This is a genomic window from Dietzia maris (genome assembly GCF_036287335.1).
Lineage (GTDB): Bacteria > Actinomycetota > Actinomycetes > Mycobacteriales > Mycobacteriaceae > Dietzia > Dietzia cinnamea.
Genome location: NZ_CP143053.1, coordinates 1,595,172 through 1,651,460, shown reverse-complemented (window position 1 = coordinate 1,651,460; position 56,289 = coordinate 1,595,172). Strand labels below are relative to the sequence as shown.

Genomic DNA, 56,289 nt, shown 5'->3' with positions numbered 1-56,289 from the left:
CATCACGGGCCACAACACGGATTCCTCGGCGAAGGCGTGGGGGAACACGAGCCGATAGGTCTTGATCAGGGCCAGCTTCTGCTCCGCGCCGTCCGTCCGCTCCACTTCCCTGAGGAGCCGGTCGAGCTCCATGTGGTCGAGCTTCTGCCGGGCGAGGACGCTCCACCGGCCGCCCAGGTCATCGAGGTTCTGCTCTGACAGAGATCGCATGTGGTGTCCTCCCTACCGCGTAGGGTGCGCGCGGGCGGATCGGCCCGCAACCGGTCCACCGCGGGGCCCGGCGACCCCGGCCACCCGCGCGGGTAGGTTGAGAGCGATGAGCGAGCTCGTGTCGACCGGCGTCGCCGTCGCCCCGGTCGTCGTGGTCCTGGCCCTGTTGGCTCTCCGGGTCCCCTCGCTGGTGGCGGGAACCGCGGGGCTGGTCGCCGCCCTGGTGGGGGCGGTCACCGTCTTCCGGCCCGACGACGACGAGGTCGCCACCGCGGCCGTCCAGCTGGGGCCGACGGTGCTCGAGGTCGCACTGATCCTCCTCGGCGGCGTCCTGTTGGCCACGGCCCTGTCGGCCACCGGGAGCAGGGACCACATCGCCAGGTGGCTGGAGCGGATCGGCTCGGGCGGTGACCGGGTGCCCGCGATCCTGCTGCTGGTGTTCGGCCTCACGCCGTTCATGGAGTCGGTCACCGGTTTCGGGCTGGGCGTGGTCATCACCGCGCCGCTGCTGGTGCGGATGGGCCTGTCGCCGGTGAAGGCGGTCGTCGTGGGGCTGCTCGGACTGGTTCTGGTCCCGTGGGGCTCACTCGGCCCCGGCACCCTCGTCGCCGCGGAGCTGGGCGGTCAGGACGTCGACGCGCTCGGATACTGGTCCGCGCTACTCAGCCTCCCGGTCTTCGTCGTGAGCATGATGACCGTCCTCGTCGTCGTCACCGGCCGGGTCCACGCGACCACCGGGGCGCCGGACACCCCACGGTGGCCCGCCCTCACCCGACCCCCCGCGCGCCACGCCGCACTGGGCGCGGCCGTCGTGGTCACCCAGTGGGCCGTCCTCGTCGCGTCCAACGCGTTGGTCGGCGTGGCGCCGTCGGGCATCATCGCCTCGGCGGCCGTCATCGCCCTCCTGCTGGCGGTGGCGCGGGTGCGGCACGGCGCGCTGCCCGCGGTGACCGACGGGCTCGTGCGGGCGCTCGTCCCCTTCGCCGTCCTGCTCGCGGGGATCCTCGGCACCACCGCCGCGCTCGCGCTCGCCGGCGCCCCGGCCGGAACGAGCTGGCTCACCTCCCCCGCCCTTTGGGTCCTCGTCGCCGCCCTCGTCGCGCTGCGTGTGTACACCACACCCGGCCCGGGCATCACGCGCCTGCTCCGGACAGCGCTGGCGACGTGGGTCCCCGTGGCCGGCAACGCGATCGTGTTCATGGCCATCGGCATCGTCATGGCCACCGCCGGCACGGCCGCCCATCTCGCCGAGCTCGCCACCGGACTCGGTGCGGCGGCCGTGGCGCTGACCCCCGCGGTGGGTGCGCTCGGCGGCTACCTCACCGGCACCAACACCGGCGCCGCCGCCATGTTCTCCGCGGCCACCACCGCGACCGCCACCGGCCTCGGCGCCGACGGGCTCGTCGCGCTCGCCGGCCAGAACGTCGGCGGCTCCTTCGCGATCATCGTTTCTCCCCCGCGCGTGGCCCTCGCCGTCGGCGTCGTCCTGGCCGGCCGCACCCGGCTCCCCGCCCGCGCCACCCGCACGCTGGCCACCGCTGTGGTCACGGCGACGATCGTGCTGTGCGCGGTCGTCGCCGTCCTGACGTAGGGTTCGGGGCACGTGACCCGCAAGGCCGCGACACGAGAGGCAGTGAGTTCCACCATGAACCATGTGACCGAGACCGCCGACCGCATCCTCGACAAGGCCAAGGAGTCCAAGCACGGTCGCCACGCCGAGCTCCTCGTCCACGAGGGCCCGCTGCGTCAGGCGCTCCTCGCCCTCACCGAGGGCACCGAGCTCGAGGAGCACAACTCTCCCCCGGCCGCGAGCCTGTACCTGCTGCAGGGCGCCGTCCGCGTGACCGGTGACGGCACCACCGACATCGCCGCCGGCGAGCTTCACACGCTCACCCACCACCGGCACTCCGTCACCGCGCTCGCCGACTCCGTGTTCCTGCTGACGACGGTCACCAGCATCCCCGGTCAGGGAAGTTACGACACCGAACCCGTCGACTGACGGGCGCGCGCGGCGGTCGTGACCCTGACCGCGGCGACACGCTCGTCGTGGATTCCCCGATGGGACGCGTGAGCGTGCGGTTCGTGCCCCGCAACGAGCTGGGCGTACTGGACCACGAGGTCACGTTGTCCGACGGGACCGTCACCTACAACCCGCTGCGGGTCCTGCCGCACCCCGAGGGTGCGGAGGTGGTGTTCACGCTGCGCGGGGTCGACGACGACGAGTTCGAGCGGGACGCCGCGATGGTGGCCGAGGATCTGGCGCGCCTCCGGGCCGTCTTCGAGGGCCCGCTCCCCACCGGGGCGCCGCCTCGGACCGCCTCGGCCATCGCCGAGCCGGGTGTACGCCTGGCCACGCCGGCGGACGCAGGGTCGCTCGGGCGGATGCTGCACGAGTTCAACACCGAGTTCGAGTCCGCGACCCCCACCGCCGACGAGGCCGCCCGGCGGTTCGGGGACCTCCTCGCGCGCGACGACGTCCTCGCCGTCGTCGCCTCTCCCGGCTCGTCGGACGCTCCCACCGACGTCGGCTTCGCGCTGCTCACGCTGCGCCCGACGCCCTACTCGGACCACCCACTCGCGCAGCTCGAGGAGCTCTACGTCCGGCCGAACCTCCGTGGGCGCGGCGTCGGGGCCGCGATCATCACCCGCTCGTTGTTCGAGGTGGTCGCGCGACGCTGCGAGGAGATGCTGATCAACGTCGACGCCGACGACCTGGGCGCACGGCGCTTCTACGAACGCCACGGGTTCACCGACCGCGATCCGGATAGCGGATCGGGGATGCGCTGCTACCTGCGACAGTTGTAGAGCGGCGCCCGGGTTGGACGGCCGCCGGCCCTCTACGGCCGTACTGTCAACGACTGGGACACGGTCCCGACAGGGCCGTTCTCGTCATGGATCACGCTCGCGGTGAGCCCCAGGCCGCCGGGACCGAAGGTCACGCGGGTGTCGAAGCCCAGCCACTCCCCCGCGGGCGAGCGCACGAGGTGCGCGGTGAGGTCGATGTTGGGGAAGGTGACGACGGCCGGGTCCGCGCGGATCGCCATCCCGTTGGCGATATCGACGAGCGCCGTCATCCGCGCGAGCGGGCTGACCTCCTCCGCCGCGAGCAGAGGGACGTCGGTGCGCACCCAGTACCGTGCCCGGCCCGGCCCGCTCGACTCCCGCTGCACGCGGGCGGAGGCGAGGTACCCACCGCCCCACACGGAGGTGGGATCCCACGGCTCCATCTCCTCGGGCGGCGGGAGGGGGTCGAAGGCGTCGCCGGCGATCGCCCCGGTGTCGCGCGGCTGCTGCAGCCACGCGCGCAGCCGGATGCCGGTGCGGTCGCCGTGTGAATAGGTCGCCTCCACCAGTTCGATCGTGCGCCCGGGTCGGATCACCTCCACCTCGACGTCCACCGCGTCCATGGGCACCACACCCAACAGCTCGTAGGTCAGGCGGGAGAGGACCATCGGATCGTCGCGTCGTCCGGCCAGGTCGAGCTCCACGGCGTGGACCAGCAGACCCAACGCGGGTCCGATGTGCTGCGTGGACGCGTCCCAGGCGCCGCTCACATGATCGGTGGGCCGGAAACTCCCCGGATCGAGCCTCTCGAAGTACGCCATCCCCGTCCTCCAGTCGGTGAGTGGTGATTAACTGGGGAGCGTACACAGAACAGCGGGAGGCAGCATGCAGGACGAGACGTTCGACGAGTTCACCACCCCTATCGACGACCGCTACCTCGAGGACTACACCGAAGGTCACCGGTACCGTTTCGGCGAGGAGTCGGTCGACGCCGGGGAGATCATGGAGTTCGCGCGGCGATACGACCCGCAGAGCATCCACACCGACCCGGACGCCGCGGCCGCCGGCCCGTTCGGCGGCCTCATCGCGAGCGGCTGGCAGACCGCCGCGCTCATGATGCGCCTGTTCGCGGACAACTACCTCACCAGCGTGGCGAGCCTCGCCTCCCCGGGGATCGACGAGCTGCGGTGGGTGCGGCCCCTGCGCCCCGGTGACCGGCTGACCCTGCTGTGCGAGACCACGGGTGTCCGCCCGTCGCGCACCAAGCCGGACCGCGGGGTGCTGACGACCGACGTGACCCTGGTCAACCAGGACGGCGACCCGGTCCTCACCGCGACCGCGATGAACATGGTGGCCCGCAGGCCCTGACCCGCCCGACCCGCCGAGGGAACCGCTAGAGCCTCGGGGTGAAGTGGAAGATCGGCAGCGTCCGCGTGGTGCGGCGGGCGTAGATCTCGTAGTTCGGCCACACCCGCACCGCCGCGGCCCACGCCGACGCCCGCTCGTCGTCGGGCAGCTCGCGCACGTCCACGACGAGCCGCGCGCCGTAGACCGAGATCTCGACCTCCCCCTCGCCGGCGGCGCGCAGATTGTGGACCCAGGCCGGAGTCGTCTGACCGCCCCAGTTGGAGCCCACGACCACGAGGCCGTTGTCCCAGGAGGCACACAGCAGGGGCGTGCTGCGCGGCTCCGCGCTCCTGCGCCCGGGCACGTGGAGCGTGAGCGTGGGCAGCGCGGCCAGCCGGAGCAGCGGGACACGACCACGCGAGACCCGGCTCAGCCACCGGTCCAGAGTGACGACGAGGTGGGAGTTCTCGCGCGTCGCGTCCTGCCGACCGAACCAGATCGCGAGCGGGGTGAGGAGGTTTCCCATGCCGATGACCTTAGGTCGTACCCCGTCCGTCGCGGTGCGACACCGCGCTCTCCGCGGTCGCCAGCACCTGCACCGACTCGGTCCATCCCGTGCGCAACCCCGCCTCCAACACCGCGAGGTGGAACGCCCACATCCGTCTGTAGACGGCGTCGAAGCCCAGGGCGGCGGCGTCGCGGCCGCGCTGGGCGAAGGTCTCGGACCAGAGCCGGACCGTCTCCGCGTGGTGGGCGGTCGTCTCTACCCGCCCCCGCAGTGTCAGCCTCGGCGCCCGCTCGATCGCGTCGACCAGCTCCGACCACGCGACCGGAGGCCCCGCCTCGGAGACGTACCTCGACTCCCACGCCGCGAGCTCCACCACGGCGGGGTTGGGACGGCCCGGCGCGACGGTCGTGTGGATCACGAGCCGCCCCCCCGCACCGAGGAGCCGGTCCGCCACGCCGATCACCTCGTCGTGCCCGGCGCGGCCGGCGGTCGTGCCGGGCTCCGCCGCGACGACGGCGTCGACCGTCCCGGCGGCATCGGACGGGGCGCCGAGGAACAGGGAGATCTCCTCGTCCAGCCCCGCCGCGGCGAACCTCGACCCCAGCGCCGACAACCTCTCGGTAGACGCCGTCATCGTGCGCACGTGAGCCCCGCGCTCCGCGGCGCGCATGGGCAGCTCGCCCCACCCGGGCGTCGCCACGATCACGTGGGAGCCGTCCTCCACCCCCGCCAACGTCAGCATCGTGTCGGCCGACCGACGCTGGGCGTCCCCCAGATCGGCCCGCCGGGGGGCCGGCGACGGCGCCTCCAGGTGGACCACGTCGGTCCCGCCCGCCAGGCGGGTCCGGGTCCGGGCACCGGACGCGAAGACGGCGCCCGACGTCGACATCGTCTCGTCCGTGTACAACGAGGTCAGTGCGCCGGGCACGGAATCCTCCAGCTCCACCGTGACGGGACCGCCCCGCCGCCGCCCACCGCCGACGGGGCCGCGACCGTCACGTCCGTAAGCCCGCTCTCCCGGGTGGGCGCAGTCGGCGTTCGCTGCGATCCACGGGGCCAGCGTCGCGATGGCGGCGCACAGGTCGGGCGTGGTCCAGTCCCCGGCCATGAACGACTCGCCGAGCCCGACCACCCCGCCCACCGCCAGCCGCGCCCAGAAGTGCTCCGGCTCGCGTAGGACCACCCGAACCGGGGCGTCGTACTCCCCCGCCGCCGACGCGTCGGGGTAGTCGATCCGCAGGCCGAGCTCGCGCGCCGAGCGCCGCAGGGCCTGGGCGATGAGGACCGGCGGCTGGCCCGGCACCCCGGACGGCGGGGCGAGCGCGGGCCAGCGCTCGATGTCGACGGCCTGGGGTTCGACTCTGACCACCGGTGTCCCTCCTTGTGGGGCTCGCGTCACAGGGACGCTACCGCCGACCGGCCGTCCCCCCGCTCAGGCGCGGCGGCGACCCTCCGGCTCGGCTCGACGGGGGCCCGCGCACCCGCGCGCCGCGCCTCTCCGTGTGCACGGTGTCGGACGGCGCACTATCCTGGGGACTCGTGCCCGGCGGTAGATTCGCGGGCCCCAGACCGACGAGGCCAACGAGCCCCTCACCACAGACCAGCCTCATCAGGAGCCGCCATGACCGAGCCCGCAATCGACCAGGTCACCGCCACCGCACCGGCCGGCCGCCGGCACCGCGTCGTCATCGTCGGCTCCGGCTTCGGCGGTCTCTTCGCCGCCCAACAGCTCGACAAGGCCGACGTCGACGTGACGTTGGTCGCCAGAACGGGCCACCACCTGTTCCAGCCGCTGCTCTACCAGGTGGCCACCGGCATCCTCTCCGTGGGCGAGATCGCCCCGCCGACCCGCCTCATCCTGCGGGACCAGAAGAACGCCACGGTTGTCCTCGGTGACGTCGACACGATCGACGTGGCGGCCAAGAAGCTCCACGCCTCGGCCGGCCACATCAACTTCGATCTCGAGTACGACAGCCTCATCGTCGCCGCGGGCGCCAATCAGTCCTACTTCGGTAACGACCACTTCGAGCGGTGGGCGCCCGGCATGAAGACGGTCGACGACGCGCTGGAGTTGCGCAGCCGCATCCTCGGCTGCTTCGAGCAGGCCGAGGTGATCGACGACGAGGAGGAGCGCCGTCGCCTACTGACCTTCGTCATCGTCGGCGCCGGACCCACCGGTGTCGAGATGGCCGGCCAGGTGGCCGAGCTCGCCCAGCACACCCTCCGGGGCAGCTTCCGCCGCATCGACCCGGCCTCCGCCCGCGTCATCCTCCTCGATGCCGCGCCCGCGGTGCTGCCACCGTTCGGCGACAACCTCGGCAACGCCGCGCGCGCCCGCCTGGAGAAGATGGGCGTCGAGATCCAGCTCAACGCGATGGTCACCGACGTCGACTACCAGGGCATCGAGGTCAAGGACCCCGACGGCTCCGTGCGTCGCATCGACGCCTCGTGCAAGATCTGGTCCGCCGGCGTCAAGGCCAGCCCCCTGGGCAAGCAGCTCGCCGACCAGACGGCCGCCGAGATCGACCGCGCCGGACGCGTGCTGGTCAACAAGGACCTCTCACTGCCGGGCCACCCGGAGATCTTCGTGGTGGGCGACATGATGAGCCTCGACAACCTGCCCGGTGTCGCGCAGGTCGCCATCCAGGGTGGCAAGTACGCGGCCAAGCAGATCATCGCAGAGGTCGAGAAGGGCCGGACCCCGGCGGAGCGGAAGCCGTTCAAGTACTTCGACAAGGGCTCCATGGCCACGGTGTCGCGCTACAGCGCGGTGGTGAAGATGGGCCCGATCGAGATCTCGGGTTTCATCGCCTGGGTCATGTGGCTCGTCGTGCACCTCGCCTACCTGATCGGTTTCAAGAACCGCATCACGACGATGTTCTCGTGGGGGATGCACATGGGCGGCGATCACCGCTCGCAGCTGACCTCGACGAAGCAGTGGGTCTACGCGCGCCAGGCCCTCGAGCAGGTGGCCGCCGACGACGCCGCCCAGCGGTCCGCTGATCGGTCGCGGGAGGAACAGTCCGCTTCCGCCTCGGTCGACTGAGGGCCGTTCAACCGGGGTCGACGACGAGGAACGCGCCCGGCGGGCAGGTCGCCGCCGGGCGCGTCGCCGTCTCAGAGCCGTCTCGGAGCCGGTCCGGACCTGCCCCGGTTACTGCAGGTTCGCCAGTCGCACCTGACCCACCGCGGCCGTGCGCCCCTGGTCGTCGGTGATCTCGACCCGCCAGAGCTGTTGGGAGCGGCCCCGGTGCACGGGGGTCCCGGTCGCCGTGAGGGTCCCCTCGGTGACGGCGCGGAGGAAGTCGGTCGAGTTGTTGACCCCGACGACCTTGCCCTCTCCGCCCAGCCACACCGCGCCGGCCACACTCGCGACCTCTTCCACGATCGCGCAATAGACGCCGCCGTGGACGATGCCGTACGGCTGGTGCAGGTGCGGCTCCACGGCCACCGTCACGACCACCTTGTCGGGAGTGACCTCGGCGTACTCGATCCCGATGTTGCCACCGAAGCCGATGCCGGAATGGGCGCGGATCCGCTCGATCACATCACTGTCAGCCGTGTCGGACATCTGACCTCTTCTCCCCGGCCCGGCCGGTCCGGACCACCGGGATCGAACGTTACCCGGGCCGTACTCGTGCGGGATCACTCACGCCTCCCGGATCAGCGGACGGAGCGCCACCCCCGGTCGCGCACGGGGATGGGCCCCGAGCCCGGGGTGCGCGGGAGCCGGCTACGCCGGCGGACGGCCAATCCGGAATCGTGAAGGGCCTGGAGCACCATCTGTCCGCGCCGGTATCCGGTCTCCGGGCTGGTGTCGGCGAACGTCGGCACGATCGTCGCGGCCCCCAGGACACATTCACCGGCCATCGACCAGAGCGTGTCGACACTGCAGTTGCTCACCTCGGCGAGGCCCTCGAACACCGCCGTCAGGGTCGAGCGGGACCGGCAGGCGAGCCATTGTGCGAGCGCCTGTTCACAGGGTAGGACGACGGTGCCGGGTGATCCCGCGGCGGGGTCGTCCGGCAGCACCCGGAGGGTGGTGTCGCGGACGCCGGCCCAGTCGAGGCCCCCCTCGATGTCTGTCCGCACGGCCATGTTCTCAGCGCCGGTGTCCCAGACGCGTCCGATGGTGACGAAGCTGGCGACCGCGCGACCGAGGACACCGTGGGTAAAGGCCTCCGCGACCAGGTACGTCGAGAAGCGGATGTCTCCGGATTCGGTGAAGTGGTCGCGGAACATCTGCTCCACACGGCCACTGTCAACGGCCCGCTCGAGCGGCACCCACCGGCGCCGCGACTGCGTCCCCAGGTCCGCGATCGAGTAGAACTTCGGATAGCCGGCCCGGAGGCCACCGAGCACCTCGACCGTGTCGTCGAACAGCGTGCGTGTCCCCGCCAACTGCGTGGGCAGCAATGAGCCGGTCATGTCTGGTCTTTCCCCTCGTAGAGTCCCCGAACCGGGTCCGGCGCGCCTCCGCGGAGACGTCCGGACCACGGCGATCCGTCCCCCGAATCGTTGTGGTCCAGGTCATCTGGCCCGACCATAAGTGTTACAACACATCGCCGGTTGTTACCAAGAGTTTTTCGGCCGATCGACGAATCCTTGCACTCAGTGCACGTCTGATCTATCAACCACTTCGCTGCCGCCACCCCGCCTCCGGCCCGGCCGATAGCTCGCATCGATGCAGGTCCGATCGCTCGGCGGGCGTCGACTACGCTGAGTCGCATGAGTACTGAACGCGAGGACGCGCAGCCCGCCGCCGGCACTGTCGGCACCGCCGACATCGGAGTGACCGGCCTCGCCGTCATGGGTTCGAACATCGCCCGCAATTTCGCCCGGCACGGTTACACGGTGGCGGTCCACAACCGCTCCGCGGGCAAGACCGACGCCCTGCTCTCGGAGCACGGTGCGGACGGTGACTTCATCCGCACCGAGACGATCGCCGAGTTCGCCGCCGCACTGCGCTCGCCGCGTCGCGCACTCGTGATGGTGCAGGCGGGCGCGCCCACCGACGCGGTGATCGACGCGCTCGCCGACGCGTTCGACGAGGGCGACATCATCATCGACGGCGGCAACTCCCTCTACACGGACACCATCCGTCGCGAGAAGGCCATGGCCGAGCGCGGCATCCGGTTCATCGGCGCGGGCATCTCCGGCGGCGAGGAAGGTGCCCTGGAGGGGCCGTCCATCATGCCGGGCGGGCCAGCGTCCAGCTACGAGGTCGTCGGACCCATGCTCGAGGACATCTCGGCCAAGGTCGACGGCACGCCGTGCTGCACCCACGTCGGCGAGGACGGCTCGGGCCACTTCGTCAAAATGGTGCACAACGGCATCGAGTACTCGGACATGCAGCTGATCGGCGAGGCCTACCACCTCCTCCGCGGCGTGGCGGGGATCGAACCGGCGGCCATGGCCGACGTCTTCCGCGAGTGGAACACCGGTGAGCTCGACTCGTACCTCATCGAGATCACGGCGGAGGTGCTCGCTCAGGTCGACGCCGAGACCGGCGGCCCGCTCGTCGACGTGATCGTCGACCGCGCGGGCCAGAAGGGCACCGGTCGGTGGACGGTGAAGTCCGCCCTCGATCTGGGCGTCCCGGTCACCGGCATCGCCGAGGCCGTCTTCGCCCGCGCGCTGTCGAGCTCCGTCCCCCAGCGGGAGGCCGGGCGCGCCCTGCCCGCCGGCTCGGTGTCGACCCCGACACAGACCGGTCCCGAGTTCGTCGAGGACGTCCGTCGGGCGCTCTACGCGTCCAAGGTCATCGCCTACGCGCAGGGATTCGACCAGATCACGGCGGCCAGCGCGGAGTACGGGTGGGACGTCGCCCGTGGCGACCTCGCCACCATCTGGCGCGGCGGTTGCATCATCCGCGCCACGTTCCTCGACCGGATCCGTGAGGCGTACGCCGCCGACCCGTCGCTGCCCTCCCTGCTCGCGGCGCCGTACTTCGCCGAGGCACTGGCGGACTGCGTGGACAGCTGGCGCCGCGTCGTCGCGACCGCGGTCACCGCGGGCATCCCCGCGCCGGGTTTCTCGGCCGCGCTCGCGTACTACGACGGCCTGCGCACCGAGCGTCTGCCCGCCGCGTTGATCCAGGGTCAGCGCGACTTCTTCGGCGCGCACACCTACCAGCGCACCGACCGTGAGGGCAGCTTCCACACTCTGTGGAGCGGCGATCGTTCGGAGGTCCGGGCCTGAGCGGTTCGCAGCCCGGTGGTCTGGGCCGGCTCCTCGAGGACCTCGGGGTGTCGGTCCCGATCAGACATGCCGTGTCCGCGCTCGTTCCGGGCGAGCCGACACCGGTGCAAGCGGCCGCGCTCGCCGACGCCGTCGGCGGCGAGAGCCTGCTCGCGGTGGCGCCGACCGGCTCCGGCAAGACGCTCGTGTTCGCGATCGGGGTGGTCCACCGCCTCGCGGGGTCACCGAGCCTGCCGGGCCGGCCCCGAGCGGTCGTCGTGGCACCCACCCGCGAACTCGCGGAGCAGAGCGCCGAGGTCCTCGCGGAGGTGGGCGCGGGCGCCGGGCTGCGGGTGGCCTCGTTCGTCGGCGGCCAACCGATCAAGCGGGATCGTCGCGCCCTCGTCGCCCCGGTCGACGTGGCCGTGGGCACGCCGGGTCGCCTGGCCGACCTGGTCCGGTCCCGGGCCGTGTCGCTCACCGACGCGCGGGTGATGGTCCTCGACGAGGCCGACCAGCTCCTGGGGCCCTCGTTCGTCGAACAGACCGAGTCGCTTCTCGCCGCCTGCGCCGGTGCGGGACTCGTGGCGACCACGGCCACCGCCGACTCCGGCGTCGAGGCACGCCTGCGCGAGGCGCGCCCCGGCCTCCGGGTCCACCGCGTCGAGCGCGCGCCCGCGTCGGTACAGCAGGAACCCGGTCCCGGGGTGTCACCGGAGGCCGAGACCGCGGCCGGGGAGACCGGGACGGGGACGACGACGACAACGGGCGCGCCACGTCAGCTGGTCATCCTCTCCACCCCGGATCCTGACGGCGTGGCGGTCGCACTGGCGGCCCGCTGCACGCGGGGACTCTTCTTCGTCCCACGCCGGGACGCAGTCGACGCGCTGCGTGCCGCAATCGCGGACACCGGCGTGCGCGTGGCCGGCGTGAAGGGGTCGGACTCCCCCACCCGGCGCTCGTCCGCGTTCTCCGAGCTGGCCTCGGGTGCCGTCCGTGTCCTGGTGACCACGGACCTCGCGGGCCGGGGGCTCGACATCGTCGACGTCGGCCACGTGGTCCACGTGGGACCGCCGCACTCGACGGACGACCTCGTCCACCGTTCGGGTCGGACCGGTCGCGGCGTCGCGCAGGCCGGCGTCGTCGCCGCCGTCCTCAGACCCTCCCAGGTCGACCGCGTCGCCGATCAGGCGCGGGAGTCGGGGATGTCGGTCGAGACCGTCGACGTCTCCCGGCCGGGCGCCGACGACGCGATCACGCGGGTGTTCGGCCCCGAGCTGATGACGCCGGCGGCCCGGAGAGCCCCCGCCCCACCGGCACGGTCGCGGCGGCCGTCCGAGCCCCCGCGACCCGCGACGTCGCGGGTCCACCGCCCCAAGCGGAAGAAGCGGTCGTGACGTCCGACGTACGCCCACCCGACCCGGTGGTGCTCCCGGAGGAGCTCTGGCGGCGCCGCGAGGAACGCCACCACGCTTGGGTCGACCATCTGACGGCCGAGCACCTGGAACGCCGTCGCCGCGGGGAGCCGCACCCCGTCGTCGATTTCCTCTTCACCTACTACCGCACGAGCGTCGCCACGGTGCGTCGCTGGCACCCGGGGCCCGGCGTGTTGTTGGAGAACGCGCACCGGTCGGAGCGCCGGGAGTGGCGGCACTACCTACGCGCGACGGTCGCCGGTCGTGACGGGCTCGTCGTGGACGCCGACTCGGTGTGGCGTCGCTGCGGAGACCGGGTCTCCCGCGCCCGTGCGGTGGTCGCGGCCACGGCGGGCCGCCGCGGGGCCACGGGGTGCTTCGGCCTGCACGAGTGGGCGATGCTCTATCGTTCCGGCCGCGACGGCGTGCGCCACGGGCAGGTCCCCCTGCGCCTGAGCCACGAGCGGATCGACGAGGTCGTCCGCGGCTCGCGTCTGCAGTGCACGCACTTCGACGCGTTCCGCTTCTTCACCGACGACGCCGTGCCTCTCAACCGGGAGCCGCTCACGCGCGACGGGCAGGTCCGCGACGAGCAGCCGGCGTGCCTCCACGCCGGGATGGACGTCTACGCCCACACGGCGGCCCTCGAGGCCGGCGCACCGGGCGAGCTCCTCCTCGACGCCCTGCGAGCCGCGTTCGACGCCCGCGAGGTGGACATGCGCTCCTCGCCCTACGACCTCTCGGCCTGGGGCCTGACGCCGATACCGGTGGAGACCGCCGAGGGGCGCGCCGAGTTCGTCGCCTTCCAGAAGCAGTGGATCGCGCGCACCCAGGTGCTCCGTTCACGATTTCTGGCCGCGGTCGACCGCGTCGAGCGGCTCGGGGGACGTGTCCCCGCCGGCGCCCGCTGACCGGTCGTCACACGGGGAACGCGCCGAACTCCTGCGCGGCCACGTCGGCGACGACGCGACCGAACTCGGCGTAGGCGTCCGCCCCGGCGGTCGCGGTCCGCAGCACGAGACCGATCGTACGACCGGGCACCGGGTCCGCGAACCGCGCCACGGCGATCCCGGGGTCGCGCGTCTCCGGACCCACCGCGGATTCGGGCACGATCGTCACGCCCAGCCCTCCGGCGACGCACCGCACCGCGGTGGTCAGGGACGCGGCGCGGGACTCGCCCCGCCCGAGCACGGGCGCGGAGACCCGGCGGCACAGCTCGACCGTCTGCTCGCGGAGGCAGTGGCCCTCGTCGAGCATCAGCAACGGCTGGTCGACGAGGATCTCCAGGGGCAGGCCCTCGCGCCCGGCGAGCTCGTGGGACGCCGGCACGAGCAGGGCGAACGGCTCGGAGTAGAGCGGCGTGGCGGCGACGCCCATCGCGTCGGTCGGGACCGCCATGATCGCGAGGTCGATGACGCCGCTGCGCAGCCCGTCCACCAGTCGGGACGTCTGGTCCTCCACCACCCGCGGCGTCAGGTCCGGGAACCGCTCCCCCAGCGCCGGGAGCAGGCCGGGCAGCAGGTACGGGGCGACGGTGGGGATCACGCCGATGCGCAACGACCCGAACAGCGGCCCGTCACTGCCCGCGGCGGCGTCGGCCACCGCGTCCATCGCGGTCACCGCCGCGCGGGCGTACGGCAGCAGGCGGTGCCCCGCGGGCGTGACGAGGACGGACCGCGTACTGCGCTCGACCAGGTGCAGACCCAGTCCGTCCTCGAGCGTCGCCAGCGCCTGGGACAGGGAGGGTTGACTCATGCCGAGCTCCTCGGCGGCACTGCGGAAATGCAGGCGCTCCGCCACGGCGAGGAAGACCCGGAGCTGCATGAGGCTCGGGACGAACCGCTGATCAGCCATGCCGATCAGTGTACGGCCGTCGATAACCAGAAGTCGATGATTATTCGCGCATGCCTATGAGTGATCTATGTCTCATCGACTTTACCTCTCACAGGGAGTGGGGCATAGTCGGGCCTGGCCGTCCGACTAACGCCAAACCCTCAGGAGGATCACATGGCTCTTCTCACCATCGGCGATCAGTTCCCCGACTTCGAACTCACCGCGCTGAAGGGTGGTGACCTCAAGGAGGTCAACGCGCAGCAGCCCGAGGATTACTTCGAGACGATCACCAACCAGTCCTACGAGGGCAAGTGGCGCGTGATCTTCTTCTACCCGAAGGACTTCACCTTCGTCTGCCCCACCGAGATCGCCGCCTTCGGCAAGCTCGACGAGGACTTCCAGGACCGCGACACCCAGATCCTGGGCGGCTCGATCGACAACGAGTTCGCGCACTTCAACTGGCGCGCGACCAATGACGAGCTGAAGACCGTGCCGTTCCCGCTCCTGTCGGACATCAAGCACGAGCTGATCCGCGCCCTCGGTGTCGAGAACGCCGACGGTGTCGCCGATCGCGCGACCTTCATCGTCGACCCGGACAACGTCATCCAGTTCGTCTCGGTCACCCCGGACGCCGTCGGCCGCAACGTCGACGAGGTCCTGCGTGTCCTCGACGCCCTGCAGTCGTCCGAGGTCTGTGCCTGCAACTGGCAGAAGAACGATCCCACCAAGAACATCAACAAGATGGACATGCTGCAGGAGGGCATCAAGTGAGCATCGAGAACCTGAAGTCCGGACTCCCCGAGTTCGCCAAGGATCTCAAGCTGAACCTGGGCTCGCTGGCGCGGTCCACCGAGCTCAACGAGCAGCAGCTCTGGGGCACGTTCCTCGCGACCGCCGCCGCGACCCGCTCGGCGACCGTCCTGTCGGAGATCGCCGACGAGGCCCGCCAGCACCTGTCGGACGAGGCGTTCAACGCCGCGCTCGGCGCCGCCTCGATCATGGCCATGAACAACGTGGCCTACCGCGCCAAGGAGTTCCTCGGCGACGACTACACCCAGGTCCGCATGGGCCTGCGGATGAACATCATCGCCAACCCCGGCGTGGAGAAGGCCGACTTCGAGCTGTGGTCGATGGCCGTGTCCACCATCAACGGCTGTGAGAACTGCACCGCCGCCCACGATGACGTCATCCGCAAGGAGGGCGTCACCAAGGAGCAGGCCTGGGAGGCCGTGAAGATCGCGGGCACCATCGCCGGTGTCGCGCAGGCCGTCGAGATCGACGCCAACATCTGACGCTCACCTCTCCGGTGACCGTAGGGCCCCGCTGACGAGAGTCAGCGGGGCCCGGTGTGTTTCCGCCGAATGCCTCATGGTCCGCGAGTTGGACCTCGTGCTCACGCCGCTGCGCAACTAGGTTCGGCAGGAGAGCCGTGGAAGAGTCCCGCGGCACCGAGCGATGGAGACGGCGATGACCACCGGAGGCACCCCACCCGGGGACGGGTACCCGAACGACCCCTACGGTTCCGGACCGGACCGGAACAGGGCCCCTACGGCGACGCGGGCTACGGCCAGCAGGCTTACCCGGGCCAGGGTGGCTACGAGCCGTACCCCGGGCAGGGCGGTGGCTACGATCCCTACCCCGGGCAGGGATACGGACAGCCGGGTCATGAGCAGCCGGGTTACGGCCAGCAGGGATACGGCCAACCGGCCTACGGACAGCAGCCCTACGGCGATCCGGCGTACGGCGGCTACGGCCAGCCGGGGCCGGGCGGGGCCCCGGCCATGGTCGGCCGGGTGTCCCCGACCGGCGCGGTCAGCGCCGGCTGGCAGATGTTCAAGAACAACCCGGTCCCCTGGCTGCTCATCACCCTGGCCAGCGGTGTGGTCAGCGGGATCATCAGTGCGTTCTCCACGGACGAGTCCGGGGCCGTGATGTTCATCGCCCAGGTCCTCTCGTTCGTGGTGAGCCTGCTGCTCCAGGCGTTCATCGTCCGCGGCGCCCTCCTCGAGGTCGACGGCCACAGGCCGTCGTTCGGCGACTTCTTCAAGCTGCACAACTTCGGATGGTTCGTGGTCGCCGCGATCCTCGTGGGCATCGCCACCTTCGTGGGTGTCTTCCTCCTCATCGTCGGCGCCTTCGTCGTCGCGTTCTTCCTCTACTGGACGCAGTACTTCGTCGTCGACCGCAACATGACGGCCACCGACGCCATCGTCTCGAGCTTCCGCGCGATCAAGTCGGACGCGGGCAACCTGCTCGCGCTGGCGCTGCTCAACGTCCTCATCATCATCGCGGGCACCCTGGCACTGCTGGTGGGTCTGTTCGTGGCCATCCCGGTCACCACGCTCGCGTCGGTGTACGCCTACCGGGTGATCACCGGCCCGAGCGAATTCTCCCGCGCCGCGACCGCCGCCGCCGCCTGATCCACCGCCGCCCGATACGCCACCGCCTGATCCGCGGTAACGGCGGCGACGTGCCCCTGAGATGACGACGCCCCGACGGCCGAGTGGCCGTCGGGGCGTCGTCATTCCCGGCGCGGTGTCATTCCCGGCGCGGTGTCATTCCCCGCGCTCGGCATCTCCCGGCGACTGCCCGGCGACGGGGTTCTCCGCGTCCTTCTCGTGGGCCATCGCGCGACGGACCGCCCACACGGTCCCGACGAACGCGACCAGCGCCAGTGGCCAGCCCATACCGATACGCGCGGCGCCCAACCAGTTGACCTCGTCGTTGAGGTACAGGACGTATTGCAGGACAGCCCGGATCGCGAACAACGCGGCCCAGAAGCCCGTCGCTACGGTGTACCACCGGCGGGCGGGCGGGATCCGACGCCAGGCCATCCCCTTGCCGTCGAGGAAACCCCAGATCACCCCGACGAGAGGCCACCCGGCTATCGCCGACAGCGCGAACGCCGACCCGTACACGGCCTGGGTGATGATGCCGTAGAGGAAGTACCCCTTGGCGTCTCCCGTCCGCCAGGCGATGAAGACACAGATCGCCACGCCGATGAACCCGGAGATCGCCGGCTGTGGGTTGTCCCGGCGTCCCAGGGACCAGGCGAGCATGGCGACCGCGACGCCGAGGGCGCCCCAGATGGCGGCGGTCAGGCCCCAGAACGCGTTGACGGGGACGAACGTGAGGACGGGGATCGACGAGAAGACGAGCCCCCGGACACCGCCCATCTGCTCGAGCACGGACGCGTCGGGATCCCCGAACGCGGTCTTCCGGCTCGCCACCGACTGCCGCCCGGTGCCAGCGCCGGTATCCGACTCCCCCGCTGCCTGCTCAGGCTCTGTCACGCGATTCCTCCCCGGTCCTGCACGGCTGCCCGTCGAGCAGCTCGTAGCGCGGGTTGTACATGATCCTGCGGCCGTCGCGGATGCCGACCCGGCCCGTCACACGGATGAAACGACCGGTGTCGATCCCGGGGATCGTGCGCCGTCCGAGCCAACACACCTCGATCGCGCCGGTCCCGTCGAACACCTCCGCGGTCATCCCCAGGAAATCCGATCCCCCGCAGGAGAGCACGGTCCGGATGCGCCCGGTCAACGTCACGCGGTCCCCTCGCGCGACATCCGCGACGTGGGTGCACCCCGTGCGCTGGACGCGCACGGCGAGATCCGCCGCGTCGAGGGCCTCGACGGGGTCGGTGAGTCGGGCGGTCAGGTCCCGCAGGACCCTGGGGAAAGGCATGGTCAGATCTCCCTCGGCCGACCGGTTCCGGTCACAGGTCGTCGTCCGCGCCGCGGAGCCGGTCCATCGCGCTCCCGTCCCTGCGGGGCGTCGCGGTGCCACCGGTCGACGACGCGGCCGTTGCGCCCGACGACGGGGTGGCCTGACCGCCGCTCTGCGGAGCCGCGGCGGCGCCGGCGGACGGCGCAGCCGCCTGTGGGTTCGCGGACGCCGCCTGCGGGTTCGCGGGCGCCGCCTGCGCCCCCGCCTGCGCCGCCTGGCCGGCCCGACCCTGCTGGCCGGCCGCCATCTGCTGCTGGTACGCCTGCGCCTGCTGCTGCGCCGCCTGCTGGGACCGCGCCTGGGTGAGCGCCTGCTGGATCTCGTCCGGGATGGTCAGTGGGAGCTGCTCCCGCACGGGCATCGGTCCGTCACCGCGGTTGATGAGGAGGTGCCGGAACACCTCCCGCCCCTCCTCCGCCGCCTGGTCCGCGAGCTCAGGCGTGGCCATGACCCGGACCTCGGCGGTCCACCGGTTGCCGTCGACCCCGATGGCGCGGAAGACCGCCCCGGGCAGCACGGCGACGAGTTCGCGCCCCCAGGGACCGTCGACCACCGAGACGTCGGCGCCCTGCTGTTCGAGCTGCTCACGCATCCCGGCCACCATCGTGCGCCACTGTCCTGCCGACTTCGGGGCGGCGAACGCCCGCGGGATGACACGTGAGACCTGGGTGACGACGTGGAACTCGGGCTGGCCGGCCGGGTCGAGGGCCACGTTCAGATCGCGGCCCTGCGGCACTCCGATGACGAGCGACCCCAGGTCGATATGGCCGTAGCCGAGGGCCGTGTAGTACGCGCGCACGTCTGGAACGGACGAGCGGTCGTGCGGCCCCGTCGACGAGGGTGCCTGCGACTCCGCCTCGGTGGACGCGGCGGCGTCGCGGGCCCCGGTCACCGGCTTCTTTCGTCCGAACATGGTGGAAATCCTCTCGGAGTGCGACCCGGCCCCGGACGGGACCGTCGCGGACGACGCTACCCAACGGCGTCGCCGCCGGTCAGGTCAGGCGCGATGGTGGTCTGTCTCCCTGGGTGTGAGGGCGGTGGTGGTCTGTCTCCCCGGGCGTGAGGGCGGCCGGTCAGCTCAGGCGGTGGTGGCCCCCGGTCGAGCCGTGGCCGCCGTCCCCGCGGTCGGTCTCGTCGAGATCATCGACCTCCACGACGTCCCACAACTCGACCCGCTGGACGAGGAGCTGTGCGATCCGGTCACCGCGCGCGATACGGACGGGTTCGGCCGGATCGAGGTTGATGAGGTTCACCTTGATCTCCCCCCGGTATCCCGCGTCGACGGTCCCGGGTGCGTTGACGATGGACAGTCCCGCCCGTGCCGCCAGGCCGGACCGTGGGTGCACGAGGCCCACGTACCCGACGGGCAACGCGATGGCGACTCCCGTCGGCATGAGGACACGGTGTCCGGGTGTCAGGTCGCAGTCCTCCGCGGCGTGGAGATCGATCCCGGCGTCCGCCGCGTGCGCCCGGACAGGCAGCGGGAGTCCACTGTCCAGCCGTCGTATCCGGAGCACCTCGCCGGTACCGCTCACCCCGGCCGATCCGCTCACCATGCCGCCGCCCTCCTGCCGGGCGTCGCCCGGTTGCTCGATAGTCTTGATGTCGTGTCCGACGAAGATCTCCGCCCCCCACCCGATCGCGCGCCGCGCCCCGTCCACTCCGAGACGCTGCGGGTCCCGGTGTGGTGGTGGCTCCTGCTCGCCGCGGTCACCGTCGTGGCGGTCGTCCTGGCCTTCACGGCCGGCGCACGCTGGTGGATGTGGCTACTCGTCATCGTGGTCCCCGCCCTGCTCGCCTGGCTGTTCGTCTCGCTCGGCCGCGAGAGGATCGAGGTCGAATCCGACGGTCAGGGCGGAGGGACACTGTACGCGGGCCGCGCGCGCCTGCCGTTCGACGCGATCGCCCGCAGCGCGGTCGTTCCCGCGACGGCGAAGCAGGCGGCGATGGGACGGCAGCTGGACCCGGAGGCGTTCGTCGTCCACCGCGGGTACATCCCGACCATGGTGATCGTGGTCCTCGACGACCCTCTGGACCCCACGCCGTACTGGCTCATCAGCACGCGCGACCCCGAGGGGCTCGCGGCGGCGCTGCCGGACAACCACTACAGCTGACCGGCGGCGCCGCCGCGCGCGGTGCTCAGCCCGCGCAGTCCACGCAGATGGCCATGCCGTCGCGCTCCTCGGCGAAGCGGCTGCGGTGGTGCACCAGGAAGCACTCGCCGCACGTGAACTCGTTGTCCTGCTCCGGCACAACCCGCACCGTGAGCTCCTCGCCGGACAGGTCGGCACCCGGCAGTTCGTAGGACTCGGCGGTGTCCGTCTCGTCGACGTCGACCTCGCCGGTGGCTCCCTCCGCGCGCCGTGCCTTGAGCTCCTCCAGCGAATCGCCGGTGAGCTCGTCTGCCTCGGTGCGGCGGGGAGCGTCGTAGTCGGTTGCCATGAGTCTCTTTTCTGGGTCTGTGTGGGGGGTGCCCGATTCGGCGGTGGACCGACCGGCGCACGCATAGTAACGGAATCTCCCGCCTTTTTCATCCAGCGGTCACGTCCGTGTTCCGGGCGGGATCGCCTGCGCCCGACGTTTACAGTGGAGGGCCGGGTCCCATCGGGGCCCGCAGCCCGTTCACCTGCAGGAAAGGCCCTCATGGTCGTCCATCTCAGCACCCAGGCGACACCGAGCCCGACCCCCGCGCGGGGGTTGACCCGCCTGCGCTCGCCCTACGTCCTGTTCGTGGTCGTGGTGCTCGTCCTCGGTGCGCTCGTCTGGGCCGCGGCACTGCGCGGAGACGACGCCGCCACCCAGGCCGTCGCCTGCCCGCTCCCGCCGGCGGCCGAGGAGGCGGGCCTCGAGGAGGAGTCCGTGGACGCCCTCGATCAGGTCGCGCCGGCGCTGCTCGCCGACACCCGCATCCGGGTGCTCAACGCGAACGGCCAGAGCGGGCAGGCCGGTGCGGTCGCCGCCGAGCTGGCCGAGCGCGGATTCCAACCGGCGGGCTCGGACGCGATCGGCAACGACCCGGTCTACGGGCAGGCCCTCGAGTGCCACGGTCAGATCCGCTACGGCGAGGCGGGCCGGGCCGCCGCCCGCTCGCTCTCCCTCGCCGCGCCGTGCATGCAGCTGGTGACCGACGGCCGCACCGACGGCACCGTCGACCTGGCGCTCGGCACGACGTTCTCCCGCCTGTCCGATTCCACCGCCGCCGTCGGCGCGCTCGACGAGCTCAAAGTGGGTCGCCAGCCCATCTCCTCCGAGCTCGACGCCGCGCGCGCCGTCAGCTGCTGAGCCGTCCGGTCGCGCCCGCGAGCGCGGAGAGGAACTCCGGCGCCACGCCGGGCGTGGCGCCGGTGGTGGGCACGGCGTCGTCCTCCGACACCGCCACCACTGCCCCGGCCTCGGCCGCGATCAGCGCGCCCGCCGCGTGGTCCCAGTATTTGAGCCCGCGCTCGTAGTAGGCGTCCAGCCGGCCGGTGGCCAACATGCACAGATCCAACGCCGCGGACCCGCACCGGCGGATGTCACGGACCCGCGGGAGCAACTCGGCCACCACGCGGCCCTGCTCCGCCCGGATCCCCGCGTCGTAGGCGAACCCGGTTCCGACCAGGGCGAGCGACAGGTCCGCGCAGTCCGACACGCGCAGCGCCGTCGTGGTGCCGTCCGCCTCCCTCAGGGCCGCGCCCCGGCCCGAGCCCCCGCTCCAGGTCTCCCGCGTGACGATATTGTGGACCGCCCCCGCGACCACGACGCCGTCCACCTCGGCGGCCACCGACACCGCCGTGAACGGGATCCCGTACAGCAGGTTGACCGTCCCGTCGACGGGGTCGACGACCCACCGGACCCGCGGCTCGCGCGCACCGGCGATGTCCCCGTCCGTCGGCACGCCCCCCGGATCGCCCGGGGTCTCGTGCGTGTCGTGCGCGACCTCCCCGCCCTCCTCGCCGAGGACCGTGCCGCCCGGGCGGGCGGCCGCGATCTCCCGCCGCAGGTGCTCCTCCACCGAGGTGTCGATGACGGTCACCGGATCGGTCTCCGACGACTTGGACCGCGAGCCCAGCCCCTGCGAACCCGGCCCCCGCGAGTCGAACTCGGCCAGCATCCGCCGGGCCACGTCACCGCCCGACACCGCCACCCTCTCGGCCAGCTCCCGTAACCCGTCGACGAACTCCGGGCCGGTCCGGCCGGCCTCCTCTGCTGCTCCGCTGGACGTCATGTGCCCCTCCTCGTCGTCGTACCCCTCCGGGGCCCGTACTCGGACCCGCCGGACGGGCGCGGCGGTGAACCCGCCCCGGGGCCCGCCGGACCGATACGCTGGCCCGCGGGCGCCCGACGCCCATCGTGCCCCGACGGCCCGGGCACCTGACAACCGACGCCGTGCCCCGCACGGTCCACCCCACGGGAGCCCCACATGTCCAGCCCCTCGCCCCTCTCCGCCGTCCCGCCGACGGAGACGCCGACCGGACTCGGCGTGGACGTCGGCGGCACCGGCGTCAAGGTGGGGCTCGTCGACCTCGCGCGCGGGGAACTCATCGGCGACCGGCTCGTCCGCCCCACGCCCCAGCCCGCCACCCCCGACGCCGTCGCCGCGCTCATCCGCGAGATGGTCGCCGAATTCGACTGGCGCGGCCCGGTGGGCGTCGCCCTCCCGAGCGTCATCCACGAGGGCGTGGCGCGCATCGCGCACAACATCGACCACTCCTGGATCGGCTGCGACGTCGTCGACCTCTTCGACCGGCACCTACCGGGCCGCACCGTCCTCATGCTCAACGACGCCGACGCCGCCGGCCTCACCGAGGTCCACTACGGCGCCGGTGAGGGCGTCGACGGGCTGGTCATCCTGCTGACGTTCGGCACCGGCATCGGCTCAGCCCTCCTGCTGGACGGCAGGTTGCTACCCAACACCGAGTTCGGCCACCTGATGGTCGAGGACATCGCCGGGCGCGGTTTCGACGAGGCCGAGCACCTGGCCTCCGCCTCCGTCCGCGCCCGCGACGGACTGAGCTTCGAGGAATGGGCCCCGCACGTGTCCAACGTGCTGCGCGCCATCGAGGACCTCCTCTGGCCCCGCGCCTTCGTCCTCGGGGGAGGTGTCAGCGAGGCCGCCGACCAGTGGTTCCCCCTGCTCGAGAACCGCACCCCCGTCCGCGCGGCCGTCCGGCGTGGCGACGCCGGGATCATCGGCGCGGCGCTCTACGCCGCAGGTCACTCGGGGGTGCTCGACCTCGGCCGGGTCCTGCCCGACGTGGGCGTCTGACCCGGGCTAACTCCGCCGGATGCAACCCTCCGGACAGAATCTCGTTACAATGGCGCAGGCCGGGAACACGTACCGGCCGGGGACGGGCCCGGTACCGCAAGGCGGACGGCTCGCATGTCTGCAGACCAGGCGGCATCGATCCCCGATTCCCATCGAGTAACCGGTTGTGAAGGGGCGTTTGTGGCAGCCACGAAGACCACCAATTCGGATTCCGCGGCGAGCGGCGATCCGTCGGCCACCGAGGTCACTGGCGAGGCCCCCGCCAAGAAGACCGCCGCGCGCAAGGCGCCCGCGAAGAAGACGGCGGCCAAGAAGACCGCCGCCAAGAAGACCGCGGCCAAGAAGAAGGCCGCCAAGAAGACCGCCTCCCCCGCGGGCGCCGACGTGGTCGAGGACGACCAGTTGGAGGACGCCGGGGATTCTATCGAGGTCGAGCCCGACACGTCCGAGCTCGAAGACGTCGAGGTGGATGTCGAGAGCGTCGAAGACGAGCAGGCCGACGAGGAGACCAAGGCGGAGCCCAGCGCCAAGGACAAGGCGTCGGGCGACTTCGTCTGGGACGAGGACGAGTCCGAGGCCCTCCGCCAGGCCCGCAAGGACGCCGAGCTCACCGCCTCCGCCGACTCCGTCCGCGCCTATCTCAAGCAGATCGGCAAGGTCGCCCTCCTCAACGCCGAGGAGGAGGTCGAGCTCGCCAAGCGCATCGAGGCCGGCCTATACGCCACCTGGTACATGGCACAGGTCATCGAGCGCGGCGAGAAGCTCACCACCGCGCAGCGCCGCGACTTCAAGTGGATCGAGCGGGACGGTGTGCGCGCCAAGAACCACCTCCTCGAGGCCAACCTCCGCCTCGTCGTGTCGCTGGCCAAGCGCTACACCGGCCGCGGCATGGCGTTCTTGGACCTCATCCAGGAGGGCAACCTCGGCCTCATCCGCGCCGTCGAGAAGTTCGACTACACCAAGGGCTACAAGTTCTCCACGTACGCCACGTGGTGGATCCGTCAGGCCATCACCCGCGCGATGGCCGACCAGGCCCGCACCATCCGCATCCCGGTGCACATGGTCGAGGTCATCAACAAGCTCGGCCGCATCCAGCGCGAGCTGCTCCAGGACCTGGGCCGCGAGCCCACCCCGGAGGAGCTGGCCAAGGAGATGGACATCACCCCGGAGAAGGTGCTGGAGATCCAGCAGTACGCCCGGGAGCCCATCTCGCTGGACCAGACCATCGGCGACGAGGGCGACTCGCAGCTCGGCGACTTCATCGAAGACTCCGAGGCCGTGGTGGCCGTGGACGCCGTGAGCTTCACCCTGCTGCAGGACCAGCTCCGCTCCGTGCTCGACACGCTCTCCGAGCGTGAGGCCGGCGTCGTCCGGTTGCGCTTCGGCCTCACCGACGGTCTGCCGCGCACGCTCGACGAGATCGGCCAGGTCTACGGGGTCACCCGTGAGCGCATCCGTCAGATCGAGTCCAAGACCATGTCCAAGCTGCGGCACCCGTCGCGCTCGCAGGTCCTGCGGGACTACCTGGACTGACTGGACTGACAAGACCGCTGCAGCGGGCCTTCGCCGGACGACCGGCGGGGGCCCGTTCTCGTCTGTGCGGACCGGCTCAGGTGTGCCTTCCGTGTACACCGCCCTCTGCCATCGCGCGTCCTCCGGCGCGGCACCCGACCCCGGAGTAGGGGCGTTCACCAGCTGCGGAGCAGGCTGATCCGTTCCCGGATCTGCTCGGCGGAGGCCATCGGCACGGGCGGGCCACCACACGCGTTGCGCAGCTGGGTGTGGATCGCGCCGTGCGACTTGCCCAGCCGGCCTGAGTACACCGACACGAGGGTGTTGAGCTGGCGTCGCAGGTCCTTGAGTTCGGCGGCGGAGGCCACCCGGTCCGCGGCGGCCCCGGCATGGGCACCGGGCCCGGCCGCGTTCCCGGGAAGCGTCGTGCCTGCCACCGACGGGTCGGAGCCCACGACGGCGACCGCGCCGGGTCCGGAGGAAGACTCCGCGGACGCCCGCTTGATCTGCTCCTTCTCCCGCTGCCGCAGGAGCGCCTTGACGTCGTCGGCTCCCAGCAGTCCGGGCAGGCCGATATAGTCGGCCTCCTCCTCGCTGCCGGCGAAGGTCGCGGTCCCGTAGGAGGACCCTTCGTACACGATCTGGTCGAGTTCCGCGTCGGCGCCGAGGGAGATGTAACCTCGGTCCTCCTCGTCCTCGGTGTTCTCGTCCTGCTGCTGGTTCGCCTGGGCGAGGAGCTGGTCCTCCAGCGCCTCCTCCCGGTGTGGCTTGCCCAGGACGTGGTCGCGCTGGGCCTCCATCTGCGAGGCCAGCTGCAGGAGTACAGGCACGGACGGCAGGAACACCGAGGCGGTCTCCCCCGGCCGGCGGGAGCGCACGAAACGGCCGATGGCCTGGGCGAAGTACAGGGGCGTGGAGGCGCTGGTGGCGTAGACGCCCACGCACAGCCGGGGGACGTCGACGCCCTCGGACACCATCCGCACGGCGACCATCCACTCGTCGGTCGAGTCGGAGAAGGTGCCGATCCGGCTGGAGGCCGTGGGGTCGTCGGACAGGACGAGCGTCGGCGGCGTGCCCGTGATCTCGGTGAGCAGCGCCGCGTAGTCGCGCGCGCGTTCCTGGTCGGTCGCGATCACCAGGCCGCCGGCGTCGGGCACCCCGCCCGCACGGATCTGCCGCAGGCGCGTGTGGGCGGCCTGCAGGACGGCCGGCATCCAGTCGCCGTGGGGGTCCAGCGCGACGCGCCAGGCGCGGGACATCTGGTCGGCGCTCAGGGGCTCGCCGAGGCGGGCCGAGAACTCCTCGCCGGCGTTGCTCCGCCAGCGGGCCTCGCCCGAGTAGGCGAGGAAGACGACCGGCCGGACGACGCCGTCGGCCAGGGCGTCGGCGTAGCCGTACGAGTGGTCGGCCTTGGAGCGCTGGTGCCCCTGCCCGTCTGGTTCGTAGGTGACGAACGGGATCGGGCTGTCGTCGGAACGGAAGGGGGTACCCGTCAGCGACAGGCGCCGCTCGGCGTCCTCGAACGCCTCGCGGATCGCGTCACCCCAGCTCTTCGCGTCGCCGCCGTGGTGGATCTCGTCGAGGATCACCAGTGTCCGCCTCGAGGCGGTGCGTTCGCGGTGTTTGAATGGGTGCGCGGCCACCTGGGCGTACGTCACCACCACCCCGTGGTACTCGGGAGCCAGGGCGCCCGAGGAGTTGGAGTACTCGGGGTCGAGCGCGATGCCGGATCGCGCGGCTGACGCAGCCCACTGGTACTTGAGGTGCTCGGTGGGGGCGACGACGGTGATGGCGTCGACTGTGCGGTCGGCGAGGAGCTCGGAGGCGACCCGCAGACCGAAGGTCGTCTTACCGGCGCCCGGCGTTGCCACGGCCAGGAAGTCCTTCGGCCGCGCCATGAGGTACTTGCGCAGAGCGGTCCGCTGCCAGGCGCGCAGCGAACCACCCCCGGCGGGGCGGGGGGCGGATTCTGCGGTCGTCTCGTCTGGGCCCGGGACCGCGCCGGGGTCACTCACCAGGCTTCAGAGTCTCGTAGACGCGCTTGCACTCCGGGCACACCGGCGAGCCGGGCTTGGCGGAGCGGGTGACCGGGAAGACCTCACCACACAGGGCGATCACATAGGTGCCCATGACCGCGCTCTCCGCGATCTTGCTCTTGTCCACGTAGTGGAAGAACTTGGGCGCGTCGTCCTGCGTCTCCTCGGTCGTGGTGACCTCGGGGCGCTCGAGTGTCTTGGTCCGGGTGGTGCTCACCCCCTCATGATGCCGCACCCGGGCGTCGCCGCGCCAACGCCGGAGTACCTTGGGCCCCATGGCACCCGACTTCCGCCGTCATCGATCCGGCGAACGGGACGACACCTCGAGCCCCGTGCTCATCACGGGCGCGCGTGAGTCCTACAGGGACGAGCTCGCGGCCCGGAAGAAGCGCTACTTCGTGCTGATGAGCGTGCGGATCCCCGCGCTGCTCCTGGCCGCGGGGTCGCTCGCCCTCTGGAACAACCCGTGGATCGCGTTGGCGATCGTGGCGGGGTCCATCCCGATCCCGTGGATCGCCGTCATCGGGGCCAACGACCGACCGCCCCTGCCCAAAGGGCAGGCCCGGACGTACACCGCCGGGAGCCTGCCCTCGAACGCCCCCTACGCGTTGCCGTCCAGCCTCACCGGCGCCGCGGGCGGCTCCGGTCCGGATGCCGACACCGGGGGCCGCCGCGCGATCGGCCCGCCGCCGGGTGCGACCGGCCAGGACGGCGGCCCCCACGGCCGGACCGAACGTGGGCCCGATTCGACCCGGACCGACAGCGCCCCCCACGACCGGACCGACCCCGGGCCCGACTCCCCCGGCTCCGGGTCACCCCGCAGCCACCCCACCCCCGACGAGAGCGACTCCGACCAGTGACGAGCCCGACCCCTACCCTCGCCGATCTCGCGCCCGCGCTCGCGGACGCCTTCCGCCGGCACGACTACACGGTCGAGGGCCTCGAGCGCAGGCTCGGGCCGGAGGCGGTCGCGGCGCTGGGCAGGTCGGACGCCGCGACGGTGCGCCGATACGCGTGCTCGGCAGGTCCGGCCGGGCTGCTGGTGCGCCTGTTCGCGCTGGGTGATCCGCTGCCGACGTCCGCGGTGACGGACGCGCTCCCCGGCGTCGAGCCGCGCGCAGGCGTGGACGCCGGCCTGTGGGAGCCGGCCGACGGCGGTGCGGCACTGCGCGCGGTGGTCGACCTGCGCCCGGTGGACACCGGCCACGGGACGCGGTGGGTGTTCGCGGATCCCGACGGGTCGATGGTGCGGACCGTCACCCGGCCGGACCACGTGCTGGGGGTCGGCCAGGCGACGCTCTCGCTGCTGCGGGTCACGCCCACCTCGCCGACCGGGTCGGTTCTGGACGTGGGCACCGGGTGCGGCATCCAGATGGTCCACGCGTTGGACACCGCCGGATCCGCCACCGGGACCGACATCACCCCGCGGTGCCTCGAACTGGCCGCCGCGACGCTGGCGATCAACGACCTGCGGGCCGAGCTACTGCGGGGCTCGTGGTTCGAGCCGGTGGCGGGCCGTCGATTCGACCGGATCGTCGCCAATCCCCCGTTCGTGGTGGGGCCGCCGGAGACCGGGCATTCGTACCGCGAGTCGGGCCTGGCGCTCGATGGTGCGAGTCGGACGGTGGTGTCCGGCGCCGCCGACCATCTGGCGGACGGCGGGACGGCCGTCATGTTGGCGTCCTGGGTGGAGCGCGAGGACACCGATTGGCGGAGCCGGGTGGCGTCGTGGGTGCCGTCCGAGGGCGTGGACGCCTGGATCCTCCGCCGGGACGTCTCCGAGCCGGGACTGTATGTGTGGACGTGGCTCACGGACGAGGGCATGGATCCGCGGGACGAGTCCACGTGGCGGGCGACGGACCGCTGGCTGGACCACTTCGAGGCCGAGGACGTCGCCGGGGTCGGGTTCGGCTACGTGTATCTCCGCCGCGTCGAGGGACCGTCGTCGGTGTTGTGCGAGGACCTCACCCATCCGTTCGGCGAAGGCCTCGGGGACGAGGCGGAGGCGTATTTCGCGCGCACCGCGTGGCTGCGCGCGGCCGCCGGGCGCCACGGCGGGCAGGACCGCGCCCTGGACGCGACCGTGTTCACGGTCTCGCCCGACGTCCACCTGCACGTCTCGGAATCCCTCGCACCGACCGACCCGGAGGGGGCGGGCGCGCCGGGCGCGTCGACCGTGGTGGTGGAGCGCGTGACCGGCGCCCGCTGGCGCCACGAGATCGACCCTCTCACCGCGGCGGTGCTGAAGGGCGCCCGGACGGGCGCGCTTCCGTTGGAGGACCTGGTGGTGCTCGCCGCGGCCGGCGCCGGTGAGGATCCGGACGAGCTGGCCGCACCCGTCCGACGGGTGATCGCGGACCTGTTCGTGCACGGGTTCGTGGTGCCGGTCGGTGTGCCGGGCCTCCTGCCGCCGGGGGCCGTCGCCGCCGCGCCCGGGGGGCCGCGCGGGTGAGGGCGGTCATCTCGCGCGTCACCGAGGCGTCGGTGACCGTCGACGGAGAGCTCGTCGGGTCATTGTCGGCGCCCGGCCTCCTGGTATTGCTGGGGGTCTCGAACGACGACGACGAGGCGGACGTCGCGACGATGGTCCGCAAGATCTCGGAGCTCCGGATCCTGCGGGAGGAGCGCAGCGTCGCGGAGGTGGGCGCCCCGGTGTTGGTCGTCAGTCAGTTCACGCTGATGGGCTCGACCGCCAAGGGCAGGCGACCGTCGTGGGCGAGGGCGGCTCCCGGGGACAGGGCCGAGCCCGTGGTCCGGGCGGTGGTGGCCGGTCTGCGTGAGCGGGGACTCGAGGTGTCCACGGGCGTGTTCGGCGCGATGATGCAGGTCCACTCCGTCAACGACGGCCCGTTCACGGTGTTGGTGGAGACGCCGGGCTCGGCCTGAGCCGCCGACGCGGCAGGGTGACGGCCTTTACGGCACGGTCCGTGACCGAAATCATCGGTCGGGGAACATTGCCGGCACCCCCGTCGTTGTAGGTGTACGTGACCGTGACCCGGGCACGCGCCTGATCCGTCCACCAGCAACCGAACGCCGGCCTCGTCACAAGGCCAGGCAGGAGGAGGAGACATGACGTCAGCCATCACCCGATCGGACCGTCGGACGGAGGCGGATCCGGAAGGCCAGAGCCCGAGCGCTGACCTGGTCCGTGTCTACCTCAACGGGATCGGCAAGACGGCTCTGTTGAACGCCGAGGACGAGGTGGAGCTGTCCAAGCGGATCGAGGCCGGTCTCTATGCCAAGCACCTGTTGGAGACCAAGAAGCGTCTCGGCCCGGTGAAGAAGGCGGATCTCAAGACGATCGTCGCCGAGGGCGAGGCCGCCCGCGCCCACCTCCTCGAGGCCAACCTGCGTCTGGTGGTCTCGCTGGCCAAGCGCTACACGGGCCGGGGGATGCCGCTGCTGGATCTCATCCAGGAGGGCAACCTGGGCCTGATCCGTGCGATGGAGAAGTTCGACTACGCCAAGGGCTTCAAGTTCTCGACCTACGCCACGTGGTGGATCCGCCAGGCCATCACGCGCGGCATGGCCGACCAGTCGCGCACGATCCGTCTCCCGGTCCACCTGGTCGAGCAGGTCAACAAGCTCGCGCGCATCAAGCGTGAGCTGCACCAGCAGCTGGGCCGCGAGGCCACACTCGAGGAACTGGCCGAGGAGTCGGGGATCCCCGCTCACAAGATCGAGGAGCTCCTCGACCACTCGCGCGACCCGGTGAGCCTGGACATGCCGGTCGGCGCGGACGAGGAGGCCCCGCTCGGCGATTTCATCGAGGACGCCGAGGCCACCAGCGCCGAGAACACGGTGGTGTCCAACGTCATGCACTCGGACGTGCGCGCCGTGCTGGCCACTCTCGAGGAGCGTGAGCAGCAGGTCATCACCCTGCGGTTCGGGCTCGACGACGGGCAGCCCCGCACCCTCGACCAGATCGGCAAGCGCTTCGGCCTGTCCCGTGAGCGCGTCCGCCAGATCGAGCGTGAGGTCATGGCCAAGCTCCGTGAGGGCCGTCGCGCCGACAAGCTGCGGTCCTACGCGGTCTGATCCTCCCCGACCCCGGTCACACTCCGGCGGCCCCGCCCACGAAGGGCGGGGCCGCCGCTCGTCTGTGCCGGTGCCCGCGTGGTCGTCGCCGCGGCCACCGGGCACCGGGCACCGGCGTCAGCGGAGCCTGCGGGGCCCCTCGTTCCCGCTGAAGCGGGGCGGCGGACCGAGCCGCACAGTGGCGTAGAGCACGGAGAGCCCGTCGGGTGCGGCCAGTCCGGGGTCGATCGCCAGGCGGCGCAGTTCGGGGACGTCCTCCACCAGACATGACACCCGCCCCATGAGTTCCACAAGTGCGTCGCGGTCGACCGGCGCGTCCCCCGCGTAGCCGTCGAGGATCGGCGCCGCCCGCGGTCTGCCGAGGAGCGCCGACGCCTCGGAGGGGGAGATGGGCAGTGTGCTGAACGCCCGGTCGGCGAGCAGGTCGGAGAGCATCCCGGACAGTCCGAACGAGATCAACGAGCCGAAGATCGGGTGGTCCGCGACGCGGATGGTCACCGCGACGCCCTTCGTGGCCATCTTCTGCACGTGCAGCGACCGCGACCCGGTCGTGGACTGGAGCAACGCGAAGGCGTGCCGCACCGCCGCGGAGTCGGCGAGGTCGAGGCGGACCCCCGACTGGTCGCTGCGGGTGCGCCACCGGTCACTCATCGCCTTGACCGCTACCGGGTAGCCCAGCTCGTCGGCCGCCATCACGGCCTGATCGACGTCGGTGACGACGCGGTAGTCGACGATGTCGATCCCGTAGCACTCGAGCAGGGCCCGGACCTGGCCCTGCGTGAGCTCGAACGACTCGGTCCCGGCGTGGAGCTGGGACAGAGAGTCCACGAGCTCGCGGGCCCGCGCGCGGTCGATGTCCGGATACTCGGCGGGCTCCTCGGCGGGCCGGTCGAGCCACTCCGCATACCGCCGGGCCCGCACGAGCGCCGACACCGCGCGTTCCGGGTAGGGGTAGGACGGGATCGAACCGCGGGCCGCCACGCCCGACTCGTCCGTCACGGTCAACCCCTCGGGCAGGCCCTCGCCGGCGAGGAACGTACTCACCACCGGCTTGGCGCTCTCCGCCGCCGCCGCGCGGATCGCCTCGGCATAGGAGTCCGGATCCGTGGCGACCGGCGGGACGAACACCGTGAGAACCGAGTCGACCTCGTCTCGCGCGAGCGCGTCCGCGATGGCCTCGCGGAACTGTTCGGGCGACGCCCCGGCACCCAGGTCCACGGCGTGGGAGACGGTGAACCCCTGCTGGCGGGCGGAGTCCGCGCCGAGCCTGCCGACGGCCGAGGAGTTGCCCACGATCCCCAGGCGGCCGCCGGTGGGCAGCGGTTGGTAGGCGAGCAGGGTGGCGGTGTCGAACATGTCGGTGATGGAGTCCACCTGGATGAGGCCGGAGTCGCGGAACAGTCCCCCGATCGCATTCGCGGTAAGCCCCTCCACGCCGGACTCCAGGTCGTCCACGGCCCGCCGCACGACCACGACCGGCTTGTTGCGGGCCACACGCCGCGCGATCCGCGAGAACTTGCGGGCGTTACCGAAGCTTTCAAGGTAGAGCAGGACCACCTCGGTCGAGGTGTCCGTGTCCCAGTACTGCAGCAGGTCGTTACCGGACACGTCCGCGCGGTTGCCGGCGGAGACGAACATCGACAGCCCGAGCCCGCGCCGCGCCGCGGCGGCGAGGATCGCGATGCCGAGCGCACCGGACTGGCAGAAGAATCCGGCCCGGCCCGGGCCGGGGACGACCTCGGCCAGCGTGGCGTTGAGCTTGACGTCGGCGGAGGTGTTGATCACACCGAGCGCGTTGGGGCCGACGACGCGCATCCCGTGCGCCCTGGCCTCGCTGACCAGTCGTCGCTCCGAGACGACTCCCGCGCTCCCCACGTCGGAGAACCCGGCGGAGATGACGACGAGCGTCGACACCCCCTTGGACAGGCAGTCGTCGAGGACCTCCGACATCGAGGCGGCGGGCACGGCGACGACGGCGAGGTCGACGGGATCCGGGATGTGCCGGACGCTCGCGTACGCGCGGACCGACTGCACCGAGGTGGCGTCCGAGTTGACGGGGTAGACGGGGCCGGCGAACCCGTTGCCGATGAGGTTGCGCATGACGGTGTGGCCGATCTTGCCCACCTGGTCGGACGCGCCGATCACGGCGACCGATCCCGGGTTCAGCACCCGCGCCAGGCTCCGGGCCTCCGCCGCGGCCTCCCGCGAGTTCCGGACGTTCGTCAGCGCCTCGGTGGGATCGATGGCGAACTCGAGGTGCAGCGTGGAGCCGTCGAAGGACCGTGAGATCTCGTACCCGGCTCGGCGGAACACCTGGATCATCGACCGGTTCTCGGAGAGGACCTCAGCCTCGAAGTGGTCGATCCCGCACTCGGCCGCCGCGCCGGCCAGGTGCTCGAGGAAGATCGAGCCCAGCCCCCGGCCCTGGTGCTGATCGGAGATCGTGAAGGCGACCTCCGCGAACGTGGAGTCCGGCAGCCGTTCGTAGATCGCCATCCCGATGATCTCCGCGCCCAACTCGGCGACGAACGCCATCCGGTCGCGGTAGTCGACGTGGGTCATCCGCCGTAGTTCCCGATCGCTCAGGACGTCCCGGGATCCGAAGTAGCGCAGGTAACGGGTGCGTTCGGACAGGCTGGTGTGGAAGCGGGCGATCTTCTCGGCGTCGTTGGGCAGGATCGGGCGGATCCGCACCGCCCGGCCGTCCGAGCCGAGGACGTCCGCGGCCCACTCGTGCGGGTAGCCCTCGGGGTACTCGTCGACCGAGGTGTCGGTCGAGGCGTGCTCGGGCGGATCGACCGCGGGGGGCGGATCGCCCGGACGCCCGCCGGGTTCCGGGGTCTCGGTCGCGGTGGGGCCGGTCGCGGGGTCGCCGGGGTGCGCCATGGGGTCCTCCAATGCGAGGTCGTGCCGGACGGGGCTCGAGAAGCGGTCAGTCCCGGGGGTCGTCGGGATCGAGCCCCAGCAGGGGGTAGACCGTGCGACGGGTGTCGAGGATCGACTGGTCCAGCCGGGCCAGCGAGCGGTCCATCTCGACCCCGCGGTCGGCGCCCGCCGGCTCCCACGGTGCGAACGTCGGCATCTCGCCGTCGCCCATCACCTTCGGGACCCGATCGGGAACGGTGAGCCGACCGGCGGCGGACCGCCACCCCTCCGGGATCGCCGTGCCCGGGTCGACCGGCGCCCCGAGAACCGCCGCGATGAGGTGGGTCCACGAGCGCGGGACCACCCGCACCAGCTCGTAGCCACCGCCGCCGACCGCGATGAGGCGCCCCTCGCAGAGCTCGTCGGCCAGGGCGATGACGTCAAGGTATGAACGCCGGTGTCCGTCGACGGTCAACGACAGATCGGCGAGGGGGTCCTCGCGGTGCGAGTCGCACCCCGCCTGCAGGACGATGATCTGCGGTTCGAACGCGCGCAGGACGCCCGGGACCACGGCGTGGAAACCGCGGAGCCAGAGGTCGTCGGTGACCGCGGGCAGGAACGCGAGGTTGACGGCCGTGCCCTCCGCGCGGCCCACGCCGGCCTCGGACGCCCAGCCCGTCGACGGCCAGAGGGTCGCGGGGTGCTGGTGCAGTGAGACCGTGAGGACGCGGGGATCCTCGTAGAACGCGGTCTGGACGCCGTCGCCGTGGTGGACGTCGATGTCGACGTAGGCGATGCGGTCGAAACCGTTGTCCAGCAGCCAGCTGATCGCCACGGCCGCGTCGTTGTACACGCAGAATCCGGCGGCGGCCGCGGGCATCGCGTGATGCATCCCGCCGGCGACGGAGACCGCGCGCGTCGCGGCCCCGCTGGCCACCGCGCGGGCGGCCGTCAGCGTGCCGCCGGCGACCGCCGCGCTGGCCTCGTGCATCGCCGGGAACGTCGGGTTGTCGGCCGTGCCCAGACCGTGGCTCATCCCGACGTGCTCCCCCGGCGACAGGTCGCCGGCCGCCTTCACGGCGTCGATGTAGCGCGAGGTGTGCACCCGCAGCAGCTCGTCGTCACCGGCCGTGCCGGGATCGAGCAACTCCACCCCCTGCAGCACGCCGAGTTCGGTGGCCAGCGACATGGTCAGGTCGAGGCGCCTCGGACTCATGGGGTGATCGGCGGAGTGTCGGTACTCGAGCAGCGACGGGCTCCACACCACCTTCGCCTCGACGCCGTCCGCGATCCCGGCCATGGCCACCGCCCTCTCGTCGGACCGGGTCTCTCCCGGCCCGCGCACCCCGCCAGATCCGTGGGGTACATCACCTCAACAATCTACGCGGCGACGACGGGGGCGGCCGATGAACGTCGGCTCCCCACCCCGGTCGGTGGCCCGACGGTAGTCTCGGTGTGAGAACCCGGTCGGTGTCGTCACCCACCGGGATGTCGATTCGAATCCAGACGTGGAGGACTGCAGCGTGAAGGACCTGGTGGACACCACCGAGATGTACCTCCGCACCATCTACGAACTCGAGGAGGAGGGCGTGATCCCGCTGCGGGCGCGGATCGCGGAGCGCCTCGAGCAGAGCGGCCCGACCGTGAGCCAGACGGTGGCCCGGATGGAGCGCGACGGGTTGGTGCTCGTCGCACCCGACCGGCACCTCCAGCTCACCGCCACCGGGCGCGAGCTCGCGGTGGACGTGATGCGCAAGCACCGCCTGGCCGAGCGGCTCCTGGTGGACGTGATCGGGCTCGAGCTCGAGAAGGTCCACGCCGAGGCGTGCCGGTGGGAGCACGTGATGAGCGACGACGTCGAACGGCGTCTCATCGAGGTGCTCGACGACCCCCGGACGTCGCCCTACGGCAATCCGATCCCCGGTCTGGACCGCATCGGCTACGCCGAGTCGACGCTCGACCACGGCGACCACGTCCGGCTATCCGCGCTGCCCACCGACACACCGCACACCGTGCGCATCCGGGCGATCGGCGAGAACGTGCAGATCGACACGGACCTGATCTCCGAGTTCCGCGCCGCCGGCGTGGAGCCGCTCAAGACCGTCACCGCGACCCGCCGCGGGCACCTCGTCGAACTCGACTCGGGGGACGGCCGCACCGTCGAACTCGACGGCGACCACGCCCACGCCATCCAGGTCGAGATCCTGTCGTGAAACTCCTCGTCACCGGCGGGGCCGGGTACGTCGGCGGAGTGTGCGCCACCGTCCTCATCGAGCGCGGGCACGAGGTGGTGATCCTCGACGACCTGTCCACCGGTAACCGGGACGGCGTCCCCGAGGGGGCGACCTTCCTCGAGGGTGACGTCGCCGCCCGCGCGGGCGAGGTCCTCGACCCGTCCTTCGACGGCGTGCTGCACTTCGCCGCGCGCTCGCTCGTCGGCGAGTCCGTCGAGAAGCCCGAGGAGTACTGGCAGGGCAACGTGGTCACGTCGCTGGCCCTGTTGGACGCCATGCGGGCGGCCGGTGTCGGGAACCTCGTGTTCTCCTCCACCGCGGCCACCTACGGCGAGCCCGAGCAGGTGCCCATCACCGAGGACATGCCCACCCGGCCGACCAACACCTACGGGGCGACCAAGCTGGCGATCGACCACGCCATCACCTCGTACGCGGTCGCGCACGGACTCGCCGCGACCAGCCTGCGCTACTTCAACGTCGCCGGCGCCTACCACGGCGCGGGTGAGAACCGGGTCGTGGAGACCCACCTCATCCCGCTGGTGCTCCAGGTCGCCCTGGGTCACCGGGACCACATCAAGGTCTTCGGCGACGACTGGCCCACCCCCGACGGCACCTGCATCCGCGACTACATCCACGTCGCGGACCTCGCGGACGCCCACCTGCTGGCCCTGGAGTCCAACGCCCCGGGGGTCCACCGTGTGCTCAATCTCGGCAGCGGCGAGGGATTCTCCGTCCGCGAGGTGATCGACGTGTGCCGCGAGGTCACCGGGCACCCGATCCCGGACGTCGTCGCCCCCCGGCGCGCCGGCGACCCCGCGGTCCTCGTGGCCTCGAGCGCCCGGGCGATCGCCGAGCTCGGTTGGAACCCCACCCGGACGGACCTGCGCACGGTGGTCGAGGACGCCTGGGCGTTCACCGGGGCGCTCGGCGACCGCGCCCACTCGGCCCCCCGCTGACGGGCGGCCTCCCGCCGCGGACACGGCTCACGCGGTCGCCGCCACCCTCCTGAGCCGCTCGGGCGCCATCCCGTGGTGCAGCCCCTGCAGCAGCAGCCGGGCCAGGTTGTTCCCCGGGTCGGCGTCGACGGCGGCCGACAGCGCCGACCACGCGTGCACCCCGCTGCCCGCGAAGTACGATGCCGCACCCAACAGCAACAGCGCCACCGAGCGTTCGCGCGCGGGCCGACGACGCGCGACCGCCCACCACACGAGCCGCCGACCGTCGCGATCGCCCAGCCCCCGCTGCGCGAGACGTCGGTAGATCTCGTCACGAACGGCGATCACCAGCAGGTCCCGCCCGATGGCGGCGAGCTCGTCGTCGTCGACCTCCTCCCCCACTCCCAGCCGACGCGCGGCGTCGTCATGGCGCTCCACCGCCGCCGCGACCGCGCGCGCCCGCTCCGCGCGCCGGTCGCGTCCCCCTGCGGACCCGCCACCCGGGTCGGCCGCGTCCACCTCTCCCGCACCGCCCACGACGGCGTCATCCGGGCGGTCCTCGTCGCACGCGTCGGGGTCGCGGACGAGGTACAGCCGGTCGATCTCGTCCCTCGAGCCGGCCCGGACGCGGCCGTCGTACGCGTGTACCGCGGCGATCTGCGTCGTGTCCGGGTCGATCTGCACACCCCGGGTCATCCCGAACAGATCCACCCACGGCTCCCCCTCGGCGAACTCACCGACCCCGTAGGCCGCCTCCACCCCGGTGCCCGCCTCGCCCAGCCAGTATTCGAACGCCGACGCGGCGTCCTCCGCACGCAGCCCCGCCAGATACCCGTCCGCACAGTTCTCGTGGACCACCACCAGGTGCACCGAGTCGATGCCCTCCCGCGCGCAGAACCGCGCGAGTCCCCGCGCCGGGCCGGGGTCGATCGCCGGACGGGCACGACCGATCGCGGCGTCGCCGGGGTCGCCCGCGTCACCGGGGAGGCCGTCCAGCGGGTCCTCGACTAACGGATCGTCGAGGTCGGCGAGGTCGTCGGGGTCGTCTGGGTCGTCGAGGAGGTCGTCGGCCCCGGGGAATCCACGGCCGTCGTCCAGCAGCCCGTCGACGTCCATCCGCACCACCGGCCCCTGTCCACCGTCCGCGGTGCGACCGCACAGGATCACCACCGACCCCGGCCCCGGCGGGAAGCCGAGCATCGCCGGTATCGAGGCGATCAGCTCCTCCGGCGAGGTGATCACCACCGTCGCCCGCCCGTCCGTGCCGCCCTCGTCCTTCAACTCGCCCGTCGTCATCGCTCGCCGCCCGTTCGTCTCGCGCGTCCACGCCCCGTCGTGGCGCGGTCCGCGGGTGTCGTGCACCGGACCCACCATCGGCCACCCCGGCGGCCGATCCCCGCCCCGGGACGCCGGACCGACGGCCGCCTGTGGAGGGAGACGGGGCCTGTGGGGATCGCGCGGGAATCATCTCGCGGGTGGTGACGTTGTGACAGTGGTGAACCCCCCGTCCCGGATGGACGACCGGGCGAACCCCGCCACCGACGGACGGGGTGTGGTGATGAGAGGAGTCGACATGGCCAGGCACAGCGATCTGTACCGACTGATCGAACCCGTTCCCGACCTGCGTTCCGAGGACGGCCGCGGGCCGGTCCTCGTGCACGGACTGGAGGGCTTCTCCGATGCCGGACTGGCGATCCAGGGCGTGTCCGAGCATCTCCGCGAGAGCCTGGACTCCCAGCTCATCGTCGAGTTCGACGTCGACGAGCTCGTGGACTACCGCTCGCGCCGCCCGCATCTCAAGTACTCGTTCGACCGCTTCGCGGACTACAACGAGCCGACCATCCAGATGCACGCGGTCAAGGCCTCCGACGGAACGTCCTTCCTGCTCCTGTCCGGGCTCGAGCCGGATCTCAAGTGGGACGGCTTCACCGAGTCCGTGATCGACCTCGCCGGGTCCTTCGGGGTCCGGATGTCGATCGGACTGGGAGCGATGCCCCTCGGCGTCCCCCACACCCGGCCCACCAACTCGAGCGCCCACGCCAGCGATGTGGACCTCATCAAGGGGTTCTCCGCCTGGCCCGGCGAGTTCTCGGTGCCCGGCAACGTGACCTCCCTGCTCGAGCTGCGGATGGCCGAACACGGGATTCCCTCCGCGGGCTTCACCGTGCACGTGCCGCAGTACCTGTCGCAGACGGCCTACCCGGCAGCCGTGCTGCACCTGGTCGGCAGCATCGCTAAGATCGCCGACCTCGAGCTGCCCACCGCCGAGCTGGAGAAGGCCGCCGAGGAGTTCACCGCCCAGGTCAACGCGCAGATCGCGCAGAGCCCCGAGATCCTCACCGCCGTGGAGCTCATGGAGAAGCAGTACGACGAGTTCATGGAGACGCGCCTCGGTTCCGACTCCCTCAACCCGGGCGGCAAGCCACTGCCGTCGGGCGACGAGATCGGAGCGGAGTTCGAGCGGTTCCTCGCCCAGCAGACGGGCGACGGCGGGCAGGGCGACGACCCGCAACGCGACGGGTGACGCCCGCCGGCGACTAGGAGCATGGGTCAGTAATGGCTCGAAGCGCGCCGAGAGTACGGCGGAGTGCGTGAGAGCGTTGCGCTCGGGCCGGCGTCACTGGCGGACAGGTATTCGGTTTGCGAAGCCGCGGTGATGGCGTTCAGTCCGCGGGTCAGCCTGTAGGTCGCCCGGGCCTGCCAGTTCAGGCGATCTGGAGGCCGCCGAGCCCGGTGGCGCCGATATGACCGTGGAGCTTTCGCAGGTTGTGGCAGGCAGCGAGCAGTAGCCATTCACCGCGGGCGGCGTCCAGACCGCGAATCAGGAGTTGCTTGCCGTTCTGCAGGGTGCTCATCTGTCCGAAGACCGGTTCGACGATCGCTTTGCGCCGGGCGTAGACCGCTCGGCCTTTCTTCGTGGCGAGCTTGCGGGCCATGCGCTGCTTGTCCGTGGCGCTGGCCGGGATCGGTCCCCGGGGGGCGATCGGCGCCGGTTCCCCGCTGCGCTGTCGTCCGGTGGCGATGAAGAACTCGGTGCCCTGCTCGCCGGTGACCTCGGCGGAGGCGGCGAGGTTCGCGGCTGAGCAGTACCCGGCATCGGCGAGCATCTGCTTCGGGGCCTGCCCCGTGTTGCTGATGGCCTGCTCGGTCATGGGGATGAGGTTGCCGACGTCGGCGGCACAGTCGTTGACCTCGGCCGCCACGATGATCTGATGGGCGGCATCGACCACGGCCTGGCCGTTGTAGCACTGAGCGAACGACCCGTCCCCGGTGAGCATGATCTTCGACTCCGGGTCGGTGAAGTTGCGCTGGGCCTTCGGCCTGGGCGTGGCGCGCTCGGCGGCCTCAGCGGCCTTCTGCGCGACGGTGTCTTCGTCTTCGCCCTTACCGCGGGCCTTAGCCTCAGCCTTCTCCGCCGCATCGGCGGCGGCGTCGGCTTCCAGAGCAGCTTTGGCCTGGCGCAGCTTGACCAGGCGAGACTCTCGGCGGGCCAGCTCATCGGGCAGCTCGTCCCCGCGCCGGTTCTTGCCGAACTTGGCGTCCTCGGCCTTGTCGATGGCCTCGGCGGCGGCCAGCAGATCGGAGACCTCCTGGGCCAGTACCTTCTCCCTGTCCGTCAGCCGCGCGTACGACATGGCCTTGCGTTTGGAGGCGTTCGCCCGCAGCTTCGTCCCATCCAGCGCGACCTGTCCAAGCGTGACCATCCCGGCGGCCTGGCACAACGCCAACGCCTGCAAGAACAGGTTGCCCAGCGCGGCCAGGTGCCTCTTGCGAAACCTGGCGATCGCGCGGTAGTCCGGGGCCGCCCCGGCCGCCAACCACCGGAAAGCGACGATGTCGGTGCAGGCCTTCTCGATCCCGCGGGAGGAGCGCACCCCCGTGGTGTAGCCGAAGATCAGCAACCGCACCATCAACCGCGGATCGTACGGCGGGGCCCCGCGCCCCTCCTGGTAGGAGACGTAGATCCGCGATAAATCCAGGTGCTCATCGACCAGATCCGCCACGAACCGTGCCAGATGATCGGCCGGAAGCCAGTCATCCAGCGACGGCGGCAGCAACAACCCCTGGCCCGGGTCGAACGCCCGAAATGTCTTGCCTGCGCCCACCGGCTCGACCTCGCCCTGCCGGTCAGCCCGCTCGACGCGGAACTCCTCGGCGGCGAACAACCCTTCCTCGCCCATGACGACAATTATCCCGCCGAACCCGCCCCATCAGCGGACCTGAACTGGCGTGTTACTGACCCACGCTCCTAGGGCGTGTCTCCCATAGCTGAGCGGTGACCCGCGAGACCGTGGCCGTATGGGACAGACGAAGTCACGATTTCGCCAGTTCACCGACGAGCAGTGGGAGCGGATAGAGCCCCTGCTGCCCTCGAACGAAGGGCGGCAGGGGCATCCGTTTCGCGACAATCGCAAAGTCGTCGAGGGCATCATCTACCGCTACCGAGCAGGTATTCCCTGGCGGGACCTACCTCGCGAGGAGTTCGGTGCGTGGCAGACCGTGTGGAAGCGTCACGCCCGCTACGCCCGGGACGGGACCTGGGATCGCATCCTGCACGTGATCCTGGCCGATGCCGACGCAGCCGGAAAGATCGACTGGAACGTCTCGGTCGACGCCACCATCTGCCGCGCTCATCAGCACGGCACAAATACAACGCGCCCTGAGCAGGACACAGGGGGCAGGGTTGAATCACAAGAACCGGCCCTTCCGGGGCTGTGAACCCGCAGGTCATGGCATCGGTCGCTCGCGAGGAGGGCTGACCACCAAGATTCACAGTGCCGTCGACGGCCGCGGCCGACCGCTGGCGAACGTGATCACCGGTGGGCAACGAAACGACGGCGCGATGCTGGCCGAAGTCCTGGCCGACATCCACGTCCCACGCCACGGCAAGGGCCGACCCCGCACCCGCCCCGACGCGGTGATCGCAGACAAGGCCTACTCGTCTGGCACGATCCGCCGCCAGCTCCGCAGTCGCGGTATCGCCGCTGTCATCCCGGAGAAAAGCGACACCATCGCCGCTCGCGAACGCCGCGGCAGCCGCGGTGGCCGACCCCCGAAACTCGACACTGACCTCTACAAAGACCGAAACGTCGTCGAGCGTTCCTTCGCACTGGCCAAGCAATGGCGAGCGCTGGCCACCCGCTACGACAAACTCGCGATCACTTACCGCGCCGCCGTCACACTCTGCGCAATTCTCACCTGGCTACGCCGATTGGGAGACACACCCTAGATGCATCTTGAGGTGAGTTATGAGACCTCGCGAGCTGGGGCAGTCCGGGCCGGGTGTGTCGCTTTCAAAAGGCGGCGGCCTCGATCTCAGAAGTCGTCTTCACGGCGACTGGGCGGAGTCCGACGGTTCGCCGGGCCTGTGCTGGTTGGACCCCATCCGAGAGGGCTATCGGCGGAAGGGCCATGAAGAGCCGGCATGAGAACCGACTTTCTTGCGGGGTGGCGGCAGCAGGAACCACAGGCCGGTGACCGCGACCGCAAGCCCGCTCGCCGCCACCGCTGAGGGGCCCCATTCCATGACGCGTTCGGAAAGCGTCGCCCCAGCGTTGGGGCCGTTTACAAGTATGGCTTCGCAGCGAGTCGTGACGAATCCCGCCCACTCGGTGCTATAGGAGCCCTTCGTTATTTCCGTTGCGCCGTGCTCCAGTGAGAGCGTCAACAATTTGGGCACGCAGGTTTGGTGGGGCGAGTTCATGACGAACGCAACGGTATAAATCGCCAAGCCGACCGCGATGCCGACCAGCGCGAGCGTAGTGGTGCCAAATGGACTAAATCTACGCCGAGGAGTTTTGCTGGCTGGCATAATTACCCATTCGATAGTGGGGCGAGTTGCAGGGTCACTCTACCCTGCCGGGCGTGGAGGGGTCCGAGGAGAGCGATGTGCTTCTTCATAGCGCGCTATGGAATTGGGGAGAGTTTCGTTTTACTTAAACTGCAGATATCCACTCTTAGCATTGATCTAAACCAATAATCCTGACAGGGCGGCTGAATAATCTAGAGGGAAAAATTGAAGAAGATGGTCCAGTGGGGCCTAACTTCAAAGGGATAATTTCAAGTTGATTCGGAAGTGCCAGTTCGCGGGCGATTAAAAATCGCCCGCGAACCACCTGAAGTCTGGTTTACCATTGAGTTGCTACGCCCAAACGGGGCCGCAGACTTCCTGCCAGTTTTCCCACTCTCCGCTTGTCCTTTGCAACTGGAACCGAAGACACCAATTCCCAGCCTCGATGAATGCGTTCACGGGCATGGTAACGCCATGTCCGTCCAGGATGTTGACTGCGCCGCCTCCGGTCCCCCACCAGTACATTCCGTTAGGCCGATCGACGTTGTACCTCGCGTTTACGGGCTTATATCGTTTTCGGTGCTGGGTTTTCCCAGCTCAGCAGCCCGCTAGGGTTGACGGTGGGAGAGGTTCGGTGAGCGCGGTTGTCGGCTGAGGGTTGTGCCTCGTGAACAGAGAATGCGACACCGGATCTGCCCCGCCACATGGCCCGTTTGAAGGGAATTGACGGACTGGCCTGGCAGAGGTGTTCTGTCGACTGGTCGCGCCGGATGACACGTAAGCACGGGCACACCCTGGCGGCGACACCTCTCGGCCGATTGCTGGCCGCGGGGCGCCGATGGCCTGCTGTGGCAGCGGCTCGAGTATGCGGGGCCGCGGCGACGGGATGCTCCCGAGACCGATAAGTACACAGGAAGCCACGGCCGCACTACCCGATGGCGCGGCGATGATTGTGGGGCTTCCCTCCTGCGACGTCGCAGGCAGGCTTGGTGGAGCCTGCCGGCACGTGCGATGCCGCTCGAGGACGCCCGGCGACATCGTCTCGACTGTCCCGCTATGGCGAGCGTGGCAGGAAGGAAGCCCGAACCCATGACTTCAACGGGCACAGTCCATAGTCCCACAACGATTCAGGCCCGCGCCGGGATCGACTGCGCGATCGTGGCGAATCACCAGTGCGAGCTGATCGAATATCGCGACGACGGCACGACACGAACAACCCGCAAGACCATCCCGAGCACCGCGGCCGGGATGAACGAGCTGACCAGGTTTCTCGCAGCAGTCGACGTCGCCGTCGACGTGGTCGCTGAACCGACTTCCCTGACCTGGGTTGGTATCCAGGCTGCGGTCGGCGCCGCCGGCGGCCGGTTCTACCTGATCGGCACCAGGCACTCCTCTCGACTGCGCGCAGCGGTGGCCGGCAAGAACAAGTCCGACGTCATCGATGCGCATCTGCTGGCCAAGGCGCTCGACTTGTTCGACCTTGAACCGCTCGTCGTTGCCGACGTCGGTTCCGAGGCCATCAAACGCTCGGCCCTGTCGCGGGGCGATGCCCGCGTGCACTACGACCAGTGCTGGCGCCGACTGCGTTCTTACGTCGCCGCCACCGTTCCGGACATCGACAAGATTCTCGCCGGATCTCGTACCCGCACGTTGGCGGTGCTGGGGCGGTGGCCTGACCTGCGAGCCCTGGCCCGAGCACACCGGTCCACCATCACCGCAGTGCTGCGCGAACACTCCTACTGCGGTGGCCGCCAGGAGCAGATCGCTGACCAACTCCGCAGTGCCGCGGCGGCCTGGGTGGGCATCCTCAGGGACTACTACGACCTAGATTTCTGGGCTTTGAAGGTCGCTGGAATGCTCGCCGACATCGATCAGGCCGCGGACCGATTCGACCGCTACACCGAGCAACTCGACGGGCTCTGGCACGCCTTCTACGGCCCCGATGATCTGCTGCTCTCGGTGCCGGGGACCGGCCCGATCACCGCGGCGACGATTCGTGGCTGGCTCGGCGACGGGTCCCGTTTCGCCCGCCCCGAGGACTTCGCCTCCTACTGCGGACTGACCCCATCGAACTGGTCGTCGGGAACCATGGAGCACAAACATCGCGCGATCAGCAAGGAAGGCCCGTCGGCTTTGCGGATGGCGGTGTTCCTCGCCGCGAATGCGGCACGCACATCCGACCCGCAGCTCGCTCGGGTGTACCACCGGCTCATGGTCGACAAGGGTCAGCACCACAACAAGGCCGTGTGCGCGGTCGCCCGCAAGCTCGCCGAGCGGATGTGGATAGTCGTGCACCGCAACGCGCCCTACGAGTACCGCGACGACGACGGCGCGATCCTCGACATCACCCAGGCTCGGGCCATCGTCCGCGAGCGCTACCAGGTGCCCGCGGAAGTCCGCGCCCGCCACCGCAACCACACCACCGCCCAAAGGAGAGCCCGACTGGCAGCCTGACCCCTCCCTCGCCTCGCCACCACGAGGCCCCAGATCAGCCGTAGAGCCCGGCGCTCTACGGCGCCTCGACATGCATCCCGACAGGACCATCCTGAGGGGGGTTGACAATCGTTAGGGAATCTCTTCCGGAATCAGAGTGCATTGATCCGATCCTGAAGCCGGCCGGAGTGAATGAGTGACCGCAAGATGTAGTGCTTGAGGTTGCGGAAGCCCAGGGCGATCCCGCGCAGGTGCTCGAGGCGGCCGTTGATGGCCTCGACGGGTCCGTTGGAGGCACCCACGTCGAAGTAAGCGAGGATCTCGCGATGCCGTTTCCACAGTGAGCGACCGAGCTGGGCGAGCTCGGGCAGCTCCTTGGGCACCCCGGCCCGGATCGAGCGCAGGAGCTTGTACATCGCGATCTTGCCCTCCCGCTTGCCGGCGGCGTCGTAGGCGGCGATGAGTCGCTGGTAGACGCCGTAGGTGACCTCGACCGCCGCGTGCGCATCGTTGGCGGTGAATGCTTTGAACAGGCGCACCTTCTGCTTGTCGGTGAGCAGCTCGGCTCGGGTGTTCAAGGTCCGGCGGATGCCGTACAGCGGATCGCCCGTGCGGCCCCGGTGCCCGGTGGTGGCCTGCTGGATGCGTTGGCGGCACACGGTGAGCTTGTCGGCGGCCAGGCGCACGACGTGGAAGGGGTCCATCACCGTCCGGGCAGCGGGAACGGCTTTGGCGGCGGCGGAGTGGTAGCCGGCGAACCCGTCCATCGTGACCACCTTGACTCGGTCTCGAAACACCTGGTCACGGGCGTCGAGCCACTCGGTGAGCACCTTCGCCGAGCGCCCGGGGACCATGTCCAACAGGCGAGACGGGCCGGTGCCGTCCACGACCGGGGTCAGGTCGACCAGGACGGTGACGAATGAGCTGCTGCCGTCGCCGCGCACGTGCTTCCATTTGTGCTCGTCGACTCCGAGAATGCGGACGCCGTCGAAGTGGCCGGGCTGGTCGTAGACGATCGTGCGAGTCTCCGACAGTGCTAGATCGTTGACCAGATCCCACCCCAGCCCGAGGGCCTTGGCGACCGCGGACACGCTGGTGCGGTCGATCGCCAGACGCTGCAGGATCCAGCGGCTGCAGCGACGCGTGGTCTTGGCCCGCGGCTCGGCCAACGCCGGCATCCGCTGCTGGAAGATGCGCGTCTCGCATTCGATGTTGTCGCAGGTGAAGCGCGGTACCCGCACATGCAGTCTGGTGGGATGACCCACGATCGGCAGATCCGTGACCTTCCGCTGGACGTGGTCCCGCAAACGGCCCGCCATCCCGCACTCGGCGCAGACCGGGTCGAGTGTGACCGGGGCGCAGAACAGGTGCGTGAGCTCGTCAGCCACAGCGGCGTCGGTGATCGTCACCCCGAGCTCGACGGTGCGGCAGATGGTGTCGGCAAGCAGGCTGGCGGTAGCGTTCAAAGCGGGTCCTGGGGTGTTCGATGCGTGGCGTAGGAACCTGCATCTTCACACGCCCCAGGACCCCTACATCTTGTGCCTCACCGCATCACCGGCGAACCCCAGCTACGCACTCCGGATCCGGAAGAGCCCGTTTACGTAGGTGTACGGCTCGCCTTCATTTCGTGAGCTATCGAACCAGACCGATTGGTTATCTGCCCAAAGACCTGAGCCGTTTATGTTAAAGCACGCGTTCCGATCCGAAAAGGGCCATATCCGATTCTCATATACCTTGCAGTTTGTCCATGTCATGGGGGATATCTCAGGGCCCCCCTCTGCGCGTTCGGTCGATTGTCCGCTGTTCAACTCAGACAACTCTTGGGGCGATAGGAGCTCTGCGAGTTCTGGACTGACTGTGATTGGGGCGTCCACTGCAACGCCGGTAGCTTCCTGGGCCAGCGCTGTCGGAACTCCGACTAGGCACAACATCGCTGCGCCTATGATTCCAGTTAGTGTTTTGCTATGCCGTTTCATTCCTTGTCCTCGCTATTCGCGTCGCCAGGTTCGTCGACCATCAACTGTATTGAGGTGGAACCCGTGGGTGTCAAAGGAGTACGAGGCCGTCTTTGGGGCAGGTTGCCGAAGGGCCCTGCTCGCCTTTTGGCGAGCTAGTTAACAGGCTCTTCCGGATCCGGAGTGCGTAGCTGGGGTTCGCCGGTGATGCGGTGAGGCACAAGATGTAGGGGTCCTGGGGCGTGTGAAAATGCAGGTTCTCACACCGCGCATCGAACACCCCAGGACCCGTCTTGAACGCTACCGCCAGCCTGCTTGCCGACACCATCTGCCGCACCGTCGAACTCGGGGTGAGCATCACCGACGCCGCCGTTGCTGACGAGTTCACGCACTTGTTCTGCGCCCCGGTCATAGTCGACCCGATCTGCCCCGGGTGCGGGATGGCGGGGCGCCTGCGAGACCACGTCGAGCGGCGGGTGACCGATCTTCCGATCGTCGGTCACCCTACGAGGCTGCACGTGCGAGTACCGCGTTTCACCTGCGACAACACCGGATGTGAGACGAGGGTCTTCCAGCAGCGGATGCCGGCGTTGGCCGAGCCGCGGGCCAAGACCACCCGACGCTGTAACCGGTGGATCTTGCAGCGCTTGGCGATCGACCGCACCAGCGTCTCCGCGGTCGCCAAGGCGCTCGGGTTGGGCTGGGATCTAGTCAATGACCTGGCGGTCTCCGAGACCCGCGCGATGGTCTACGACCAGCCCGGACACTTCGACGGAGTCCGCGTTCTCGGGGTCGATGAGCACAAATGGAAGCACGTGCGCGGCGACGGTTCGTCTTCGTTCGTCACCGTCCTGGTCGACCTGACCCCGGTCGTGGACGGCACCGGCCCGTCGCGCCTGCTGGACATGGTCCCGGGCGCTCGGCGAAGGTGCTCACCGAGTGGCTCGACGCCCGTGACCAGGTGTTTCGAGACCGGGTCAAGGTTGTCACGATGGATGGGTTCGCCGGCTACCACACCGCCGCCGCCAACGCTGTCCCTGAAGCCCGGACGGTGATGGATCCGTTCCACGTCGTGCAGCTGGCCGCGGACAAGCTCACCGTGTGCCGCCAACGCATCCAGCAGGCCACCACCGGGCACCGGGGCCGCAGTGGCGATCCGCTGTACGGGATCCGCCGGACCATGAATACCCGAGCTGAGCTACTCACCGACAAGCAGCAAGTCCGGCTGTTCAAAGCGTTCACCGCCCATGACGCGCACGCGGCGGTGGAGGTCACTTACGGCGTCTACCAGCGTCTCATCACCGCTTACGAGGCCTCGGGCAAGCGGGAGGGCAAGATCGCGATGTACAAGCTCCTGCGCTCGATCCGGGCCGGGGTGCCCAAGGAGCTGCCCGAGCTCGCCCAGCTGGGCCGGTCGCTGTGGAAGCGCCGCCGCGAGATCCTCGCCTACTTCGACGTGGGCGCCTCCAACGGCCCCGTCGAGGCCATCAACGGTCGCCTCGAGCACCTCCGCGGGATCGCCCTGGGCTTCCGCAACCTCAACCACTACATCTTGCGGTCACTGATCCACTCCGGTCAGCTCCAGAATCGGATCAATGCACTCTGATTCCGGAAGGGCCAGTTAACACCGTAACGGGTCCCGGTCTTGGCAGGGCCAATTTTCAGAATCTGTGATCCTGAAGATTTCGACAGAAGCGTCCGAAGCTGGCGAAAACACGCGTCTGGTGACGAAGATCGACGGCAACATGCAGTCAGGGTGCAGGGCAGTCTTCAGAGAGAGTCCATACAGATCGCTGTTCTTGAAGATGTCGACGCCGATGGCGTGGTCGCACGGCTGAATGGCGATGAAGGCTAGCCGGAGATTGCAGTCTCGATGCTCACACGGGTTAGCCGGAGTGCGGTTCTGCCGGTAGGGGAGAGGACTCCTCCGGATTTGTCTGGACGACGACACGAGCGTCGCGCTGGCTGGTGGCGCTGGAGTTGGGGTCATGACTTCGTCAGAAGCTTTCTTCCGTCTGGTCTCAACTCCCCTGTAGGTGATACGTATCGATACAGGGTCTGACGCGTTATGCCCAGTTCTTCGCATAGCGCTGCGACGTTGGTTTCGGGCTGACCCATGGACGCCATTGCGAGACGAACCTTGGCCGGGGTCATCTTGTACGGGCGACCGCCCTTGCGACCTCGAGCTCGCGCCGACTCCAGCCCGGCTTTAGTGCGCTCCGAGATGAGTTCGCGTTCGAACTCGGCTAGCGCGGCGAAGATGCCGAACACCAGTTTTCCGGATGCGGTGGTGGTGTCGATCGCCGCGCCCTGCCCGGTCAAGACCTTCAGGCCTACGCCTCGCTCGGTCAGATCGTGAACGATGTTGACCAGGTGCCGGAGGTCTCGGCCGAGTCTATCCAGCTTCCACACGATCAAGGTGTCGCCGGATCGGAGAGCTTTCAAGCAGGAGGCCAGCTCTGGCCGATCCTCCTTCTTGCCGGAGGCTTTGTCCTCATACAGGGCATCGGTCTCGACGCCAGCCGAAAGCAACGCATCCCGTTGTAGATCCGTGCTCTGAGAACCGTCGGCTTTCGAGACCCGCATGTACCCGACTAACACTGCCGCCACCTCCGTCACTTATTCGTTCGTTTACATGACACATGGGGCGCGCGAGCCGCTACGGCGAGATTTCGTCACTTAACCCGTCACTCATTCTACGTCGCACAGACGGTATCGGTTCGATCTATTGTGACAAGAAGTCGAGCGAGATTCCGAGCTCCTCGAAGTTCGCGCGGACTCGCTGGTTGTGCGTGGCGGCATCGCCTCGGGGATACATCGTCATCATGGCGAATAGTTGACGGGCGCTGTTGGGGTTCGTTTTCGCATCCTCGATGACAGCCTTCAGTGCGTCAGCGAGATCTTGCCAACGGTCTTCGAGAGATTTGTGTGTCTGTCGAGGCGGACCTGGGGTAATGGAGACGTCGGGTTCGGGGAGAAACAGCGGCGCGGCGTCGCCTCGTCCGGTGAGGTCGCCGCTTTCGAGCAGGTCCATGGCGATGGCTGCTGCCTCGAGGGTGCGCTGCTGTGTCTGCGGGGTCTGTGCTTCGAAGGGACGCCACATCGATTGGCCGGCCCGGACTGGGTGCCCGGCGAGTTGCCACACCTCGCGGCTGATTCGTTGGGCGGTGCCGCAGTCGCCCATGGTGGCTCCGAGTTCATCGACCACGGTGCGTAGTAGCCGGAACCAGATGCCGGCGTGGATGCGGCGGCGTGGGAGACCTACAAACCCGCCCGTGAGTGCCTGCCATGTTCGGGCGTCCATTCGTCGGATCGCGGAGGAGGCCTCCCGCGGTTCGGGCGGGTACCACGGCGGATGCCAGCTGTAGTAGGAGCCGGGCGGACCGTCGTGGTGTTCCAGCCAGCAGCCGTGGACGGGGCAAGAGAGCATCAGGGGTAGCGACCACGTCAGCAGGTAGGGATGCGGTGGTGTCGATTCCAGTACGCACTGTGGGCAGGCCCGGTGGCACCGGTCAGCATTGGTTGGGGTCCAGGCTCGCCATGTCTTGACAGTCCGGCGCCGACGTTTGCCCGCTGGCAAGAGCACTGGGCTGTGTCAAGGATTGTGGACAGGTCCTCGGTGATTTCGGGTGTGTCAGGCCGCCTCGGTTAGGTCCTCGGCGGCGGGATTGTGGGCGTCGGCCCATGCCTGGGCCGGGGTGCGGTAGCCCAGGCTGGAGTGCGGTCTTTGACGGTTGTAGAACACCTCGATGTACTCGGCGACGGCGAACCGTGCTCGGGCGCGGGTATGGAACACCTGCTGGTGGTACATCTCGTTTTTCAGGGTGGCGAAGAACGTCTCCGCCGCGGCGTTGTCCCAGCACACCCCGGTGCGGCCCATCGACTGCACGAACCCGTGCTGGGTGCAGTAGGTGACGAATTCGTCGGAGGTGTACTGAGACCCGTGGTCGGAGTGAAATATTGCCCCTTCGGCGGCTTGGCCCTGCGTACGGGCCATTTCCAGGGCGTCGACGACCAGGCTGGCGCGCATGTGCTCAGCGGTCTGCCATCCGATCACCTTGCGCGTGGCCAGGTCGATCACGGTGGCCAGGTACAGCCACCCCTGGCCGGTGCGTAGGTAGGTGATGTCGCCGACCAGTGCGGTGCCGGGGCGGTGACTGCTCGGGGCGAAGTCGCGGCCCAGCTTGTCGGCGAAGACTTGGGCTTTCTCGTCCGGGACGGTGGTGCGTTTGTAGGCCTTGCGCTGGATCGCCGCCAGGCCGAGCTCGCGCATCAGGTCGGCCACGAGCCCCACCGAGGCCGGGTGCCCCTCGTCATTGAGAATGGCAGCGATGCGCCGGCACCCGGCAGTGCCGCGCTGCTTATGGAAAACGCGCTCGACCTCCATCTTCAGCGCTTCGCGGCGCGCCTGGGTGGCTGTAACCTGCCCGGCGCGGGCGCGCCACGCGTAGAACGACGAGCGGGCCACGCCGAGCTGGGCGCACATCCAGTCGATCGGAAAGTTCGCCTTCTCCGCCTCGATCAGGACTGACTTCTCGTTCAGTCCTGCTCCCGGGCGAAGAAGGCCGCGGCTTTTTTTAGGAACTCATTTTCCATCTTCAGCTTGCGGTTCTGCTCCTCGAGCTCGGCCAGCCTGCCGTGGTCGGCCGGACTCATCGACGTGTCCGGCTCCGGATTGGCCTGCCGGTGCTTCTGAACCCAGTTGCCCAGGGTGCCCGGGTTGATCGCCAACTCCCCGGCCACCTCGGCAATCGAGCGGTCACTCTGCAGGACCAGCTGCACCGCCTCGGTCTTGAACTGCGGACTGAACTTCCGCCTCGAACTCGCTGCCATGATCTCGATCCTCTCGCCTCAAGAGGTTGTCCAAGATCTTTGATACACCCCACACCGCCAGTTGTTGTGTGTAGGTGAGGAACGTGCCGGTGCCGGGTACGAGGTCGTCTAGTAGCCACGGGGTGTATCCGCTGATGCTCATGCCGTGGAGCCGGTCGGTGCCCACTCCGGTCCTGATTGACAGCTGCTCGACAAATCCCGGCGGAGCAGTCATGTCGAGATCGGCATCGCGGTCGACGGAGTGGCCGAGGTCGAATGCGAGCTCATCGACGGTGATCCCGTATCTGTCGGCGATCCGGTGAAGCCATGAGGTGAGGGCTTCACCGGGGATGGGCCGCGGATGGACCGGCCAACGGTGCGTCACATCAGCTCGCGTTCAAACAGTCGTCGCCGCTCGGTTGGTCCGACGTAGTCGGCCATCGTCAGTGTTCGATGATCGATCGTCTCGAGACCGGACTCGACGGCGACAACCGCGGCCATAGTCAGCAGGTGGGCGAGTTCCCCGATCGTGCCCTCACTGCGGGCAAGGAGGTAGCTGGCCATGTCCTCGGTATCGATGATTGACGGTTTGCGCAGCGGGAAGGACGCGGCGAAGCTGGCCAGTAGTGACCTGGCGTGCTCATCTGTTTTCCACAGCGGTAGCACGAAGGGCTCGAAACGGTTCTCCAGCTGATCGTCCGAGCGCACCGCCAGGTACGCCTCGCGGGTCCCGACTCCAACCAGCGGTATGCGCAGTTCGTTGCCCAAGAAGCGCAACAGATTCAGAAACTCTCGGCGGGTGTTGCTGTGGCCAGCGAGCACATTGTGCAGTTCGTCGATGACCAACATCCGCGTACCAACCTCGCGGAGCAGGGACAGTGCGAGGCGTTCGAGCTCGACCACACGGGGCCTCGGCCGCAGCGGCGCACCCAATGCGGCGAGAATGGCGGTGTAGAACCGCAACGGCGACGGATCGGACGGCATCTGCACGCACACCACAGGCACCTGCTCCCGATCCGGCTCGGTCCAGGGCGGGTGCCGACGTCGGAAGCGTTCGATGATCATCGACTTGCCGTTGTTCGTCGGCCCCACCAGCAGCAGGTTAGGCATTCGTTGTTTAGGCGGCCACGCGAACAACGTCTCGAGGCGCTCGACGGCCTGGACAGCTTTCGGATAGCCGATCCACCGGTCTGCCCGGATCCGATGGACCCGCTCGGCGGCAGGAAGCCGCGCCGCCGGCTGTGCCGATGCATGCAGGTGAGACAGATCCGGCACCGGATACTCCTGGTCCGTCACCATTGTTCGATCTCCTCGAATCGGACCGCCGGCTTGGGCTTTGCCTCAGGCTGAGGAGGAACTACAGGTGGCGTCCTTGCCTCCAGCGGAGTCGATTGCGTCGGGGTACCTGCGCGATGGCGTCGCACAGCTTCTCGGCGAGTTCGTTTGGTGGTCTTCTCGGCCGTCTCAGCGATATGCCGCATCTGATCGATCATTCGGAACAACGCTGCTTCATCGACCTGGGCGACCCCACGTTCTCGCAGGCGATCCAGTGCTTGCCGGTGTTCCCACACGCTGACTGCGGGATTGGACATCGTCCGGTACGGGACCTCGACGTACTCGATCCCGTCAGGGTCGAGCACCCAGATCCGGCTGATGTCGCGGGGGTCTCTGCGCAGGATGAACCGGCCGAGATTATCACGGCGGCTGATCCACGGTTTGAGCGCATTGGAGAAGTAGTGCACGTGATCGATGACGAACCCAGTCCGGGTCAACTTCCGCCGGATCACGGGTAGAAAGTCCACCAGAAACGCCGTCGGATTCGAGGTCATCATCGGACGGCCACTCGCGGCGACTCCGTCCGTCCATTGTCCGGCCGGGGTCTGGTGCAGTGTGCTGTGTACCGTGCCGTGATACGTCGCGGCCGCCAACGCCAGCCACGTCTCCAGTTCGGCCATCGTCAGCGCCGCTAGCTTCTCGGAGTCGTACCGGCCACGCTCGACGGGGTTCGAGAACGTAGTTCCCGGAAGCTCGTGGATCTGATGCATGGCCGTGCCGATGATGCGTTCGACGATGCCGCCGTAATGCGGTCGCCCCAGCGGGCGATAGTCCAGTTCAATGCCGTGCTGCTCACAGCCGCGCCGTAGCGCCTCACTCTTGAACTCGGCCGCATTGTCCAGGTACAGCTTCTTGGGCTTGCCGCTCATCGGCCACTGTGCCTCCACTCCGAGAGTCTCTAGTGGGCATCTCCGTTAGTTCGTCGGGGGTCATGCTGCGCGGAGGGTGCCGTCGTTGTTGAGGCGGTCGAGGTGGCGGTTGAGGTCGTCGCGGGTGTACTTCCAGCCGAACGGTTCGGCGCTTCGGTTGTAGCGATCCTGGAACGCGAGGAGGCGTGCGGCGAGATCGTCGAGGTCTGCGAAGTCGCCGGTGGCGATGGCTTTGCGCTGCAGGATCGAGAAGTAGATTTCGACCTGGTTGAGCCACGAGGCGTGCACCGGAAGGTGCACCAGGACCGCGTTGGGAAACGCATGACGCATCCGGTCTTTCGAGGCCTGACCTGCGTGGGATGAGCCGTTGTCGACGACCCAGAACACTCGCTTCGCGGATGCGTATGGCTCTTGGGTCATCACCTGCTCGACCAGTTCGGTGAACGGGGCGATCCCTGTCTTGGGTGCGGTCATCCCCATCACGCGGGCCTGGTGGACGTCGTAGGCGGCGAAGTAGGCCAACGTCCCACCGCGGCGGTACTCGAACTCCACGCGCCGCGGCTGACCGGGCCTGGCGGGAGTCTCGGCGTGACGGCGTTTGAGGGCTTGGAGCTGTGATTTTTCGTCCGCACTGATGACGTACTCATCGTCGCCGAGAGCAACGCCGTTCCAGCGCCGGTGGTACAGGTCCAGCACCCGGGCGGCCTTGACGGCGAAGTCGGGGTCGCGGGGAAAAATCCACGACCGGTGCTGCCACGGCTTGATCGCATCTGCGGCCAGCCAGCGCCCGATCGTCGCCGACGCCACGGGGCGCACCAGCCCTGTGGCCACGGCGTGGGCTCTCAACTCGGCGGCCGACCATCTGGTCAGTGGCAGACCGTGGTCAGCCGGGCGCGTACACGCCAACGCTTTGACCTGGGCGACCTCGACGGGGGTGAACACTCGCGGTCGTCCCGAGCGGGGCCGATCTTTGAGACCCTCCAGGCGCTCGGTGCAGAACCGATGCCGCCACTGGCGCACCGTGTCTTCGCACACCCCGACCTCGCGGGCGATCGCAGCGTTGGCATCACCGGCAGCGGCCGCCAGGACGATCCGGGCTCGCAGTACATCGCGGTGCGCACAACGAGCAGCGTGCGCGCGGCGGGTCAGCACGTCGCGTTCTTTGCCGGACAGGATGACGATAACGGCGCTGGTGGGAGGCATGTTCATTTCTGACGCACCCAGCGGCGCCCGCCAAGCCGCCACGCCGGAACAAGCCGAAAGTCGAGGGCGAGAAACGGCGGCGGCGATGATGGAGACCATGGCCAAGATCCCCGACTCGACACAGACCTCACTGCGACAGAAACTCCTGGCCCGCGCTGCCGAACGGTGGCCCCAGATCCAGGCCCTGCACACCCGCTACCGGGCCGGATTCGCCTACATCGATGCCACCTTGACCGACGGGGACGAAGTCAAGCTCTGCCGACTGCGCTACGCCGGATCAGCCAGCCAGTGGGGTTTTGCGATCTACCGCGCCAGCCACGACGACTACCAGCAAGCCGCCCTGCCAAACGGATGGCCCTCAGGCACTCCCGCAGAAGCCCTCGACACCGCCTGCGGCCTCTATCTCGGCGACCCCACCGCCTGGATCACCGACCCCCGACGAACTAACGGAGATGCCCACTAGCCAGGGGCGTTTATCTCCGGCTGCGTGGGCTAAGCACAATCCGACCGAGACCGCCGACGGCGGTTCCAACGTCACGACCATGCCAACAAGACAGCGGCTGAACACGTCGATCGCGACTGTCAAGTACGGGCGACCAATCGGCTGGCGCTCTCGCTCATCGACCACGATCAGATCGATGACGGTGTGATCGATCTGGACCTGCTCCAAGATTCCGGTGATCAAGGGCACCTGCCCACCCGCCGACTGCAATGAGCGAACGCTCTCGCGGCCCTCGCGTCGCTGGCCCACCTCGACAGGACTCAGGCGGGCAATCCTGGCGGCCACCGTGTTTCGAGCCGGAGCCGGCAAGCCCCGCACAGCACACGCGCGAGTCACCTCGCGATGCACCGAGGCCACGCTTCGCTTCTGCCTCGTCAGGAACCGCTTCCGGACGATCTCGCGAATGACCTGTTCCACCGGCTCCGGCAGCCGCTGACCGCCCTTGCCGCCATCCGAGCGTCTGCTGGCCAGGTCCGTGACCAAACCCGATCCCTGACGGTAGAGCTGCAACAGCA

The 56,289-nt window shown here is 69.6% G+C and carries 52 protein-coding genes and 2 pseudogenes (2 of these 54 running past the window's edge); 26 read left to right on the top strand and 28 right to left on the bottom strand.

Features of this window, described 5'->3' with window-relative positions; all coding sequences use genetic code 11:
- A protein-coding gene (locus VYL96_RS07570) for a hemerythrin domain-containing protein (RefSeq protein WP_131886328.1) crosses the window boundary here: on the bottom strand, positions 1–210 show its beginning. It extends 501 nt beyond the left edge of the window; 210 of the gene's 711 nt are visible here — the first part of the coding sequence; it begins with the start codon at positions 208–210; its stop codon lies beyond the left edge, outside the window.
- Between the two features lie 106 nt (positions 211–316).
- On the opposite strand from VYL96_RS07570, the gene VYL96_RS07565 reads away from it, so the two are divergent.
- Genes VYL96_RS07565 through VYL96_RS17280 form a run of 3 tightly spaced genes read left to right on the top strand, consistent with a single transcriptional unit; the run spans position 317 to position 3,015 of the window.
- Positions 317–1,801 carry an L-lactate permease gene (locus tag VYL96_RS07565; RefSeq protein ID WP_131886327.1) on the top strand — a complete coding sequence of 495 codons (1,485 nt, stop codon included), beginning with the start codon at positions 317–319 and terminating at the stop codon, positions 1,799–1,801.
- A gap of 54 nt (positions 1,802–1,855) precedes the next feature.
- Positions 1,856–2,209 (top strand): cupin domain-containing protein, encoded by a 354-nt coding sequence (locus tag VYL96_RS07560; protein WP_061229553.1) that lies wholly within the window; start codon positions 1,856–1,858, stop codon positions 2,207–2,209.
- A gap of 59 nt (positions 2,210–2,268) precedes the next feature.
- Complete coding sequence (locus tag VYL96_RS17280; protein ID WP_407935075.1) at positions 2,269–3,015, top strand: GNAT family N-acetyltransferase; 747 nt, start codon at positions 2,269–2,271, stop codon at positions 3,013–3,015.
- A gap of 32 nt (positions 3,016–3,047) precedes the next feature.
- On the opposite strand, the gene VYL96_RS07545 is transcribed toward VYL96_RS17280, so the two are convergent.
- The gene (locus VYL96_RS07545) at positions 3,048–3,815 is read right to left on the bottom strand and encodes a thioesterase family protein (RefSeq protein ID WP_131886326.1); all 768 of its coding nucleotides are present in this window, start codon (positions 3,813–3,815) and stop codon (positions 3,048–3,050) included.
- Between the two features lie 64 nt (positions 3,816–3,879).
- Between VYL96_RS07545 and VYL96_RS07540 the strand changes: the two genes are divergently transcribed.
- The gene (locus tag VYL96_RS07540) at positions 3,880–4,362 is read left to right on the top strand and encodes a MaoC family dehydratase (protein ID WP_131886325.1); all 483 of its coding nucleotides are present in this window, start codon (positions 3,880–3,882) and stop codon (positions 4,360–4,362) included.
- Positions 4,363–4,387: 25 nt separating this feature from the next.
- Here the strand turns inward: VYL96_RS07540 and VYL96_RS07535 are convergent, their stop codons facing one another.
- Positions 4,388–4,867: a nitroreductase family deazaflavin-dependent oxidoreductase gene (locus tag VYL96_RS07535; RefSeq protein WP_131886324.1), complete on the bottom strand. Its 480-nt coding sequence runs from the start codon at positions 4,865–4,867 to the stop codon at positions 4,388–4,390.
- Between the two features lie 10 nt (positions 4,868–4,877).
- Positions 4,878–6,218, bottom strand: a complete 1,341-nt coding sequence (locus VYL96_RS07530) for a class I SAM-dependent methyltransferase (RefSeq protein ID WP_131886323.1) — start codon at positions 6,216–6,218, stop codon at positions 4,878–4,880.
- Positions 6,219–6,470: 252 nt separating this feature from the next.
- Here VYL96_RS07530 and VYL96_RS07525 point away from each other — a divergent pair, with 252 nt between their 5' ends.
- Positions 6,471–7,895, top strand: coding sequence for an NAD(P)/FAD-dependent oxidoreductase (locus tag VYL96_RS07525; protein ID WP_131886322.1), 1,425 nt, complete (start codon positions 6,471–6,473; stop codon positions 7,893–7,895).
- Positions 7,896–8,003: 108 nt separating this feature from the next.
- Here VYL96_RS07525 and VYL96_RS07520 read toward each other — a convergent pair whose 3' ends face one another.
- Positions 8,004–8,420, bottom strand: coding sequence for a PaaI family thioesterase (locus VYL96_RS07520; RefSeq protein WP_131886321.1), 417 nt, complete (start codon positions 8,418–8,420; stop codon positions 8,004–8,006).
- 92 nt (positions 8,421–8,512) lie between these two features.
- Entirely contained in the window at positions 8,513–9,277 is a 765-nt protein-coding gene (locus tag VYL96_RS07515) for a hypothetical protein (RefSeq protein ID WP_070720339.1), read from the bottom strand.
- A gap of 300 nt (positions 9,278–9,577) precedes the next feature.
- Here VYL96_RS07515 and gndA point away from each other — a divergent pair, with 300 nt between their 5' ends.
- The 3 genes from gndA (at position 9,578) to VYL96_RS07500 (ending at position 13,355) form a co-directional block, all read left to right on the top strand.
- A complete protein-coding gene (gene gndA, locus VYL96_RS07510; RefSeq protein WP_007628763.1) occupies positions 9,578–11,050 on the top strand; it encodes an NADP-dependent phosphogluconate dehydrogenase in 1,473 nt (490 codons plus the stop codon).
- 71 nt (positions 11,051–11,121) lie between these two features.
- A complete protein-coding gene (locus VYL96_RS07505; RefSeq protein WP_329439866.1) occupies positions 11,122–12,426 on the top strand; it encodes a DEAD/DEAH box helicase in 1,305 nt (434 codons plus the stop codon).
- Complete coding sequence (locus VYL96_RS07500) at positions 12,423–13,355, top strand: hypothetical protein (protein ID WP_243699778.1); 933 nt, start codon at positions 12,423–12,425, stop codon at positions 13,353–13,355. The genes VYL96_RS07505 and VYL96_RS07500 overlap by 4 nt, the downstream gene beginning before the upstream one ends.
- A gap of 7 nt (positions 13,356–13,362) precedes the next feature.
- On the opposite strand, the gene VYL96_RS07495 is transcribed toward VYL96_RS07500, so the two are convergent.
- Positions 13,363–14,298 carry a hydrogen peroxide-inducible genes activator gene (locus VYL96_RS07495; RefSeq protein WP_131886319.1) on the bottom strand — a complete coding sequence of 312 codons (936 nt, stop codon included), beginning with the start codon at positions 14,296–14,298 and terminating at the stop codon, positions 13,363–13,365.
- A 153-nt stretch (positions 14,299–14,451) separates the two neighbouring features.
- Between VYL96_RS07495 and VYL96_RS07490 the strand changes: the two genes are divergently transcribed.
- From VYL96_RS07490 to VYL96_RS07480, 3 genes are all read left to right on the top strand, one after another.
- Positions 14,452–15,048, top strand: a complete 597-nt coding sequence (locus VYL96_RS07490; RefSeq protein WP_063973061.1) for a peroxiredoxin — start codon at positions 14,452–14,454, stop codon at positions 15,046–15,048.
- Positions 15,045–15,569 (top strand): alkylhydroperoxidase, AhpD family, encoded by a 525-nt coding sequence (locus VYL96_RS07485; protein ID WP_007628757.1) that lies wholly within the window; start codon positions 15,045–15,047, stop codon positions 15,567–15,569. The genes VYL96_RS07490 and VYL96_RS07485 overlap by 4 nt, the downstream gene beginning before the upstream one ends.
- 501 nt (positions 15,570–16,070) lie before the next feature.
- Complete coding sequence (locus VYL96_RS07480; RefSeq protein WP_165928529.1) at positions 16,071–16,697, top strand: DUF2189 domain-containing protein; 627 nt, start codon at positions 16,071–16,073, stop codon at positions 16,695–16,697.
- Positions 16,698–16,832: 135 nt separating this feature from the next.
- On the opposite strand, the gene VYL96_RS07475 is transcribed toward VYL96_RS07480, so the two are convergent.
- From VYL96_RS07475 to dut, 4 genes are all read right to left on the bottom strand, one after another.
- On the bottom strand, positions 16,833–17,570 hold the full coding sequence (locus tag VYL96_RS07475; protein ID WP_082904445.1) for a DUF3159 domain-containing protein: 738 nt from the start codon (positions 17,568–17,570) through the stop codon (positions 16,833–16,835).
- Positions 17,557–17,964 carry an OB-fold nucleic acid binding domain-containing protein gene (locus tag VYL96_RS07470; protein ID WP_131886318.1) on the bottom strand — a complete coding sequence of 136 codons (408 nt, stop codon included), beginning with the start codon at positions 17,962–17,964 and terminating at the stop codon, positions 17,557–17,559. The genes VYL96_RS07475 and VYL96_RS07470 overlap by 14 nt, the downstream gene beginning before the upstream one ends.
- 31 nt (positions 17,965–17,995) lie before the next feature.
- On the bottom strand, positions 17,996–18,919 hold the full coding sequence (locus VYL96_RS07465) for a DUF3710 domain-containing protein (RefSeq protein WP_131886317.1): 924 nt from the start codon (positions 18,917–18,919) through the stop codon (positions 17,996–17,998).
- A gap of 160 nt (positions 18,920–19,079) precedes the next feature.
- Positions 19,080–19,562, bottom strand: a complete 483-nt coding sequence (gene dut, locus VYL96_RS07460; protein ID WP_061229548.1) for a dUTP diphosphatase — start codon at positions 19,560–19,562, stop codon at positions 19,080–19,082.
- 51 nt (positions 19,563–19,613) lie between these two features.
- On the opposite strand from dut, the gene VYL96_RS07455 reads away from it, so the two are divergent.
- Positions 19,614–20,120 carry a DUF3093 domain-containing protein gene (locus VYL96_RS07455; protein WP_061229549.1) on the top strand — a complete coding sequence of 169 codons (507 nt, stop codon included), beginning with the start codon at positions 19,614–19,616 and terminating at the stop codon, positions 20,118–20,120.
- 25 nt (positions 20,121–20,145) lie between these two features.
- Here the strand turns inward: VYL96_RS07455 and VYL96_RS07450 are convergent, their stop codons facing one another.
- Positions 20,146–20,448 (bottom strand): DUF4193 domain-containing protein, encoded by a 303-nt coding sequence (locus tag VYL96_RS07450; RefSeq protein WP_007628750.1) that lies wholly within the window; start codon positions 20,446–20,448, stop codon positions 20,146–20,148.
- A gap of 201 nt (positions 20,449–20,649) precedes the next feature.
- On the opposite strand from VYL96_RS07450, the gene cei reads away from it, so the two are divergent.
- Positions 20,650–21,288, top strand: coding sequence for an envelope integrity protein Cei (cei, locus tag VYL96_RS07445; protein WP_007628749.1), 639 nt, complete (start codon positions 20,650–20,652; stop codon positions 21,286–21,288).
- On the opposite strand, the gene VYL96_RS07440 is transcribed toward cei, so the two are convergent.
- Positions 21,278–22,213, bottom strand: coding sequence for an inositol monophosphatase family protein (locus VYL96_RS07440; protein ID WP_007628748.1), 936 nt, complete (start codon positions 22,211–22,213; stop codon positions 21,278–21,280). The two genes, cei and VYL96_RS07440, sit on opposite strands and share 11 nt — an antisense overlap.
- A 195-nt stretch (positions 22,214–22,408) precedes the next feature.
- Here VYL96_RS07440 and ppgK point away from each other — a divergent pair, with 195 nt between their 5' ends.
- Together ppgK and VYL96_RS07430 are read left to right on the top strand one after the other, a co-directional pair.
- Positions 22,409–23,254: a polyphosphate--glucose phosphotransferase gene (gene ppgK / locus VYL96_RS07435; RefSeq protein ID WP_061229552.1), complete on the top strand. Its 846-nt coding sequence runs from the start codon at positions 22,409–22,411 to the stop codon at positions 23,252–23,254.
- Positions 23,255–23,368: 114 nt separating this feature from the next.
- On the top strand, positions 23,369–24,787 hold the full coding sequence (locus VYL96_RS07430) for an RNA polymerase sigma factor (RefSeq protein ID WP_131886316.1): 1,419 nt from the start codon (positions 23,369–23,371) through the stop codon (positions 24,785–24,787).
- A 155-nt stretch (positions 24,788–24,942) separates the two neighbouring features.
- On the opposite strand, the gene VYL96_RS07425 is transcribed toward VYL96_RS07430, so the two are convergent.
- Complete coding sequence (locus VYL96_RS07425) at positions 24,943–26,781, bottom strand: DEAD/DEAH box helicase (protein WP_131886315.1); 1,839 nt, start codon at positions 26,779–26,781, stop codon at positions 24,943–24,945.
- Complete coding sequence (locus VYL96_RS07420) at positions 26,774–27,019, bottom strand: DUF3039 domain-containing protein (protein ID WP_007628744.1); 246 nt, start codon at positions 27,017–27,019, stop codon at positions 26,774–26,776. Before VYL96_RS07420 ends, VYL96_RS07425 begins: the two co-directional genes overlap by 8 nt.
- Before the next feature lie 58 nt (positions 27,020–27,077).
- Here VYL96_RS07420 and VYL96_RS07415 point away from each other — a divergent pair, with 58 nt between their 5' ends.
- The 4 genes from VYL96_RS07415 to VYL96_RS07400 all read left to right on the top strand — a co-directional run bounded on the left by VYL96_RS07415 (position 27,078) and on the right by VYL96_RS07400 (position 30,840).
- The gene (locus tag VYL96_RS07415) at positions 27,078–27,662 is read left to right on the top strand and encodes a DUF3099 domain-containing protein (RefSeq protein WP_243699776.1); all 585 of its coding nucleotides are present in this window, start codon (positions 27,078–27,080) and stop codon (positions 27,660–27,662) included.
- Positions 27,659–29,254 (top strand): DUF7782 domain-containing protein, encoded by a 1,596-nt coding sequence (locus VYL96_RS07410; protein WP_131886314.1) that lies wholly within the window; start codon positions 27,659–27,661, stop codon positions 29,252–29,254. The genes VYL96_RS07415 and VYL96_RS07410 overlap by 4 nt, the downstream gene beginning before the upstream one ends.
- Positions 29,251–29,688, top strand: coding sequence for a D-aminoacyl-tRNA deacylase (gene dtd / locus VYL96_RS07405; protein WP_061228813.1), 438 nt, complete (start codon positions 29,251–29,253; stop codon positions 29,686–29,688). Before VYL96_RS07410 ends, dtd begins: the two co-directional genes overlap by 4 nt.
- A gap of 183 nt (positions 29,689–29,871) precedes the next feature.
- A complete protein-coding gene (locus tag VYL96_RS07400; protein ID WP_061228814.1) occupies positions 29,872–30,840 on the top strand; it encodes a sigma-70 family RNA polymerase sigma factor in 969 nt (322 codons plus the stop codon).
- A gap of 117 nt (positions 30,841–30,957) precedes the next feature.
- Here VYL96_RS07400 and VYL96_RS07395 read toward each other — a convergent pair whose 3' ends face one another.
- Positions 30,958–33,726, bottom strand: a complete 2,769-nt coding sequence (locus VYL96_RS07395) for a bifunctional acetate--CoA ligase family protein/GNAT family N-acetyltransferase (protein ID WP_131886313.1) — start codon at positions 33,724–33,726, stop codon at positions 30,958–30,960.
- 46 nt (positions 33,727–33,772) lie between these two features.
- Positions 33,773–35,005, bottom strand: coding sequence for an acetoin utilization protein AcuC (locus VYL96_RS07390; RefSeq protein WP_043566431.1), 1,233 nt, complete (start codon positions 35,003–35,005; stop codon positions 33,773–33,775).
- Positions 35,006–35,228: 223 nt separating this feature from the next.
- On the opposite strand from VYL96_RS07390, the gene VYL96_RS07385 reads away from it, so the two are divergent.
- Together VYL96_RS07385 and galE are read left to right on the top strand one after the other, a co-directional pair.
- Entirely contained in the window at positions 35,229–35,918 is a 690-nt protein-coding gene (locus tag VYL96_RS07385; protein WP_007627547.1) for an iron-dependent transcriptional repressor DtxR, read from the top strand.
- The gene (galE, locus tag VYL96_RS07380; RefSeq protein ID WP_007627545.1) at positions 35,915–36,895 is read left to right on the top strand and encodes a UDP-glucose 4-epimerase GalE; all 981 of its coding nucleotides are present in this window, start codon (positions 35,915–35,917) and stop codon (positions 36,893–36,895) included. The genes VYL96_RS07385 and galE overlap by 4 nt, the downstream gene beginning before the upstream one ends.
- Positions 36,896–36,922: 27 nt before the next feature.
- Here galE and VYL96_RS07375 read toward each other — a convergent pair whose 3' ends face one another.
- Entirely contained in the window at positions 36,923–38,236 is a 1,314-nt protein-coding gene (locus VYL96_RS07375; RefSeq protein ID WP_243699775.1) for a DUF4192 domain-containing protein, read from the bottom strand.
- Positions 38,237–38,447: 211 nt separating this feature from the next.
- On the opposite strand from VYL96_RS07375, the gene VYL96_RS07370 reads away from it, so the two are divergent.
- Positions 38,448–39,398, top strand: coding sequence for a proteasome assembly chaperone family protein (locus tag VYL96_RS07370; protein ID WP_007629014.1), 951 nt, complete (start codon positions 38,448–38,450; stop codon positions 39,396–39,398).
- A 181-nt stretch (positions 39,399–39,579) separates the two neighbouring features.
- Here VYL96_RS07370 and VYL96_RS07365 read toward each other — a convergent pair whose 3' ends face one another.
- Entirely contained in the window at positions 39,580–41,055 is a 1,476-nt protein-coding gene (locus VYL96_RS07365; protein ID WP_329438638.1) for an IS1182 family transposase, read from the bottom strand.
- A gap of 118 nt (positions 41,056–41,173) precedes the next feature.
- On the opposite strand from VYL96_RS07365, the pseudogene VYL96_RS07360 reads away from it, so the two are divergent.
- Positions 41,174–42,104: pseudogene (locus tag VYL96_RS07360) on the top strand (IS5 family transposase).
- Positions 42,105–43,754: 1,650 nt separating this feature from the next.
- Positions 43,755–45,119 carry an IS110 family RNA-guided transposase gene (locus tag VYL96_RS07355; protein ID WP_329438463.1) on the top strand — a complete coding sequence of 455 codons (1,365 nt, stop codon included), beginning with the start codon at positions 43,755–43,757 and terminating at the stop codon, positions 45,117–45,119.
- Between the two features lie 131 nt (positions 45,120–45,250).
- Here VYL96_RS07355 and VYL96_RS07350 read toward each other — a convergent pair whose 3' ends face one another.
- Positions 45,251–46,564, bottom strand: a complete 1,314-nt coding sequence (locus VYL96_RS07350) for an ISL3 family transposase (protein WP_106385017.1) — start codon at positions 46,562–46,564, stop codon at positions 45,251–45,253.
- Between the two features lie 782 nt (positions 46,565–47,346).
- Here VYL96_RS07350 and VYL96_RS07345 point away from each other — a divergent pair.
- Positions 47,347–48,659 (top strand): annotated as a pseudogene (locus VYL96_RS07345) (ISL3 family transposase).
- Positions 48,660–49,039: 380 nt separating this feature from the next.
- Here VYL96_RS07345 and VYL96_RS07340 read toward each other — a convergent pair.
- From VYL96_RS07340 to VYL96_RS07310, 7 genes are all read right to left on the bottom strand, one after another.
- Complete coding sequence (locus VYL96_RS07340) at positions 49,040–49,639, bottom strand: recombinase family protein (protein ID WP_456237603.1); 600 nt, start codon at positions 49,637–49,639, stop codon at positions 49,040–49,042.
- A 139-nt stretch (positions 49,640–49,778) separates the two neighbouring features.
- Positions 49,779–50,261, bottom strand: a complete 483-nt coding sequence (locus tag VYL96_RS07335) for a hypothetical protein (RefSeq protein WP_243699845.1) — start codon at positions 50,259–50,261, stop codon at positions 49,779–49,781.
- A gap of 426 nt (positions 50,262–50,687) precedes the next feature.
- Positions 50,688–51,886 (bottom strand): IS3 family transposase gene (locus VYL96_RS07330; protein WP_141764068.1). Its coding sequence is split into 2 segments (ribosomal slippage): positions 50,688–51,631 and positions 51,631–51,886, totalling 1,200 coding nucleotides; the frame shifts between segments, so codons are not numbered across the junction.
- Positions 51,813–52,250, bottom strand: coding sequence for a TniQ family protein (locus tag VYL96_RS07325; protein ID WP_131886700.1), 438 nt, complete (start codon positions 52,248–52,250; stop codon positions 51,813–51,815). Before VYL96_RS07325 ends, VYL96_RS07330 begins: the two co-directional genes overlap by 74 nt.
- Complete coding sequence (locus tag VYL96_RS07320) at positions 52,247–53,164, bottom strand: TniB family NTP-binding protein (protein ID WP_131886699.1); 918 nt, start codon at positions 53,162–53,164, stop codon at positions 52,247–52,249. Before VYL96_RS07320 ends, VYL96_RS07325 begins: the two co-directional genes overlap by 4 nt.
- Positions 53,158–54,069, bottom strand: a complete 912-nt coding sequence (locus tag VYL96_RS07315) for a TnsB C-terminal domain-containing protein (protein WP_207913616.1) — start codon at positions 54,067–54,069, stop codon at positions 53,158–53,160. The genes VYL96_RS07320 and VYL96_RS07315 overlap by 7 nt, the downstream gene beginning before the upstream one ends.
- A 60-nt stretch (positions 54,070–54,129) precedes the next feature.
- Complete coding sequence (locus tag VYL96_RS07310) at positions 54,130–55,272, bottom strand: IS630 family transposase (RefSeq protein ID WP_329439817.1); 1,143 nt, start codon at positions 55,270–55,272, stop codon at positions 54,130–54,132.
- Here VYL96_RS07310 and VYL96_RS07305 point away from each other — a divergent pair.
- Positions 55,271–55,735: a hypothetical protein gene (locus VYL96_RS07305; RefSeq protein ID WP_254425955.1), complete on the top strand. Its 465-nt coding sequence runs from the start codon at positions 55,271–55,273 to the stop codon at positions 55,733–55,735. The genes VYL96_RS07310 and VYL96_RS07305 overlap by 2 nt on opposite strands.
- Here the strand turns inward: VYL96_RS07305 and VYL96_RS07300 are convergent.
- Positions 55,631–56,289 carry the 3' portion of a TnsB C-terminal domain-containing protein gene (locus VYL96_RS07300; protein ID WP_329439824.1) on the bottom strand. The gene runs 181 nt beyond the window's last position, so the window shows 659 of its 840 coding nt (coding positions 182–840); its start codon lies beyond the right edge, outside the window; it ends in the stop codon at positions 55,631–55,633. The genes VYL96_RS07305 and VYL96_RS07300 overlap by 105 nt on opposite strands.

Bases quoted from the DNA above. Each gene is read 5' to 3' on its own strand.
- VYL96_RS07565 (WP_131886327.1), top strand. From the start codon at position 317: ATGAGCGAGCTCGTGTCGACCGGCGTCGCCGTCGCCCCGGTCGTCGTG.
- VYL96_RS07560 (WP_061229553.1), top strand. From the start codon at position 1,856: ATGAACCATGTGACCGAGACCGCCGACCGCATCCTCGACAAGGCCAAG.
- VYL96_RS17280 (WP_407935075.1), top strand. From the start codon at position 2,269: ATGGGACGCGTGAGCGTGCGGTTCGTGCCCCGCAACGAGCTGGGCGTA.
- VYL96_RS07545 (WP_131886326.1), bottom strand. From the start codon at position 3,815: ATGGCGTACTTCGAGAGGCTCGATCCGGGGAGTTTCCGGCCCACCGAT.
- VYL96_RS07540 (WP_131886325.1), top strand. From the start codon at position 3,880: ATGCAGGACGAGACGTTCGACGAGTTCACCACCCCTATCGACGACCGC.
- VYL96_RS07535 (WP_131886324.1), bottom strand. From the start codon at position 4,867: ATGGGAAACCTCCTCACCCCGCTCGCGATCTGGTTCGGTCGGCAGGAC.
- VYL96_RS07525 (WP_131886322.1), top strand. From the start codon at position 6,471: ATGACCGAGCCCGCAATCGACCAGGTCACCGCCACCGCACCGGCCGGC.
- VYL96_RS07520 (WP_131886321.1), bottom strand. From the start codon at position 8,420: ATGTCCGACACGGCTGACAGTGATGTGATCGAGCGGATCCGCGCCCAT.
- VYL96_RS07515 (WP_070720339.1), bottom strand. From the start codon at position 9,277: ATGACCGGCTCATTGCTGCCCACGCAGTTGGCGGGGACACGCACGCTG.
- gndA (WP_007628763.1), top strand. From the start codon at position 9,578: ATGAGTACTGAACGCGAGGACGCGCAGCCCGCCGCCGGCACTGTCGGC.
- VYL96_RS07495 (WP_131886319.1), bottom strand. From the start codon at position 14,298: ATGGCTGATCAGCGGTTCGTCCCGAGCCTCATGCAGCTCCGGGTCTTC.
- VYL96_RS07490 (WP_063973061.1), top strand. From the start codon at position 14,452: ATGGCTCTTCTCACCATCGGCGATCAGTTCCCCGACTTCGAACTCACC.
- VYL96_RS07470 (WP_131886318.1), bottom strand. From the start codon at position 17,964: ATGCCTTTCCCCAGGGTCCTGCGGGACCTGACCGCCCGACTCACCGAC.
- VYL96_RS07465 (WP_131886317.1), bottom strand. From the start codon at position 18,919: ATGTTCGGACGAAAGAAGCCGGTGACCGGGGCCCGCGACGCCGCCGCG.
- dut (WP_061229548.1), bottom strand. From the start codon at position 19,562: ATGGTGAGCGGATCGGCCGGGGTGAGCGGTACCGGCGAGGTGCTCCGG.
- VYL96_RS07450 (WP_007628750.1), bottom strand. From the start codon at position 20,448: ATGGCAACCGACTACGACGCTCCCCGCCGCACCGAGGCAGACGAGCTC.
- cei (WP_007628749.1), top strand. From the start codon at position 20,650: ATGGTCGTCCATCTCAGCACCCAGGCGACACCGAGCCCGACCCCCGCG.
- VYL96_RS07440 (WP_007628748.1), bottom strand. From the start codon at position 22,213: ATGACGTCCAGCGGAGCAGCAGAGGAGGCCGGCCGGACCGGCCCGGAG.
- ppgK (WP_061229552.1), top strand. From the start codon at position 22,409: ATGTCCAGCCCCTCGCCCCTCTCCGCCGTCCCGCCGACGGAGACGCCG.
- VYL96_RS07430 (WP_131886316.1), top strand. From the start codon at position 23,369: ATGTCTGCAGACCAGGCGGCATCGATCCCCGATTCCCATCGAGTAACC.
- VYL96_RS07415 (WP_243699776.1), top strand. From the start codon at position 27,078: ATGGCACCCGACTTCCGCCGTCATCGATCCGGCGAACGGGACGACACC.
- VYL96_RS07400 (WP_061228814.1), top strand. From the start codon at position 29,872: ATGACGTCAGCCATCACCCGATCGGACCGTCGGACGGAGGCGGATCCG.
- VYL96_RS07395 (WP_131886313.1), bottom strand. From the start codon at position 33,726: ATGGCGCACCCCGGCGACCCCGCGACCGGCCCCACCGCGACCGAGACC.
- VYL96_RS07390 (WP_043566431.1), bottom strand. From the start codon at position 35,005: ATGGCCGGGATCGCGGACGGCGTCGAGGCGAAGGTGGTGTGGAGCCCG.
- VYL96_RS07370 (WP_007629014.1), top strand. From the start codon at position 38,448: ATGGCCAGGCACAGCGATCTGTACCGACTGATCGAACCCGTTCCCGAC.
- VYL96_RS07365 (WP_329438638.1), bottom strand. From the start codon at position 41,055: ATGGGCGAGGAAGGGTTGTTCGCCGCCGAGGAGTTCCGCGTCGAGCGG.
- VYL96_RS07355 (WP_329438463.1), top strand. From the start codon at position 43,755: ATGACTTCAACGGGCACAGTCCATAGTCCCACAACGATTCAGGCCCGC.
- VYL96_RS07340 (WP_456237603.1), bottom strand. From the start codon at position 49,639: ATGCGGGTCTCGAAAGCCGACGGTTCTCAGAGCACGGATCTACAACGG.
- VYL96_RS07320 (WP_131886699.1), bottom strand. From the start codon at position 53,164: ATGGTGACGGACCAGGAGTATCCGGTGCCGGATCTGTCTCACCTGCAT.
- VYL96_RS07315 (WP_207913616.1), bottom strand. From the start codon at position 54,069: ATGAGCGGCAAGCCCAAGAAGCTGTACCTGGACAATGCGGCCGAGTTC.
- VYL96_RS07305 (WP_254425955.1), top strand. From the start codon at position 55,271: ATGTTCATTTCTGACGCACCCAGCGGCGCCCGCCAAGCCGCCACGCCG.
- VYL96_RS07310 (WP_329439817.1), bottom strand. From the start codon at position 55,272: ATGCCTCCCACCAGCGCCGTTATCGTCATCCTGTCCGGCAAAGAACGC.